General features: G+C 74.5%; 40 protein-coding genes. 16 read left to right on the forward strand and 24 right to left on the reverse strand.

The features are described 5' to 3' along the window. Positions 1-263: 263 nt before the first annotated feature. Positions 264-1,301, forward strand: a complete 1,038-nt coding sequence (locus AC3EQ1_RS05590) for an NUDIX hydrolase (protein WP_432093133.1) — start codon at positions 264-266, stop codon at positions 1,299-1,301. A 66-nt stretch (positions 1,302-1,367) separates the two neighbouring features. Here the strand turns inward: AC3EQ1_RS05590 and AC3EQ1_RS05595 are convergent, their stop codons facing one another. Further along, positions 1,368-2,741 carry a dipeptidase gene (locus AC3EQ1_RS05595; protein ID WP_432093134.1) on the reverse strand — a complete coding sequence of 458 codons (1,374 nt, stop codon included), beginning with the start codon at positions 2,739-2,741 and terminating at the stop codon, positions 1,368-1,370. A 187-nt stretch (positions 2,742-2,928) separates the two neighbouring features. On the opposite strand from AC3EQ1_RS05595, the gene AC3EQ1_RS05600 reads away from it, so the two are divergent. From AC3EQ1_RS05600 to AC3EQ1_RS05610, 3 genes are all read left to right on the forward strand, one after another. Further along, a complete protein-coding gene (locus AC3EQ1_RS05600; protein ID WP_432093135.1) occupies positions 2,929-4,158 on the forward strand; it encodes a geranylgeranyl reductase family protein in 1,230 nt (409 codons plus the stop codon). A gap of 281 nt (positions 4,159-4,439) precedes the next feature. After that, a complete protein-coding gene (locus AC3EQ1_RS05605; RefSeq protein WP_432093136.1) occupies positions 4,440-5,711 on the forward strand; it encodes a sensor histidine kinase in 1,272 nt (423 codons plus the stop codon). After that, positions 5,712-6,377: a response regulator gene (locus AC3EQ1_RS05610; RefSeq protein ID WP_432093137.1), complete on the forward strand. Its 666-nt coding sequence runs from the start codon at positions 5,712-5,714 to the stop codon at positions 6,375-6,377. Here AC3EQ1_RS05610 and AC3EQ1_RS05615 read toward each other — a convergent pair. From AC3EQ1_RS05615 to AC3EQ1_RS05625, 3 genes are all read right to left on the reverse strand, one after another. Beyond that, positions 6,338-6,616, reverse strand: coding sequence for a DUF6332 family protein (locus AC3EQ1_RS05615; protein WP_432093138.1), 279 nt, complete (start codon positions 6,614-6,616; stop codon positions 6,338-6,340). The two genes, AC3EQ1_RS05610 and AC3EQ1_RS05615, sit on opposite strands and share 40 nt — an antisense overlap. Before the next feature lie 221 nt (positions 6,617-6,837). Continuing rightward, on the reverse strand, positions 6,838-7,956 hold the full coding sequence (locus AC3EQ1_RS05620) for a DUF5937 family protein (protein ID WP_432093139.1): 1,119 nt from the start codon (positions 7,954-7,956) through the stop codon (positions 6,838-6,840). 311 nt (positions 7,957-8,267) lie between these two features. Beyond that, entirely contained in the window at positions 8,268-9,503 is a 1,236-nt protein-coding gene (locus AC3EQ1_RS05625; protein ID WP_432093140.1) for an MFS transporter, read from the reverse strand. A 23-nt stretch (positions 9,504-9,526) separates the two neighbouring features. Here AC3EQ1_RS05625 and AC3EQ1_RS05630 point away from each other — a divergent pair, with 23 nt between their 5' ends. Then, positions 9,527-10,747 carry an ROK family protein gene (locus AC3EQ1_RS05630; RefSeq protein ID WP_432093205.1) on the forward strand — a complete coding sequence of 407 codons (1,221 nt, stop codon included), beginning with the start codon at positions 9,527-9,529 and terminating at the stop codon, positions 10,745-10,747. Between the two features lie 129 nt (positions 10,748-10,876). Here the strand turns inward: AC3EQ1_RS05630 and AC3EQ1_RS05635 are convergent, their stop codons facing one another. Further along, the gene (locus AC3EQ1_RS05635; protein ID WP_432093141.1) at positions 10,877-11,857 is read right to left on the reverse strand and encodes a phosphotriesterase family protein; all 981 of its coding nucleotides are present in this window, start codon (positions 11,855-11,857) and stop codon (positions 10,877-10,879) included. 283 nt (positions 11,858-12,140) lie between these two features. Here AC3EQ1_RS05635 and AC3EQ1_RS05640 point away from each other — a divergent pair, with 283 nt between their 5' ends. Continuing rightward, the gene (locus tag AC3EQ1_RS05640) at positions 12,141-12,446 is read left to right on the forward strand and encodes an SHOCT domain-containing protein (RefSeq protein ID WP_432093142.1); all 306 of its coding nucleotides are present in this window, start codon (positions 12,141-12,143) and stop codon (positions 12,444-12,446) included. Positions 12,447-12,698: 252 nt separating this feature from the next. On the opposite strand, the gene AC3EQ1_RS05645 is transcribed toward AC3EQ1_RS05640, so the two are convergent. Together AC3EQ1_RS05645 and AC3EQ1_RS05650 are read right to left on the reverse strand one after the other, a co-directional pair. Then, entirely contained in the window at positions 12,699-13,241 is a 543-nt protein-coding gene (locus AC3EQ1_RS05645) for an ATP-binding protein (protein ID WP_432093143.1), read from the reverse strand. A 153-nt stretch (positions 13,242-13,394) separates the two neighbouring features. Beyond that, positions 13,395-13,724 carry a hypothetical protein gene (locus tag AC3EQ1_RS05650; RefSeq protein WP_388860459.1) on the reverse strand — a complete coding sequence of 110 codons (330 nt, stop codon included), beginning with the start codon at positions 13,722-13,724 and terminating at the stop codon, positions 13,395-13,397. A 149-nt stretch (positions 13,725-13,873) separates the two neighbouring features. On the opposite strand from AC3EQ1_RS05650, the gene cds1 reads away from it, so the two are divergent. Continuing rightward, positions 13,874-15,019 carry an L-cysteine desulfhydrase Cds1 gene (gene cds1 / locus AC3EQ1_RS05655; RefSeq protein ID WP_432093144.1) on the forward strand — a complete coding sequence of 382 codons (1,146 nt, stop codon included), beginning with the start codon at positions 13,874-13,876 and terminating at the stop codon, positions 15,017-15,019. A gap of 111 nt (positions 15,020-15,130) precedes the next feature. On the opposite strand, the gene AC3EQ1_RS05660 is transcribed toward cds1, so the two are convergent. From AC3EQ1_RS05660 to AC3EQ1_RS05690, 7 genes are all read right to left on the reverse strand, one after another. Then, positions 15,131-16,330 (reverse strand): MFS transporter, encoded by a 1,200-nt coding sequence (locus AC3EQ1_RS05660; RefSeq protein ID WP_432093145.1) that lies wholly within the window; start codon positions 16,328-16,330, stop codon positions 15,131-15,133. 169 nt (positions 16,331-16,499) lie between these two features. Then, a complete protein-coding gene (locus AC3EQ1_RS05665) occupies positions 16,500-17,375 on the reverse strand; it encodes an alpha/beta fold hydrolase (RefSeq protein WP_432093146.1) in 876 nt (291 codons plus the stop codon). 70 nt (positions 17,376-17,445) lie between these two features. Continuing rightward, positions 17,446-17,847 carry a RidA family protein gene (locus tag AC3EQ1_RS05670; RefSeq protein ID WP_432093147.1) on the reverse strand — a complete coding sequence of 134 codons (402 nt, stop codon included), beginning with the start codon at positions 17,845-17,847 and terminating at the stop codon, positions 17,446-17,448. Further along, positions 17,844-24,161 carry an amino acid adenylation domain-containing protein gene (locus AC3EQ1_RS05675; RefSeq protein WP_432093148.1) on the reverse strand — a complete coding sequence of 2,106 codons (6,318 nt, stop codon included), beginning with the start codon at positions 24,159-24,161 and terminating at the stop codon, positions 17,844-17,846. Before AC3EQ1_RS05675 ends, AC3EQ1_RS05670 begins: the two co-directional genes overlap by 4 nt. Positions 24,162-24,253: 92 nt before the next feature. Then, the gene (locus tag AC3EQ1_RS05680; RefSeq protein ID WP_432093149.1) at positions 24,254-26,128 is read right to left on the reverse strand and encodes a non-ribosomal peptide synthetase; all 1,875 of its coding nucleotides are present in this window, start codon (positions 26,126-26,128) and stop codon (positions 24,254-24,256) included. Positions 26,129-26,799: 671 nt separating this feature from the next. Continuing rightward, entirely contained in the window at positions 26,800-27,282 is a 483-nt protein-coding gene (locus AC3EQ1_RS05685; RefSeq protein WP_432093150.1) for an SRPBCC family protein, read from the reverse strand. Positions 27,283-27,345: 63 nt separating this feature from the next. Then, complete coding sequence (locus AC3EQ1_RS05690) at positions 27,346-28,188, reverse strand: DeoR/GlpR family DNA-binding transcription regulator (protein ID WP_388860450.1); 843 nt, start codon at positions 28,186-28,188, stop codon at positions 27,346-27,348. 217 nt (positions 28,189-28,405) lie between these two features. Here AC3EQ1_RS05690 and AC3EQ1_RS05695 point away from each other — a divergent pair, with 217 nt between their 5' ends. Next, complete coding sequence (locus AC3EQ1_RS05695) at positions 28,406-30,781, forward strand: hypothetical protein (RefSeq protein WP_432093151.1); 2,376 nt, start codon at positions 28,406-28,408, stop codon at positions 30,779-30,781. 47 nt (positions 30,782-30,828) lie between these two features. On the opposite strand, the gene AC3EQ1_RS05700 is transcribed toward AC3EQ1_RS05695, so the two are convergent. From AC3EQ1_RS05700 to AC3EQ1_RS05715, 4 genes are all read right to left on the reverse strand, one after another. Continuing rightward, positions 30,829-33,282, reverse strand: coding sequence for a right-handed parallel beta-helix repeat-containing protein (locus AC3EQ1_RS05700; protein WP_432093152.1), 2,454 nt, complete (start codon positions 33,280-33,282; stop codon positions 30,829-30,831). Positions 33,283-33,377: 95 nt separating this feature from the next. After that, positions 33,378-33,980 carry an Rv1733c family protein gene (locus tag AC3EQ1_RS05705; RefSeq protein ID WP_432093206.1) on the reverse strand — a complete coding sequence of 201 codons (603 nt, stop codon included), beginning with the start codon at positions 33,978-33,980 and terminating at the stop codon, positions 33,378-33,380. A 90-nt stretch (positions 33,981-34,070) separates the two neighbouring features. After that, positions 34,071-34,895 (reverse strand): MOSC domain-containing protein, encoded by an 825-nt coding sequence (locus tag AC3EQ1_RS05710; protein WP_432093153.1) that lies wholly within the window; start codon positions 34,893-34,895, stop codon positions 34,071-34,073. A gap of 60 nt (positions 34,896-34,955) precedes the next feature. Continuing rightward, positions 34,956-35,408 (reverse strand): DUF6643 family protein, encoded by a 453-nt coding sequence (locus AC3EQ1_RS05715; RefSeq protein ID WP_432093154.1) that lies wholly within the window; start codon positions 35,406-35,408, stop codon positions 34,956-34,958. Between the two features lie 296 nt (positions 35,409-35,704). On the opposite strand from AC3EQ1_RS05715, the gene AC3EQ1_RS05720 reads away from it, so the two are divergent. Then, positions 35,705-37,006: a TerD family protein gene (locus AC3EQ1_RS05720; RefSeq protein WP_432093207.1), complete on the forward strand. Its 1,302-nt coding sequence runs from the start codon at positions 35,705-35,707 to the stop codon at positions 37,004-37,006. 4 nt (positions 37,007-37,010) lie between these two features. On the opposite strand, the gene AC3EQ1_RS05725 is transcribed toward AC3EQ1_RS05720, so the two are convergent. Beyond that, positions 37,011-38,315: a glycosyltransferase gene (locus tag AC3EQ1_RS05725; RefSeq protein ID WP_432093155.1), complete on the reverse strand. Its 1,305-nt coding sequence runs from the start codon at positions 38,313-38,315 to the stop codon at positions 37,011-37,013. A 259-nt stretch (positions 38,316-38,574) separates the two neighbouring features. Between AC3EQ1_RS05725 and AC3EQ1_RS05730 the strand changes: the two genes are divergently transcribed. Then, positions 38,575-39,363, forward strand: coding sequence for a glutamate racemase (locus AC3EQ1_RS05730; RefSeq protein WP_432093156.1), 789 nt, complete (start codon positions 38,575-38,577; stop codon positions 39,361-39,363). Between the two features lie 282 nt (positions 39,364-39,645). Continuing rightward, a complete protein-coding gene (locus tag AC3EQ1_RS05735) occupies positions 39,646-40,209 on the forward strand; it encodes a hypothetical protein (RefSeq protein ID WP_432093157.1) in 564 nt (187 codons plus the stop codon). A gap of 238 nt (positions 40,210-40,447) precedes the next feature. On the opposite strand, the gene AC3EQ1_RS05740 is transcribed toward AC3EQ1_RS05735, so the two are convergent. Next, complete coding sequence (locus AC3EQ1_RS05740; RefSeq protein ID WP_432093158.1) at positions 40,448-41,524, reverse strand: O-antigen ligase family protein; 1,077 nt, start codon at positions 41,522-41,524, stop codon at positions 40,448-40,450. Positions 41,525-41,732: 208 nt separating this feature from the next. Here AC3EQ1_RS05740 and AC3EQ1_RS05745 point away from each other — a divergent pair, with 208 nt between their 5' ends. The 5 genes from AC3EQ1_RS05745 to AC3EQ1_RS05765 all read left to right on the forward strand — a co-directional run bounded on the left by AC3EQ1_RS05745 (position 41,733) and on the right by AC3EQ1_RS05765 (position 45,882). Continuing rightward, a complete protein-coding gene (locus tag AC3EQ1_RS05745; protein WP_432093159.1) occupies positions 41,733-42,212 on the forward strand; it encodes an NUDIX hydrolase in 480 nt (159 codons plus the stop codon). 348 nt (positions 42,213-42,560) lie between these two features. After that, complete coding sequence (locus tag AC3EQ1_RS05750; RefSeq protein ID WP_432093160.1) at positions 42,561-42,782, forward strand: CsbD family protein; 222 nt, start codon at positions 42,561-42,563, stop codon at positions 42,780-42,782. A 140-nt stretch (positions 42,783-42,922) separates the two neighbouring features. Beyond that, positions 42,923-43,540 carry a TOPRIM nucleotidyl transferase/hydrolase domain-containing protein gene (locus AC3EQ1_RS05755; RefSeq protein WP_432093161.1) on the forward strand — a complete coding sequence of 206 codons (618 nt, stop codon included), beginning with the start codon at positions 42,923-42,925 and terminating at the stop codon, positions 43,538-43,540. 479 nt (positions 43,541-44,019) lie between these two features. Beyond that, a complete protein-coding gene (locus AC3EQ1_RS05760) occupies positions 44,020-45,216 on the forward strand; it encodes an aminotransferase-like domain-containing protein (protein ID WP_432093162.1) in 1,197 nt (398 codons plus the stop codon). 219 nt (positions 45,217-45,435) lie between these two features. Next, positions 45,436-45,882, forward strand: a complete 447-nt coding sequence (locus tag AC3EQ1_RS05765; RefSeq protein ID WP_432093163.1) for an SRPBCC family protein — start codon at positions 45,436-45,438, stop codon at positions 45,880-45,882. 150 nt (positions 45,883-46,032) lie between these two features. On the opposite strand, the gene AC3EQ1_RS05770 is transcribed toward AC3EQ1_RS05765, so the two are convergent. The 4 genes from AC3EQ1_RS05770 to AC3EQ1_RS05785 form a co-directional block, all read right to left on the reverse strand. After that, positions 46,033-49,026 carry a condensation domain-containing protein gene (locus AC3EQ1_RS05770; RefSeq protein ID WP_432093164.1) on the reverse strand — a complete coding sequence of 998 codons (2,994 nt, stop codon included), beginning with the start codon at positions 49,024-49,026 and terminating at the stop codon, positions 46,033-46,035. Beyond that, entirely contained in the window at positions 49,016-52,933 is a 3,918-nt protein-coding gene (locus AC3EQ1_RS05775; protein WP_432093165.1) for an amino acid adenylation domain-containing protein, read from the reverse strand. The genes AC3EQ1_RS05770 and AC3EQ1_RS05775 overlap by 11 nt, the downstream gene beginning before the upstream one ends. After that, complete coding sequence (locus AC3EQ1_RS05780; RefSeq protein WP_432093166.1) at positions 52,930-56,076, reverse strand: non-ribosomal peptide synthetase; 3,147 nt, start codon at positions 56,074-56,076, stop codon at positions 52,930-52,932. Before AC3EQ1_RS05780 ends, AC3EQ1_RS05775 begins: the two co-directional genes overlap by 4 nt. Before the next feature lie 127 nt (positions 56,077-56,203). After that, complete coding sequence (locus tag AC3EQ1_RS05785) at positions 56,204-57,568, reverse strand: non-ribosomal peptide synthetase (RefSeq protein WP_432093167.1); 1,365 nt, start codon at positions 57,566-57,568, stop codon at positions 56,204-56,206. Between the last annotated feature and the right edge of the window lie 103 nt (positions 57,569-57,671).

Here is a 57,671-nt window from a genome sequence, read left to right on the forward strand (position 1 = left end):
CGCCGACGCCGCGTACCGATGGCGTGGAAGCCGAGGAATGCGACGATATGGGGAGGCCGGCGGGTCGAGGAGCAAGCCGTCCGGTGGTGTATGTCGTCCCCGGCTCTCCCTCCGCCGGAGCGCATCGGTGCTGCTCCCGCCACCGGGGCGCCCGAGCGCCCGCCGACGGGCCCCGGGGCGCCCCGGGGGCCACCTTGCCGCGCGGCATTTCCGTGGCAAGGTGTAGCGGGCAATCCACTGAGGGCTATGGCATAGGGGGAAATGTGATCGTCTGGATCAATGGTGCGTTCAGTGCGGGGAAGACCAGTACAGCTCGTGAACTGACCGACTTGATCCCGGGCAGCACCTTCTACGACCCCGAGGTGATCGGCGGCGCACTGGCGTATCTGCTGCCGCAGAAGCGGCTCAACGAGGTGACCGACTACCAGGACCTCGCGATCTGGCGGCGCCTGGTCGTCGATGCGGCCGCCGCCGTGCTGGCGGAGGTGGGCGGCGTGCTGGTGGTCCCCATGACGGTGCTCCGCCAGGACTACCGCGACGAGATCTTCGGTGCGCTCGCCGCGCGCCGCATTCCGGTACGGCATGTGGTGCTCACGCCTGACGAAACGATCCTGCGCGAACGGATATCGGGCCGCGAGGAGTTCGCCGACGACCCCGCGCGCAGCGCCGCCGTACGGCAGTGGTCGCTCGACGGCCTGGCCCGGTACCGGGAGGCGCTGCCCTGGCTCACCGCAGACGCCCACCCCGTGGACAACGGCGCGCTCACCCCGCGCGAGACCGCGGAACGGATCGCCGAGGCGATACGCACCGGCGCCGCGGGGGCGTGCGAGATCGTGCAGACCCCTGAGCCCACCGCCCCGACGCTGGCCGCCGGGGTCCTGCTCTTCGACGAGCAGGACCGGGTGCTGCTGGTGGATCCCACGTACAAGCCCGGGTGGGAGTTCCCCGGTGGAGTCGTCGAGCCCGGTGAGGCCCCTGCCCGGGCCGCGATGCGCGAGGTCGCCGAGGAGACCGGCATCGAACTCGACCGCGTCCCCGGGCTGCTCCTGGTCGACTGGGAACCGCCCAGGCCCCCGGCCTTCGGCGGGCTGCGGCTCCTCTTCGACGGCGGGCGCCTGGGCCCCGGTTCCGCCGACCGGGTCCTGCTGCCGGGCGCGGAGCTGCGCGGCTGGCGCTTCGTCAGCGAGGAGGAGGCCGCCGAACTGCTGCCGGAGGAGCGCTTCCAACGGCTGCGCTGGGCACTGCGCGCCCGCGAACGGGCCACCGTGCTCAATCTGGAGGCGGGTGTTCCCGTCGGCTGAGTCCTCCCACCTGCGCCGGGCGGGTCCGGGCCCGCATCCGCACCGCGGCCCCGGACCCGGACGCCGTCACCTCCGGGCGGACGCCGCGTAGTCGGTGAGGAACAGCGCCTCCGCGAGGGACAGCCGCTCGAGTTCCTCCGGGGACACGCTCTCGTTCACCGCGTGGATCCGGGCCTCCGGCTCGCTCAGGCCGATCAGCAGGATCTCCGCCTCCGGGTAGAGCGTGGCCAGGGTGTTGCAGAGCGGGATGGAACCTCCCTGACCGGCGGTCTGCATCTCCTCGCCGGGGTAGGCGGCCCGCATGGCCGCCGCCATCGCCTCGTACGCCGGGCTGGCGGTGTCGGCGCGGAACGGCTGCCCCTGGCCGGCCTGTTCCACCGTGATCCGGGCGCCCCACGGCGCCTTGGCCTCCAGGTGGGCGGTGAGCAGCTTCGTCGCCTCGGTCGCGTCGGTGCCCGGCGGCACCCGCAGGCTCACCAGGGCGCGGGCGCCCGCCTGGACCGACGGGGTGGCGCCGACGACCGGCGGGCAGTCGATGCCGAGGACGGTCACCGCGGGGCGTGCCCAGATGCGGTCGGCGACGGTGCCGGAGCCGATGAGCTCCACCCCGTCGAGCACCTTCGCGTCCTTGCGGAACGCCTCCTCCGGGTACTGCAGGCCTTCCCAGCGCGCGTCGTGCGCCAGTCCGTCGACCACCGTGGAGCCGTCCTCGGCGCGCAGCGAGTCCAGCACCCGGATGAGCGCGGCCAGCGCGTCGGGCGCGGCGCCGCCGAACTGCCCCGAGTGCAGGTTGCCTTCGAGTGTGTCGACCTGCACCCGGACCAGGGTCATCCCGCGCAGCGTGGCGGTGACGGTCGGCAGCCCGACCCGGAAGTTGCCGGTGTCGCCGATGACGACCGCGTCCGCGGCGAGGAGCTCCGGGTGCGCCTCCGCGTACCGCTCCAGACCGCCTGTGCCCTGCTCCTCCGAGCCCTCGGCGATGACCTTCACGTTCACCGGCACGCCGCCGTGCGCCTTCAGTGCCCGCAGCGCGGTGAGGTGCATGATCAGGCCGCCCTTGCAGTCGGCGGCGCCGCGTCCGTACCAGCGGCCGTCGCGCTCGGTCAGCTCGAACGGCGGGGAGGCCCAGGCGGATTCGTCGAGCGGCGGCTGCACGTCGTAGTGCGCGTAGAGCAGAACCGTCGGGGAGCCCTCGGGGCCGGGCAGGAAGCCGTACACCGACTGGGTCCCGTCCGGGGTGTCCAGCAGGGCGACGTCCCCGAAGCCCTCGGCGCGCAGTGCCCCGGCGACCCAGGCGGCCGCCGCTTCGCACTCGCTCCGGGGGAACTGGCCGGGGTCGGCGACCGACTGGAAGGCGACCAGTTCGGCCAGTTCCGTCCGGGCGCGGGGCAGCAGCGAGGCGACGGTCTCGGCGAGTGGGGTGACCGCGGTCTGCTCCATGGGGCGGCGCTCCTCGTGGGTGCGAAGGCGGAGGTACGTTCAGGGGTGAGCCGTACGTACCGTGCATACGCTGCCGATCCTCCCACAGTGAGCCGTGGTGACCATGAGCCGTAGGATGCGGACGGTAGCCGGAGCCACCTCTGGGCTTCGGTCGGGGGACCCAGGCCGAGCGGGAGCAGAAGCACAGGTGAGCAGCGAGAACGCGGAACAGGGCACCGAGCCGGAGTGGGACGTCGTGGTCGTGGGGGCCGGCCCCGCGGGTGCGTCGGCGGCGTATGCCGCGGCCGCCGCCGGGCGGCGGGTCCTGCTGCTGGAGAAGGCGGAACTGCCCCGGTACAAGACGTGCGGCGGAGGCATCATCGGCCCGTCGCGGGACGCCCTGCCGCCGGGCTTCGAACTCCCGCTGCGCGACCGGGTGCACGCGGTGACGTTCTCCCTGAACGGGCGGCTGGCCCGCACCCGCCGCTCCCGCCGGATGCTCTTCGGGCTGATCAACCGCCCGGAGTTCGACCAGCAGTTGGTGGCCGCGGCGCAGAAGGCCGGCGCCACGCTGCGGACCGGCGTCACCGTGACCCGGGTGGAGCAGCACGGTCCGGCGGTGCCGGACCGGCGCACCGTCGCGGTGGTGCTCGCCGGCGGGGAGACCGTCCTGACCCATGCGGTCGTCGGCGCGGACGGCAGCGCCAGCCGGATAGGAGCGCATGTCGGGGTGAAGCTGGACCAGGTGGACCTGGGTCTGGAGGCGGAGATCCCCGTTCCGGAGTCCGTGCAGGAGGACTGGGCGGGGCGGGTGCTCATCGACTGGGGCCCGATGCCCGGCAGTTACGGCTGGGTGTTCCCCAAGGGCGACACCCTCACCGTCGGGGTGATCTCGGCCCGCGGCGAGGGCGCCGGGACCAAGCGCTACCTGGAGGACTTCATCGGCCGGCTCGGGCTGGCCGGTTTCGAGCCGAGCATCTCCTCGGGGCACCTCACCCGCTGCCGGGCGGACGACTCGCCGCTCTCCCGCGGCCGCGTGCTGGTGTGCGGGGACGCGGCGGGGCTGCTGGAGCCCTGGACCCGCGAGGGCATCTCCTTCGCGCTGCGCTCGGGACGGCTCGCGGGGGAGTGGGCGGTGCGGATCGCGGAGGCGCACGACGCGGTGGACGCCCGCCGCCAGGCCCTCAACTACGCCTTCGCCATCAAGGCCGGTCTGGGCGTCGAGATGGGGGTGGGGCGCCGGATGCTCGCCGTCTTCGAGCGCCGCCCGGGCCTGCTGCACGCGGCGATCACCGGTCTCCGCCCGGCCTGGAACGCCTTCGCGAAGATCACCCGCGGCACGACCACCCTCGCCGAGATCGTCCGGACCCGTCCGATGGCCCGGCGGGCGCTGACGGCCGTGGACCGGGACCGTACGGAGCTCAGCCCGCCCGAGTGATTCCGTGTCCGGGCCCGGCCGGGACGGCACGCCGCCCTCGCCGGGCCGGCACTTGCCGGGCCCCAATCCGCCGGGCCGGAACTCGCTGGGCCTGCACCCGCGGGCCGTGCTGCCGTGGGGTCCGCGCCTCTGCCGCATGGAGCCGGGCGCGTGGCCATCCCACCTGTCCCGGCCGGCCCCGATGGCCCTCCGCGGCCGACGGGGCTACTCCGCCGGGAGTAGGCGCGACCACGCCGCCGGCGCGACGTTCCGTGGAGTCCGGCCGGTCTAGCGTGGCCGGTATGAGCCAGGGACGGGTGCGGGGCACGGAGGACCGGGACACGGGCCGAGGGGCGCGTGCCCGGTGGCGGTGGCCCGCACCGCCCGGCGCCCGCCCGGCCCTGATCCCGCTCCTGGCCGTCTCCGTCGCCGTCGCGGCGGCCCAGCTGGCCGGTTCCCGCTTCGCGATGGAGAAGCAGCCGGACCGGGAAGGCCTTGCCGCGTTCGGCTATGTGCTGCTGCTCCTCGGGCCCGCCCTGCTGCTGCTGCGCCACCGGTACCCGCGGTGCGTGGTCTTCGGCACCGCCGCCGTCACACTGCTCTACCTCGGCGCCGGCTACCCCTACAGCCCGGTCTTCATCAGCGTCGTCGTCGCCTGCTTCACGGCGGTCGTGGCCGGTCACCGGTGGGCCGCCTGGTCCGCTCTGGGGCTGCTCTGGGCCGGGCACCTGGTCATCGGTCACTGGCTCCACCCCTGGCTGCCGCCCGCCGGGGACGACGCCGCGCCCTGGAGCCAGGAACTGGTCGTCGCCGCCTGGGTGGCGGCGGTCGTCGCCGGCTCGGAGCTGGCGCGGCTGCGCAGGGAGCGGCTCGCCCGGGAGCGCGCGGAACGGGAGCAGGCCGAGCGGCGACGGGCCAACGAGGAGCGCCTGCGGATCGCGCGCGAGCTGCACGACGTCCTGGCCCACAGCATTTCGCTCATCAACGTGCAGGCCGGGGTGGGACTGGCGCTGCTCGACCAGCGGCCGGAGCAGGCCCGGACCGCGCTGATCACCATCAAGGAGGCCAGCAAGGAGGCGCTCGGCGAGGTCCGGCAGGTCCTCGACACCCTGCGCACCCCCGGCGACGCGCCGCGCTCGCCCGCCCCCGGACTGGACCGGCTGGCCGAGCTGACGCAGCAGGCGTCCGGCGCGGGCCTGACGGTCGACGTCCGCACCGAGGGGACGCCGGTCGCCCTCCCGCCCGGTGCCGACCTGGCGGCCTTCCGCATCGTCCAGGAGGCGCTGACCAACGTCGTCCGGCACTCCGGTTCGCGCACCGCCGCCGTTCTGCTGCGCTATGCGCCGCGGCGGCTGGAGATCCGGGTCGACGACCAGGGTCCCGCTACCGCGGGGCGAGCGGGGAGCGGAGGCGGGAACGGTCTCGTCGGCATGCGCGAGCGGGCCGTCGCCCTGGGGGGCAGCGTCGAGGCGGGGCCCCGGCCCGACGGCGGCTTCCGTGTCCTCGCCCGCATTCCGCTCGGAGCGGCGGCTACGGTGAGCCGGGAGGCCCCCGCCGCCGAGGAGGAGACCTGAATGATCCGCGTACTGCTCGCCGATGACCAGCTGCTCGTCCGGGCCGGGTTCCGTGCCCTGCTCGACGCGCAGCCCGACATCGAGGTCACCGGCGAGGCCGCGGACGGCGCGCAGGCCCTGGCGCTGGTCCGGCAACTCCGCCCGGACATCGTGCTGATGGACATCCGCATGCCGGAGCTGGACGGTCTGGCCGCCACCCGCAGGATCGGCGAGGACCCGGAGCTGGCGGCGGTGAAGGTGGTCATGCTCACCACGTTCGAGCTGGACGAGTACGTCTTCGAGGCCATCCGCTCCGGCGCCTCCGGCTTCCTCGTCAAGGACACCGAACCGGATGAACTGCTGCGCGCGGTACGGGCGGTGGTGGACGGCGACGCCCTGCTCTCCCCGGGAGTGACGCGACGGCTGATCGCGGAGTTCGCCGCCCGTTCGAAGGAACCCGCGGCGGCCGAGGGACTGGCCGCGCTCACCGAGCGGGAGCGGGAGGTGATGGCCCTGGTCGGCATCGGCCTGTCCAACGAGGAGATCGCCCGCCGCCTGGTCGTCAGCCCGCTGACCGCCAAGACCCATGTGAGCCGGACCATGGTGAAACTGGGCGCCCGCGACCGCGCCCAACTGGTCGTCCTCGCCTACGAGTCGGGGCTGGTCCGGCCCGGCTGGCTGGGCTGACGGGCGGCCCGCCGGACGCCGCGCAGAACGCGCACCACCCGCCACAGGAAGCCCGCGGCGCCGGCGACCGCGCCGGCCGTCAGCACCTGCCGCTCCTCGGCCCGGGACAGCTCGCCCAGCAGCGCGGGGCTCGCGACCGCGAGGAACACCACGGCGGCGACCCCCGCCCCCGTGACGAAGGCGAAGACCAACTCGACGGTCAGGGCGTCGCGGTCGAGCGGCGTGCGCGCGGGCGGCATGCGGGCAGTGTGCCACTCGGCGGGGCTCGGGGCATCGTTCTGTCCGGATACCGACGGTGCGTAGTCGGCCCGACGGGCACCCGCTCGGCAGCGTCCGGGCCTCCCGGTGCCGCAGAGCGGTCCGGGCAGCGGGGCCGGGTCCGGCGCGGCCGCCTGCCGGCCGACTCCTGTTGCCGTTCCCCTGCCTGTCCCGGGCCTTCGGGCGTGCGGCTGCCCCGGCGTCAGCGCAGCACCCCTTCCAGGAAGTCGCTGCCCAGCCGCGCGACCGCCGTCAGATCGAGCTGGTGGAGCACATAGCGGCCCCGGCGCCGTGTGGTGATCAGCCCGGCCTTCCGCAGCACCGTGATGTGCCGCGACACCTCGGGCGGGGTGATGCCGTGCGCGGCGGCCAGCTCGCCGGTGGTGACGGCGGACCGGGCCAGGTAGCGGCACATCAGGATCCGCAGCGGGTGGGAGAGGGCCTCCATCCGCAGCTGCAGCAGGTCCAGGGAGCCGGGGCCCGGCACGTCGGGCGCGGCGGCCGGGTAGTGGACCACGGGGCGCCAGCCCGGGGCGTGGAGGACCCAGAGATGCGGCCGGCCCACGGAGGACGGCACGAAGGTGACGCCCGGGCCGACCGCCGGGTCGAGGGCGTCCGCATGGCCGCTGCTGAGCTTGTCGACGACGATCCGGGTACCGCTCTCGTCCAGCGCGAGGGCGGGTGACACCTCGGCCAGCGCCTGGGCCAGGCCCTTGCGGCGCAGTACCTCCGTCTTGTGCCGGGCGTCGGCGGCGAGCCGGGCGCGCACCCGCTGCCAGAGGTCGTCGAAGAAGGCCTCCGCGCAGTCCTCGAACAGCCGGCGGAGCCAGGCGCGAACAGCCGGCGGGTCCGCCAGGAGCCGCTGGGCGAACTCGGCCTGCCGGGTGCCGCGCGCGGTGGCGCGCTCCAGGGCCTGCGCGCGGACCTCGGCGTTGACCAGCGGGGACGGGCCGTTCGGCTCGTAGTCCCGGTGGCAGGAGATGTCCAGGGCCGCGTCGACGAAGAGGTCGTCGTCCAGCCGGTCCAGCAGGTCCAGGTCCTCGGAGAGGGTGGCGCCCGGGCGGCCGCGGGTGTCCGGCAGTGCGGCGAACGGCAGATCGGTGTCGCTGTGCGCGGAGCGCCACAGGAAGTCCGCCTCGCACAGCCGGTCCGCGAGGTCCGGCCGGAGGGCGGCGTTCGTCGCGGTGGTCCAGCCCTGCAGCCCGGGATGGTGCGTCGGCTCGGCCAGGGCGTGCAGTGCGGCGCACAGTTCGGCAAGGGGCGACGGGCTGAACACCAGGTGCTCGGGCGGGAGTCCCGCGATGTCGATGGTCACGCTCATGAGCCCCATGCTGCCTGCCCGGGCGCGGGCCGTCGCCATCGATGCGCCCCTGCCCGTCCGCCGGCGCTCATCCGTCGGTGCCGCCGGTGCTCTCGCACGGCAGGGTGCACGGAGAGCCGTTTCCCCGGGCCGCCCGGGGTGCCGTTACGGCAGTGGCCTGGGCCGACGACGTCCGCGTGCGGATCCGGTGACGTCCGCGCGGGTGGAGGTCTGCGCCCGGGACCCGGCCGGACGCCTCCGCAGGATGCGGCGGAGCCACGACCGCCGTCCGGCCACGGGCACCCGGAGCCGGACCCACGGGCCGCCCGTGGTCACCCCGAGCGCGCCCCCGCCGTGTCCCGGACGCTCCAGGCGACCAGCGCGGCCACGGCGGAGAGCACCGCGACCGTGGTCAGGGCGAGGGGCAGGGACGAACGGTCCGCGAGCAGCCCGATGGCGGGCGGGCCCAGCAGTATCCCGCCGTACCCGAGGGTGGAGGCCGTGGCGACACCGCCCGGGCCGGCCAGCTCCCCGGCGCGCCCGATGGCGACGGGGAAGATGTTGGCCAGTCCCAGACCGGTGACCGTGAAGCCGATGAGAGCGACCGGCAGGCTCGGTGCGAGGGCGCCGAGGAGCATGCCGACCGTGGCGGTCGCCCCGCCCGCGACCAGCGCCCGGGTCTGCCCGAGGCGTTCGAGCAGCGCCGTCCCGGTGAGCCGGCCCACGGTCATGGCGAGAGCGAAGACGGAGTAGCCCGCGGCGGCGAGCCCGGCGTGCGCGCCGAGATCCTCTTCGAGGTGGAGTGCGCTCCAGTCGGCGAGGGCCCCTTCGCCGTACGCCGTGCACAGGGCGATAAGCCCGAGGAACACCACCGGCCGGCGGTGCCGTCCTGCGGGCCGGGCCGCGGCACTGTCCCCCTCGGTCCGGCGCGGCCCGCGTTCCCCGGAATCCGGCGCCGGTGTCGTGAGCAGGACGCGGCCCGCGACAGCGGTGATGAGGAGTCCGCAGGCGGCGAGCAGCAGCAGATGCCGGGTGACGGTCAACTGCCCCGCCAGCAGCCCGCCCAGCCCCGCGCCGAGCATGCCGCCGAGGCTGAAGGCGGCGTGGAAGCTCGGCATGACGGGCCGGCGCAGCGCGGCGACCAGATCGACGGCGGCGCTGTTCATGGCCACGTTGATCGCGCCGTACGCGGTCCCGAAGACGAGCAGCACCAGCCCGAGGACCAGGGGCGAACCGGCCAGTGGAGGCAGCGCGATGCCCACCGAGAACAGCAGCCCGGACACCACGGTGACGGGGTGGCTGCCGAACCGGGTGCACAGCCGTCCGGTGACCGTCATGGTGGCGACGGCACCGGCCGACACGCCCAGCAGGGCGAGTCCGAGGTCGCCCGTGGAGGCGCCGGTCTGCTGCTTGACGGCGGGGATCCGGACCACCCAGCCGGCGAAGAGCAGGCCGTCCAGGGCGAAGAAGGCGGTGAGGGCGATACGGAGGCGTCGGAGGGCTGGATCGGCGGTATTTCCGGGCCGTGCGCCCGAAAGGACCGTCCGTGTTTTGTTTAAGTTCGGCACAAAGTCAGAATAGAGGGGTGACCCTGACTCGGACAACACGCCTGGAGAGAGGCCGCAGTGCCCTCGGACCGGCCCTGGAGCTCGTACACACCGGCCGTGCGCCCACCCGCGCCGTCCTGACCTCGGAACTCGGCGTCACCCGCGCGACCGCGGGCGCCGTCGCGGCCGAACTGGAAGCGCTCGGACTGATCCAGGTCGACTCCCGCCCGACCGCCGCGGCCGGCTCGCAGGGCCGTCCGTCCCACCGGCTCGCGGTCGACCCCGCCGGGCCCGTGGTGCTCGCCGCCCAGGTGCACGCCGACGGCTTCCGTGCCGCGCTCGTCGGCCTCGGCGGCCGGATCGTCGCCACCGCGCCCGGCTGCATGACCGTCCCCGCCGACCCGGCACACGTGCTGGCCGCCGTGGTCGAGGCCGGGGCGGAGCTGCTGCGGGAGACCGGCCGCCGCTGCCTGGGGGCGGGGCTGGCGGTGCCGTCCGCCGTCGCGGAGCCCGAGGGCACCGCCCTCAACCCGCTCCACGTCGCCTGGCCTGCCGGGGCGCCGGTCCGGGTCATCTTCGCCGAACGGGTGCGGGACGCCGGCATCCTCGCGACGGCAGGCTCCGGCGCCACCGTCTTCGCGGGCAACGACGTCAACCTCGCTGCCCTCGCCGAACACCGGCACGGCGCGGGCCGCGGCGCCCGGGACCTGCTGTGCGTGGCCACCGGTCACCGGGGCGTCGGCGGGGCACTGGTCCTCGACGGACGCCTGCACAGCGGCAGTTCGGGCCTCGCCCTGGAGGTCGGCCATCTGACCGTCAACCCGAAGGGCAGGACCTGCCACTGCGGAAGCCGCGGCTGCCTGGACATCGAGGCCGATCCGCTCGCCTTCCTCACCGCGGCGGGACGTGACCCGGGGCCCGAGGTGTCGCTGCTCCAGCAGGCCCGGGACCTGCTCCGCGACGAGCGCGAGTCGCCGTCCGTGCGCGCGGCCGTCCATGTGCTCATCGACCGCCTCGGCCTGGGCCTCGCGGGGCTGGTGAACATCCTCAACCCGGACCGGGTCATCCTCGGCGGCCTCCACCGCGAGCTGCTGGCGGCCGACCCCGAGCGGCTGCGCGCCGTGGTCGCGGAGCGCAGCCTGTGGGGGCAGAGCGGCAGCGTTCCGCTCCTCGCCTGCTCGCTCGACCACAACAGCCTGGTGGGTGCGGCCGAACTGGCCTGGCAGCCGGTGCTGGACGATCCGCTGTCGGTGCTGCCCCAGTAGCGTCGGGCGGCCGGTCCGAACCGCCCGCCGGGGTGCTGTCCGGAAGGGCACGCCCCTCCTGGCGGCGTTGCCACCTCCCTGTCCGGGGGCGCCGCGGTTGTCGGCCCGTTCCCGCGGCGCCGGACCGGGCTACGGCCGCTGCCCGTCCCCGCGCCAGTGGGCGGCGAAGGCGCGGGCCGGGTTGCCGACGAACAGCAGCTCGGCCACCTCCCGGCCCAGCCGCCGCTCCACCGCGGGGCGGAGCCCGCTCAGCAGGTACGGCATCCCAGGCCCCTCCCCGGTGGCGGCGCGGGCGGTCGCGGTCACCGTGTCACCGCCCAGCAGCAGCCGGTCGGCGTGTCCCGCCTCCACCAGCGCGGTCAGCACCTCGAACAGCCGCCAGTCGGTGGCGTGATGGGCCCGTGACGGGCCGTCGAACACCAGATGGGCCCCCGCCCGGGCGGCCTCCCGGTGGACCCACGGGTCGGGCGACCGGTTCAGGTGGCCGAGCAGCACCCGGGCGGGCGGCATACCGAGCCGCCCGCAGAGCAGCTCCAGGACGTCCAGCGCTCCGGTACCGGCTTCCAGATGGACCGCGACCGGAGCCCCCGTCGCGTGGTGCGCCTCCGCGGCGGCATGCAGTACCCGCCGGGCGTGCCCGTCGAGCCCGTGGAAGCCTCCGGCGACCTTGATCAGACCCGCCCGCACCGGCAGTGGATTCCCCTCCGGGGCGTCGTCGGGCGCCATCCCCACGGTCAGTTCGCGGACGAACAGCTCGGCAGGCGAGTCCAGGCGGCGCAGCAACTCCGGGGCGTAGTGCGCCGCTTGGTGCAGCCCGGTGGCGGCGACCACCCGCACCCCGGTGGCCCGGGACAGCCCGGCGAGCAGCCCGGCCCGCCGGCCCAGCGCGAACGGGGTCCACTGCACCACGGACCGCCCGCCCAGCGCGGCGAAGGAGCGCAGCTCGGCCGCCGCCGCGTCCGCGTCGTCCAGCTCCTGGCCGGGCAGCAGCGGCGAGTGGAGGAAGAGATGGTCGTGCGCGTCGCAGACGCCCAGCTCGGCGGGCGGCAGGTCCCCGAGGACGGTGCGGACGGCGAGCGGGCCCGGGTCGGCGGCGATCGTATGCGGCATGCACGGCAGTGTACATACCAGTAGGTACAGAACGGGTGCTGTGAGCCGCCCGCACCGTCCTGCCGGTGGCAGCCGCGCTGCTCGCCGGTGCCGGCCCGGTCCGGAGCGTCACCGCAGGCTGCGGGGCGCGCCGTACTCCGGAGGGCGCCCCTGGCCGCCCCCATGTGCTCGGCCCTACTCCCACGGCAGCAGGCCACGAGCCGACCGGTGCACGACGACGCGGGCCCCCTCCCGCGGCGAGTCTCGACGTATCGAGAACACCGCAGCGAGGAGCTGAGCCACCATGAACACACTTGCCGACATCGCCTACGACGGCGGCGGCCCCGGCCCGTGGATCCTGTTCTTCCCGCTCGTCTGGGCGGCCGTCGTGGCCGGAGTCGTTGTCCTGCTGCGCCGCACCGTCCTGCGCGGCCGCCGCTTCGGCCGCGGACGCGGGCCGTGGCAGCCGCGGCCTCTCCATGACGAGAACTCGCCGCTGCACCTGCTGGGACGGCGGTTCGCGGCGGGGGAGATCGACGAGGACGAGTACTGGCGCCGACTCTCCGTCCTGGACGAGGAGTTCGGCCACCGCAGGGGCGGAACGGGATGACCGCCCCGGCCGCTGTGCCGTCGGCGCCCTGTCCTGCTGTGGACGGGGGCGCGGACACCGTGTCCCGTGCACGGCACGCGGACGCCGGTGGCCACACGTCCGCCCGGTACGCACGACAGGCGCCGGGGCGGACGGCCGGATTTCCCACGGGCCGACGCCCCCGCGCGCCGGGCGGCGCGGCCCGTCCTGCGGCGGGCCGTCGTCACCGCGGCGCGGCGGGTGCCGCCCGCCCCCCTTGGGACCCCCGCCCGGTCAGCCCACGACGGTCGGCCGGGCCCGGGTCCCCTCCAGGCGCACGGCCGCCACCGTCACGGGGTCCACGGCACCCCGGGCGACCGGGGCGGGGGCGTTCAGGGTGTACGGGGCCACGGGGCGGGCCGGGGCCGCGGGCACCGCGGGCACGGGCGCCGGCAGCGAGAACCAGACCACCTTGCCGCCGTCGTCGTGCGGCCGCACCCCCCAGCTCTCGCTGACCGAGGCGACCAGTGCCAGGCCCCGCCCGCAGGTGGCGGCGAGGTCGGCGCCCCGCAGGCTCGGCACCCGCGGGTCGTTGTCCCGCACCGAGACGGTGAGCCGGTCCAGGAAGAACGTGATCTCGATGCTGCACTGCTTGTCCGGCTCGGCGTGCCGGTGGACATTGGTGAGCAGCTCGGTGACCCCGAGGGCCGCCGCGTCGATCAAGGGATCGAGATGCCAGTAGCGCAACTGCGCCGACAGAATTCTGCGGACCTGGCCGATCCGCGACGGCAGGGCCTGGAGCTCCACCGTGCAGTGCCTGCTGGGCTTACTGATCACGGACGACTCCCTGATGAGGTTCGGAAGACGAAGAACGCATTCAGTGCTGGCTGATGCTGTGCCCGGTCGGCCGGTGCGTCACCGCCGGTGAACCCTCAGTCACGTCCCACCAGAGTGAACCTGCAAGGGCCCACGCGCAACTCGCGCAACGGCTCAACTCCGCGCCGCGTGCCCGCCCGCCGTCCGCACCGCGTCGAGGAAGCGGTGGGCCGACGGCGGCCCCGCCTCGCCCGGTGCGGGGTCCTGCTCGCTGAGCGTCAGCAGATAGCGGGTGCCGTTGACGGTGGCCAGCGCACGGTCGCGGGTGGCGAACCACGGCTTGCCCGCCCGCACCAGATGCACCGGCGCACTGTCGATCTCACTGCCGTAGCTGGTCAGCAGGGTCAGCCTGCCGTCGCGGATGAGCACCTGACCCGCGCTGGTGAGCGGACGCAGCCAGCGCCCGATCCGGACCCCCGTCGCGGTGAACTCCTGCTCTGCCATGCCGCACCGTCCCCTTGGCGAAGAATGCGCCGTCCGCGCCCCCATTGTCCCCTCTCCTGCGCAGTCTGCCCGCGCCGGGGCCGGTGCGCCAGTGTCCCCCCTCTATGATGCGCAGGACCTGGCCGCACCGCTGCCGACCAGGGAAGATCATGAGGAGCGCGCCGGTGGGCACCACGAACCAGGGGCGGGCCGGCAAGCCGGTCGCGACTGTCGACATCGACCGCAGCGACCCGGAGTACCGGGCCTGGCTGAAGGAGGCCGTCCGCCGTGTGCAGGCGGATGCCAACCGGTCCGCCGACACCCATCTGCTGCGGTTCCCGCTGCCGGAGCAGTGGGGCATCGACCTGTACCTGAAGGACGAATCCACCCACCCCACCGGCAGTCTGAAGCACCGTCTGGCGCGCTCGCTCTTCCTCTACGGCCTCTGCAACGGCTGGATCCGCCCCGGCCGGCCGGTGATCGAGGCGTCCAGCGGCTCCACGGCGGTCTCCGAGGCGTACTTCGCGAAGCTGATCGGGGTGCCGTTCATCGCGGTGATGCCGCGCACCACCAGCCGGGAGAAGACCCGGCTCATCGAGTTCCACGGCGGCCGGTGTCATCTGGTGGACGAGCCCGGGACGGTCTACGAGGTCTCGGCCCGTCTGGCGGCGGAGACCGGCGGTCACTACATGGACCAGTTCACCTACGCCGAGCGGGCCACCGACTGGCGCGGCAACAACAACATCGCCGAGTCGATCTACCAGCAGATGCGCCGCGAGCGGTACCCCGAACCGGCCTGGATCGTCGCGACCGCCGGCACCGGCGGCACCTCGGCGACCATCGCCCGCTATGTGCGCTACATGCAGTACGACACCCTCGTCTGCGTGCCCGACCCGGAGAACTCCTGCTTCTTCGAGGGGTGGACGACCGGGGACTCCGGGGTGTCCAGCGACTCCGGCTCACGGATCGAGGGCATCGGCCGCCCGCGGATGGAACCGAGCTTCGTGCCCGGCGCGATCGACCGGATGATGAAGGTGCCGGACGCGGCCTCCGTCGCCGCGGTACGGGCCCTGGAACGGGCCATCGGCCGGCGCGCGGGCGGTTCCACCGGCACCGGACTGTGGAGCGCGTTGAAGATCGTCTCGGAGATGGTGGCCGAGGGGCGCACCGGCAGCGTGGTCACCCTGATCTGCGACCCGGGCGACCGCTACCTCGACAAGTACTACTCCGACGCCTGGCTGGAGTCCGAGGGCCTGGACATCACCCCGTACAGCGCGGCGATCGACTCGCTCCTGGCCACCGGCGTCTGGCCCTGAGCGACCGGGGCGGCTCCGACGCCGCCGGACCCGGCGGGCGTGCCGTCGGCCGGGTCCGGCGGCCTGCGGGGCGTCGGCGGCCGCCTCCGAGTGCGGTGCGGGGCCGACGGCTCAGGGCGCCGGGGCCGCTCCGGGCACCTCGGTGGACGGCTCTTCCACCGCGGTGGTTCGCGCCGTGGTGGGGGACTGCCGGGCCGTGGCGAGCGTCAGGAGCAGGGCCAGGAGACACAGCACCGCGGCGGGCAACCCGAGATAGCGGGCCTCCAGCCAGGCCAGGAGGGAGCCGCCGAGGCCACCGCCCAGGGAGATCCCCAGGTAGATGGCCGAGGAGTTGAGCCCCAGCAGGACGGGGGACGCGGCGGGGGCGTGCGCGACGAGGCGGTACTGGAGGGGGACCGTGGAGACGGACGCGCACGCGCCCCAGAGGGCGCTCCAGACCAGAGTGGTGCCCGTTCCGGCAGTCGCCCAGGGCCCGACGGCCAGTACGACGGCAGTGGCGAGCAACGTGACCGTCAGGATGCGGGTGGGGGCGAACCGGTCGCTGAGCCTGCCCGACACCAGGGTGCCGACAACGCTCCCGGCTCCGAAGAGCGAAAGGATCAGGGTGAGCCTGCCGACCGATCCGTGGGTGACGCCGGTCAGGGCGGCGGCGATGTAGGTGTACAGCAGATAGGTGCCCGCGAACAGCAGGACCGTGGTGAGGAGCGAGCCCACGATCCAGGGGCGGCGCAGCGGTGCGAACCGCTCGCGCAGCGTGCTCGCCGGCAGGACGACCCGCGGGAGTTTCACGGCGATGCCGGCCATGGCCAGCAGCCCCAGACCCGCGATCACCAGCAGGGTCAACCGCCAGTTCACCCCGCCGATCAAGGTGCCCAGCGGCAGACCCACCGCGGTCGAGGCACTCAGACCGCCCAGGACGACCGACATCGCCCAGCCCCTGCGGTCCGGCGGCGCCAGCGCCGCGGCCGTGCTGGACGCCACAGAGGTGATCATGCCGGCGCCCGCGGCGGTGAGGACCCGGGCAGCCAGGACGGCGGCGTAGACGGTGCCCAGAGCCGTGACGACGTTGCCCACGACGAAGATGCCCAGGGCCAGCAGGAGTGCGGTACGGCGGTCGAGCCCGCTGGTGAGCGTGCCCAGGACGGACGCCGACACGGCGAAGGTCAACGCGAAGACCGTCACCAACTGGCCCGCCACGGCGACCGTGACGTCCAGGTCGGCGGCGATGGCGGGCTGCAGTCCGGCGAGGACGAAGTTGTCGGTACCGACGGCGAAGGTAGCGGTGACCAGGGGAAGCAGGCGGAGGAGCACGTCACGTTCTCTTTCGGCGTCGGTCGGGGGAGAGGGAAGCGGCGGCCGACGGGGCGGAGGCCGCCCGAAGGGGCGCCGACGGGCCGTCACCCGCCGCACAGGCCGGCGGAGCACCGTCGGGGTGCGCGGGGCGGGCCACCGCCGGGTGCCCGCCGGCGGCCCGCGGCCGTCAGCGGTGCCGTGCGAGGAACTCGGTGATCAGCCCGGTCAGTTTCGTCACTTCCTCGAAGTGCAGTGCGTGCCCGGTGTCGAGCCACTCGACCTGCAGCGGCTTGAGGCCGGTGAGGAAGTCGTGCACCCGCTCGTTGTCCACCAGACGGTCCTTGCGGCCGAAGACGGCCAGCACCGGCACGTCGCCGATCCGCGCGAAGTCCGGCTCCGCCCGCTGGGCGAGCGCTCCCCAGGCCTCCACCATGCCCTTGGTGACCCGGGTGAGCCGCAGCTCGTCCTGCTCCACGAAGGCCTGCCACTCCGGCAGATCGGTGAAGTCGCTCGGCTGGAGCGGCACCTGCAGATAGGGACGGGTGGGCTCCGGCTCCAGCCCGAACTCCTCCACCACCGCGAAGGCCGCCTCCATCGACAGGCGGAGCACATCGCTGTAGCGCTCGTTGAAGTGGAATCCGGGAGCCAGGAGCAGCAGCGTGGAGATCACGCCCTTGCCCGCCACCTGGGCCGCGACGGACGAGGCGACCTGCCCGCCGAAGCACCAGCCCGCCAGGTGGACCCGTTCGTAGGATGCGGCGAGATGGCGGAGCAGTTCCTCGACGTCGTCGACGGCCCGGTCCGGGGACTCCAGGTGGCCGCGCTGGTCGTTCAGCCCGGAGCCCCGGCGGTCCATGGCGACGAAGGAGACCCCGGAGGCCGCGCCGATGGCCTCGGCGAGAGGGGCCTGCCACCCGGAGTGGCTCATGCCGCCGTGCAGCATGACGATGACGTCGTTGCCCTGGGGGGCGCCCCAGAGCCGGTAGTGGGTGAGATGGCCGTCGGACTGCTCGAAGGTGTGCACGTGCTCGGTGGTGTCGCGGATCGCGGCATGGGTCGCCATGGTGTCCTGTTCTCCTTGGGTGCGGTCTCCGCCGGCCGGCGCCGTGCGGGCGCCGGCCGACGGTGAGGTGTCACGGGTTGTCGGATGCGGCAGCGCAGGCCCAGGCCTCCACCTCGACCAGGTACTCCGGTGCGGCGAGAGCGGATACGAAGACCACGGTCATGCAGGGCCGGTGCCCGCCGGCCCACTCGGTGAGCACGGCGCGCCTGCTCGGGGCGTCCAGGTCGCCGACCAGATAGAGGGTCAGCTTGACCACATCGGCCACGCTCATCGAGGCCGCCTCCAGCTGGGCGCGGAGGTTGGCGAGCGCCAGCTCCAGCTGGGCGGCTCCGTCCACGGGCACCTCACCGGACGCGCTCCGGCCGATCTGTCCCGAGACCGCGAGCCACCGGGGGGTGCCCGTGACCTCGATCTGGTGGGTGTAGCCCGCGATGGGCGGGTGGACGGAGGGCGGGTTGCGGAAGGTCTTCAACGGTTCTCCTCCTCGTCGCGCGCGGTGCGCCGGGCCACCGCGTCGCGCAGCCGGGCGGTCTCGGGGCTGTCGGCGGTCGACGGTGCGTCCTGGTGGAAGGCGAGGGACGTGAGCACCGCCTGGTACAGCCGTGCTATCAGCTCCAGGACGTCCTGGGGCACGATCCGGCCATCGGCGTTGAGCGTGACGACCACCTGCTCCTGCCGCAGGTCGCGGCCGACGTTGACCAGCAGGGGGACATCGGTGTGCTCGAACCACCGCAGGCCGGTGACGGGCCCGCCGCCGCCCCCCGCCGCGTCACCCGCCACCTCGGCATAGGCCTGGAACTCGGTGTAGTTGAACAGTGCGGAGAACACCTGGTCCCGGCCCAGCTCCTCCCGGATGGCGGCGAGCGGAAGACGCCGGTGGGCCAGTCTCCGCCCGTCCTGCTCGAACACCTCGCGCACGACATCGGTCCAGCTCTCCCCGCTGAACCGGGCGCGGTGCGGCAGGAAGTTCAGGAACATGCCCAGCACCCGGTCCCCGCCCTCGACACCGGCGCGGCCGTGGGCGAAGACACCACTGACCACGTCGTCGCTGCCGACGGCCAGGGCCAGCGTCCGCAGATGGCCCGCGAGCAGCAGGTGCTTGAACGGCACCCCGGTCCGGCCGGCCAGGTCCTGCAGCGCCGCCCGGTGCCCGGCGTCCAGGACGAACCGGGTCTCCGACCAGCGTGAACCGGTGCCGTCAGGGGCGAAGCCGGGCAGGTCCGTCCCGGGGTGGTCCGCCAGCAACTCCCTCCAGTAGGAGCGGGATTCCTCGGAAGCGCGGGCGGTGAGCTCCTCGCGCACATGGTCGCGGTATCCGACCTCCGGCGGGACGGGCAGTGGTTCCTCCCTGCCGTCGAGGGCCGCCGCGTACGCCTGGACGAGGTCCCGGACGAACAGCGACAGACTCCAGCCGTCGACGATCGCATGGTGGAAGCTCAGGGACAGGGTGAACCGGTCCGGGCCCCTGCGGTGGGCGAAGAACCGGATCAGCTCCGGCCGGCTCCAGTCGAAGCCGGTGCCCTTCTCGCTCTCGAACCATGCGTCGAAGACCTCCTGCCCGTCCGGCTGTTCGAGGTCGTGCACGCTCAGTCGCGGCTCGACGGCCTCGTACACCAGTTGCAGCGGTACCGCGTATCCGTCCCGGGCGAACGCCGTTCGGAACGTCTCGTGCGCGTTCACCCGCGGCCCGAGCACCCGGCGCAGTACGGCCTCGTCCAGCGGCAGGGCCAGCTCGTAGCTGAAGACGTCGTGGTAGGCGGCCTGGGCCGGCTCCCGCTCGGTCGCCCGGATCATGTCCCACTGGAGTGCGGTCACGGGATAGGCGTCGACCACCCCCGCAGGGAAGGCCGACCCCGGCTCGCCGACCAGTTCGAACGGGCGCAGCGGAGTGGCAGGGGCGGTCGGCGTCTCCTCGGCGGCCTCCTCGGCGCGCCGGGCCAGTTCACGCACGGTCCGCAGACCGATGACATCGCTCATCCGCAGCCCCGGGCTGACCTTGCGGGCTTTGGCCAGGATCCGGATCGAGGTGATGGAGTCCACCCCGCGCTCGAGATAGTTCTCGTCGATCCCCACGTGGGTCACGCCGATGGCCTGCGCGATGATCTCGGCGATCCGGCGCTCCATGCCGGTCGCGGCACCGTACGGATCCCCGCCCGGTGGAGCGTCCGCCGGACGGGAGCCGGTCGGCACCGCGCCACCGGGTACCGGGGCGGCGGGCCGCTCGGCCCGCTCCGGCCGGGTGCCCCCGGCCGGAGCGGTGTCCGCCGTCCGGAGCTCCGACGCCAGCGAGGTGAGGGCCGTCAGACAGGTGTCGAGATACCGCTCGGCGACCGCGGTGCCGACCCGCGCCGCATCGTAGTTGACCTGGAGCCCCATCCGGCCGGTGAACTGGTCCCGGTGGACGTGCACCACAGCGGGGAAGTCGGTCAGCTCGAAGTAGCGCGCTCCCGTGATGCGGACCCTGCCCCCGCCGTCGCTGCTCGCATAGACATGGAAGTCGGTGTAGTTGAAGACCACGTCGAACAGTGCGTCCGTGCCGGATGACCGCAGCGTCTCGGCCAGCGGCCGGCGCCGGTGCGGCAGCAGCTGCTGCTCGCGCTCGAAGACCTGGCGGACCAGGTCGATGGCGTGCCCCTCACCGGTGTCGACCGGGAACGGCAGGGTGTTGAGGAACAGCCCCGCCAGATCCTCCGCGCCCGGCACCTCCGGCCGGCCGTTGGTCACCAGACCGGAAACGACCTCCGTGCGCCCGACGAGCCGGCTCAGCGCGGTGCAGTGCGCCGCCAGATAGAGCGCCTTCGCCGGCACGCCGAGCCGGTCCGCGCAGGCCCGCAGGGACGCTTCGAGGGGGCCGTCGACCGTGCGCCCGGCCGTCGCCGGCCGCATCGGGCCGGACTTGCCCGCAGGCCCGCCGGGCAGCGCGGTGGGCGTCCGCCCCGCCAGCAGCTCCGACCAGAACCGGGCGGTCTCCGGGCTGTTCACCGCCGCGCGCTCCAGGGCGACGTAGTGGCCGTAGCCGACCGACTCCGGTCGCGGCTCCGGGCGGTGGCCGTCGAGCAGATCCGCGTAGACCTGCCGCAGCTCCTCCAGCACCAGCGCCACGCTCCAGCCGTCGAGCACCGCGTGATGGAAGGAGATCGCCACATTCATCGCGTCCGCCGAGCGGAGGTGCGCCCGGAAGCGCACCAGCGGCCGGCCGAAGTCGAACGGGCGGCGCTTCTCCTCCTCGACCCAGGCTTCCACCGCCCGGTCCTGCGCGTCCCGGTCGAGCCCCGAGACATCGGTGACGCCGACCGGCACGGCGGCCCGGTCGTGCACGATCTGCAGTGGCTCGCGGTAGTTCTCCAGATCGAAGGTGGACCGCAGCTGCGGCCGGTGCTCCACGACCCGGTGCACCGCCTCCTCGAACAGCTCGGGGCGGACCGTACCGACGAACTCGTAATCGAAGATGTCGTGGTAGACGGACGAGTCCTCGTGCAGCAGCGTGTGGAAGACCATCCCCGACTGCAGGGTGGCGAGGGGCCAGGCGTCCACCGCGCTCCTGGGCAGCCGTTCCCGGTCCTCGGCGTCGAGCAGGGCCGACGGGGAGACGGCAGGCAGCGCCGCCGCGCCGGACTGCCTGGTCAGCGTCTCGGCCAGGCGGCGGATCGTCGGACGGGCGAAGACGTCGCGCAACTCGGCCGCGTAGCCGAGCTCCCGCAGCCGGGCGACCACCCGGATGCTCAGAATGGAGTCACCTCCGCTGCGGAAGAAGTTGGCGTCCACGTCCAGCTCGTCCGGGTCGAGCACCTCGCGCCAGACCCGGGCGACGTCGTGCTCCTCCGGCGTGGACGGCGGCGTCCCCGGCAGGATCTCTCCGGGGGCCTGCGCGAACGGCGCGGGCAGCGCCCGGCGGTCCAGCTTGCCGTTGGGCGTGGTCGGGATCCGCGGTATCTCCACGATGACCTGCGGCAGCATGAACTCGGGGAGCCGTTGGGCGAGGTGGTCGCGGATCACCTGCTGGTCGAACTCGGCCGAGACCACGTACCCCACCAGGGCCCGGCTCTTCCCGACCTCTCTCAGCACCACCGCCGCGTCCTTGACCGACGGGGTCTCCAGCAGGGCGGCCGTGACCTCCTCGGGCTCGATGCGGACACCGCGCAGCTTGATCTGGTTGTCGATGCGCCCCATGTACTGGATCTGACCGTCCGGCAGGAATCGGGCGAGATCCCCGGTGCGGTAGAGCCGGTCCTCGGGTCCGGTCGCGTACGGATCCTTCAGGAAGACGGTGCGGGTGAGCTCGTCCCGCCCGTGGTAGCCCGCGGCCACGCCCACACCGCCGATGCACAACTCGCCCGGGACACCGATCGGCTGGAGCTGCTGCTGCCGGTCCATCACGTACAGCCGGATGTTGGCGATCGGCTTGCCGATGGGCACGACGGAGCCCGGGTAGTCCGGGGTGCAGGGCCAGTGCGACACGTCGATCGCGGCTTCCGTGGGGCCGTACAGGTTGTGCAGACCGCAGTCGAGCGTGGCGGTGAACTTCTCCACCGCCTTGAAGGGCAGTGCCTCACCGCTGCAGATCACCCGGCGCAGGGAGCCGCAGTACGCGCCGAGCTCTTCCTCTTCGAGGAAGACGTTGAGGATCGACGGGATGAAGTGCACGGTGGTGATCCGGCGGTCGTGGACGACCCGCTTCATGTAATCGGCGTCGCGGTGTCCGCCGGGCCGGGCCACCACGATCCGGGCGCCGAACATCAGCGGCCAGAAGAACTCCCACACCGAGACGTCGAAGCTGAACGGGGTCTTCTGCAGAACCCGGTCCTCGGCGGTCAGTCCGAACGCTTCCTGCATCCACCAGAGACGGTTGAAGAGCGAGACGTGCCGGTTGACGACCCCCTTGGGACGGCCCGTCGACCCGGAGGTGTAGATCATGTAGACCGGGGAGTCGGGCGAGAGGTCCCGCACGGGGGCGCTGTCGTCCTCGGACCGCTCGGCGTCCCCGGGCAGCACCAGCAGCTCGGCACCGCTGTCCGCGACGGCCGCCCGGTGCTGCTCCTGGGTCAGGATCAGGGAGAGCTGAGCGTCCTCGATCATGAAGGCGACGCGGTCGGCCGGATACTCCGGGTCGACCGGAACGTAGGCGCACCCGGCCTTCACCACGGCGATCAGAGCGATGACCATCTCGAGCGAGCGCTCCATGTAGACGCCCACGAACGGACCGGACGCGGGGGCCCGGCGCGCCTGGAGGAGCCGGGCCACCTGGTTGGCCCGCCGGTTGAGGCCGTCGTAGGTCAGCGAGCGGCCCTCGAACTCGACGGCGACGGCGTCCGGGGTGCGGCGGACCTGCTCCTCGATGGTGTCGATGACCGTGGACCACGGGTATTCGGCCGTGGTGGCGTTCCAGGCGTCGAGGATCCGGCGCCGCTCGTCGTCGGGCACGAACGGGACGGTGGCGATCGGCGTGTCGATGTCGGACGCCAGCGCCTCGACGAGGCAGGCGTAGTGCCGCAGCATCCGCTCGACGGTGCCCGGGTCGAAGAGATCGGTGTTGAACTCGGCCTCGAGCTCGTAGTGGTCGTCGCCCTCGGCGACGTACAGCAGCAGGTCGAACTTGGCAGCTGCCCGGGTCACCCGGTACGGCTCGGCGGTCACCGCGGGGCCCAGGTCCAGGCCCGGCCGGCGGCCCAGCAGGGTGAGCATGGTCTGGAAGACCGGGTTGTGGCTGGGGTCGCGCTCGATGTCCAGGCTGTCGAGGACCTTGGGGTAGGGCACGTCCCCGTCGTCGATCATCCGGTCGGCGGCCTCGTCCGCCCGGGCCAGCAGCTGGCGGAAGGTCGTGTCCGGGTCGGTGTCCAGCGTGAGCACCGCGGTGTTGACGAAGCAGCCGACCGCACCGAGGGAGACCTCGTCGGGCCGGTTCAGGACGGTGGTGGCGATGTTCACCGCCTCCTCGCCGGTGTACCGGTGGAGCAGCGCCGCGTACGCCGCCAGCAGCACGGAGAACTCCGTGCTGCGGCACTCCCGGCGGCACACGTCCAGGAGGGACCCGATCCGCGGCTTCGGGACGCTCACCGTGACGCCGGATCCGGTGAAGGTCTGCATCGGCGGGCGGGGCCGGTCCAGCGGGAGGTGCAGCAGTTCGGGCCCGGACTCCAGGGCGTCCCTCCAGCGGCCGGTCTTCTCGGCGAGGGCGCCGCTCTCCCACGCCTCGCGCGAGGCCCGGGCGACATCGGTGAAGCGGACGGCGGGCTCCGCCGGCACCGCCCGGCCGGCGACTCCGAGCTGCGACGCGTAGCGGGCGCCCAGCTCGTCGAGCACGATGCCGTTGCTCCAGGCGTCGGTCGCGATGTGGTGGAACGTCAGGCCGAGCAGGCTCTCCTCGCCCGGAAGCCGCACGAGCAGGGCGCGCAGCGGGAGGTCCGCAGCGAGGTCGAACCGGCGGCGGTAGTGCCGGGACAGGAGCTCGGCGCCCCGGGAGCGCGCCTCCTCGGTCCCCGACTGCCGCAGATCGACGACCTCCAGCAGATCGGGCGCGTCGTCCCGGACGACCGCGCGCAGCCCCTCGGCCGTCTCCACGGCATGGGTGCGCAGCGCCTCGTGCCGGGCGACCGTGTCGCGCAGCGCGGTCCCCAGGGCACCGGCGTCCACGGCGCCGGTCAGGAGGAAGGCCAGCGGTTCGTTGTAGGCGGGGCCGTCGGTCTGCGACATCCGGTCCAGGAGCCACAGGCTCTCCTGGGTGTACGACAGGGGGAGTCCGGGCCGGTCGACCGCCTGGAGGTTCTCGCGCTCAGGCAGGTTGTGCACGTGCGAAGTCCTTCCGGTATGCCCAGCCCACACCGCTCGGCGGCAACTGAGATCGTCAGCAGGGGCTGGGTGATGCAGGGCGGGAGGTGCGGTCAGACGGCGGCGGAGGCCCGGCCGCGGAGGAGATCCGCCAGAGCGGCAGGCGATTCGGCCCGCAGCACGTCCGACGGGCGGACCGGCCGGTCCAGCCGCTCCTTGAGCAGATGGGCCACCCGCATCGCCAGCAGCGAGTTGCCGCCCAGTTCGACGAAGCCGGCGTCCGGGGCCGGATCGGACCCGTCGAGCACCGTGCGCAGGGCCTCGCACACCGCGGCGTACACCGGGTCCGCGGTGCGGGTCTCCTGCCGGTCCGCCGCGGCGGCCGCGTCCCGCTGCGCCAGCGCGCCGAGCATGGCGGCCCGGTCGGCCTTGCCGGTGTGCCCCACGGGCAGTTCGGTGAGCACGACCCACCGGCTGGGGAGCATGTAGTCGGGCAGGTCGGCGCCGAGCCGCTCGGCCAGCGAGCACCGCAGGCCGGCGTCGTCGGCCTCGTGCGGCGCCGCGTCGGAGCGGCCCGGGAGCACGAAGGCGACGAGCCTCGCCGACGCGCCCTCGCCCACCTTCTCCACGAACGCCGCGTCGACCAGTCCGGTCCCGACGACGGTCTGCTCGATCTCCTCCAGCTCGATCCGGAATCCGCGCAGTTTGACCTGGCGGTCCCGCCTGCCGGTCATCTCCAGGGCTCCCGAGGGCAGCTCGCGGACGAGGTCCCCGGTCCGGTAGACCCGGTGGCCGTCGGGCCCGGTGACGAACCGCTCGGCCGTCAGTTCGGGGCGGTGCAGATACTCCGATGCCACTCCGGGGCCTCCGAGGCACAGCTCGCCGACCTCGCCCGGGGCGGTCGGCCGCAGCGTCTCGTCCAGTACGTACAGGCTGGTCTGCTGGAGCGCGTGGCCGATGGGCACCCGCCGCAGGCCGGCCAGGCTCTCCTCGGTGCACTCGAAGTACGTCGCGAACGAGGTGCCCTCGGTCGGCCCGTAGCCGTTCACCAGCCGGGCGGGCGGACGCTCGGCCAGCACCCGGCGCACCGCGGCGAGGTCCAGCTGCTCGCCGCCCACCACGAGGTCGCGCAGGGAGCCGAAGGCCCCCGGCCGCTCCCAGGCGACGGTGTGGAACAGCGAGGTGGTGAGGAACATCGTCGTGATGTCCTCCTTCTCCAGCAGTGCCAGCCAGTCGTTCATGTCGAGGCCGGAGAGCGCGGGGAAGGGGACGACGACCGCGCCGGAGCAGAGGGCGCCCCAGACCTCCGATGTCGTCACGTCGAAGGCCGGGTTGCAGGTCTGCGCGACCCGGTCGCCCGGTTCGATCACGCAGTAGTTCGGAGCGGTGACCAGCCGCACCACAGCGCGGTGCGGGATGACCACGCCCTTGGGCCGGCCGGTGGACCCCGAGGTGTAGGTGACGTACACCCGGTCCTCTCCGTTCGCGGAGACCGTGGGGACGGCGTGCGCGGGCCGGCGGTCCGGCACCCTCAGCACGGGCACGTCCAGTCCCGAGGCGCGTGTTCCGGACGGACCGGCGAGCACCGCGGCGGCCCCCGACTCCCCGACGATGCCGGTCACCCGCTCGACCGGTGCCTGGATGTCCAGCGGGAGGTAGGCGGCACCGGCCCGCACGATGCCGAGTAACGCCACGATCAGGTCCGCCGAGCGCGGGAGGTCGACCGCGACCAGATCGCCGTGCCCGACGCCGCTGCCGTGCAGTTCGGCGGCGACCCAACCCGCCCGCTCCCACAGCTCACGGTAGGTGTGGGCCACTTCGGTCAGCGGTTCGCGCACCGCGAGGGCATCCGGACGGCTCCGTACCCACTGCTCCACCAGATCTGCGACGCCGAGGGGAGCCGGCCCGGGAGCCTGGGCATCCCGGCCGGACGGCGTCGAATTTCCCGTGGATGAGGTGGAGGATATTCCGTCGAGGTAATTCCCCATGTATTCTTGGTATTCCAATCGTGTGCCTGCAGCGTCGCTGCAATGAACTCGTGTCGAACTGCTGCAACAGCGCACCCGCGCACGCTCATTTCCGGTTTGCGGCAGGGTGGGCCGCACGTCGGAACAGGGTGAAGTGGGTGACGTCGGTGCAGCTCAGCGACCGAATGGCGTGATGGTCCGCAGATGGGAACAGCGGCCCGGGAAGAAATGCCGCGATACGGCGAAACCTAGGACCCGGCGAGCGTGGAATGAAGAGCGGCTCGCAGTGAATTCATGTGACCTACCCCCGTGTAAGTAACTCGGCACTGATGTTACAAACGGCGATTTCGCAGGGGCAAGTGGAATCCGGCCATTCCCTGGCGCCTGATTTGTTCGGAAAACGCGGCGCGCCGGAGTTGCTCTTCGTGATCACCTGTGGTCGAGGGAGCGCCGGTAACCGGGGGAAACGCCGGCTCGTGGCTGAAAGGTGACCATGCCGCGCGACGCCCGGCGGCCCCGCCCGGCTGGACGGGATGCGGACGCCTGAACGGGGGTGGCGTCGCAGGGCCGGCCCGGCGGTCCCTGTGGTGCGAATCCGGAACGCCCCGTCGACGGCGTTTCGCCGGGGAAACGGGCCTCGCCGGCCCGGGCCGGGGACGGGCGCCGGGTCGGCGACCGGTCCCCGGCCCGGCCTACGCCGCGCCGCCCGCCATGAGCCGCCGGTCGAGAGTGCGCACAGCGGTGCGGAAGGCGTGACCCAGCCCGGGCCGGAGCAGCCGCAGGGCGAACCGGAGCGGCGCGGAGCCGTCGGCGGCGAACGTCCACTGCACCTCGGTGCCCGCCCCGTCCGCGGTCAGCCGCCACTCCTCCAGCAGGGCGCCCAGGGCGGGGGCATTGGTCGTGTCGGCCCGGTACGCATAGCGGTCCGGGGCCTCCGCGGCCATGATCGTCTCGGCGAAGCGGACACCGCCCCGCAGCCGGACCTCCCGGCCCCGGCCGCCGTCCGTCGGCCGGACCGCGGCCACGGCGCGGAACCACCGCGGCCAGCCGGTGACGTCCTCCGCGAGCGCCCGGTGCAACGCCTCGGGCGGCGCGGCCGTGCCGGTCCGGAAGACCAGCCGCACCGGGGCGGTGCGCACGAAGTCGAGGTCCACGGGACGGAGTCGGCGGGCCATGGGGCCTGCACCTCCAGGGGTGTCTGCCATACGGACGGGGCGGACACCATAGCGGCCGGACCGTCAGATGTCTTCGGGTCCGGACTCGCCCGCGACCACCAGCTGCGGCAGATGCTCGGAGATCTCCGCCCGGGCCGCGGCCGGCAGCCCCGCGTCCGTCACCATCGCGTCGACGTCGTCCAGCGAGGCGAACGAACTCAGCCCCACCGTCCCCCACTTGGTGTGATCCGCCACCACCACGACCCGGCGCGCGGAACGCACGAACCGGCGGTTCGTCTCCGCCTCGGCGAGGTTCGGCGTCGACAGCCCGGCCTCCACCGATATCCCGTGCACCCCGAGGAACAGCACATCGAAGTGGAGCGAGCGGATGGCCTGGTCGGCGACCGGCCCCACCAGCGAGTCCGACGGGGTGCGGACCCCGCCCGTCAGCACCACCGTCGCCGGGCCGGGCCGCTGCGCCGCCCCGCCGTGCGAGGCCGCGCGCTGCGCCGTGTGGAACACGTCCGCCACCCGCACGGAGTTGGTCACCACCGTCAGGTCCGGCACGTCCAGCAGATGGTGGGCCAGCGCGAACGTGGTCGTCCCCCCGGACAGGGCGATGGCGCTGCCCGGGGCCACCAGCGGCGCCGCGGCCCGCGCGATGTCCTCCTTGGCGCTCTGCTCCAGGCCCGACTTCGCCTCGAAGCCCGGCTCGTGGGTGCTCGCCTCGGCGACCGGCACCGCACCGCCGTGCACCTTCTCCAGCACACCCTGCCGGGCGAGGGTGTCCAGGTCCCGACGGACCGTCATGTCCGAGACGTTGAGCTTCCGGGTCAGCTCGTTGACCCGCGCCCCGCCCCGCCGCCGCACCTCGTCGAGGATCAGGGCCCGTCGCTGTTCCGCGAGGAGATTCTGGTTGTCGCTCACCCCGGCCCGTCCCTTCCGACCGTTGATCATTCCGGCCCGTCCGCCTTCATCCTCCCATGGGCCTGCGACAACCGTGCAGGCGAGCGCCCTTGTGCCCACCCGTGCTCCCGTGCGCCGGTCCCTCGCATCACGATCCGGCCTCTCCTGACGTTCGCAGGGGTGCGCCCGCCCCGCCTTCGCAGGATCCTGAACGCACTCGACGACTCGGGGAGTGGCGATGACGTCGGCCCTGCAACCGGAATCCGGCGTGCCCACCAGCGGCCCGACGACGCCACCGGACCCCGGGGGAGAACTGGCCCTCGAACTCCTGGTGCACGGCGTCGGAGGCACCACACCGCAGGCGATGCTCGACGACCCCCGGACCGTCCGCGTCACCGGGGACGAGACCGCCGGCATCCACCGGCGGTGTGACGACGCGGACGCCGAGCGCCGCCCCCAGGACTACCGCGACCGGCCCGTCCCCGAGGCGTACTGCTGGTGCAACCTGACCTCCGGCAACGGCGCCCGCGCCCTGTGGCTCGTCCTGCTGCCCTTCATGGTGGCCAACCTGGCGCACTGGATGCGGCCCGCCGCCGCCGGCCGCCCCCGCGCCTTACGCGCCTACGGTGTGCTCGTCCGACTGCTCTCCCTCAGCCTGACCGTGCTGCTGGTCGCCGCCGCCTGCGAGGTGGCCCTCGACCTCACCGCCTGGCAGTGCGCCGGCTCCCCGGCCTGCGCCCGCGACAAGTCCTGGCTGGGATTCCTCTCCCCGGAGCACGGCGGCTGGTGGGCCCAGCCGGGGCGGCGCCTGGCCCTCGCCGCACTGGTCCCCGCCCTGCTGACGGGACTGCTCTGGTGGCTCTCCCACCGCACCTGGAGCGCCTACGAGTCGCAGCCCCCGCTGCGCCGCCCCACCGACGAGGACGGTCCCGAGGCCGCGGCGCGCCCCGCCCTGCGGCTGCCCGGCTTCTGGTACGGCCGCCGGCTGGTCGCCCGGCTGCGCGCCGCCCACACCGCGGCCGGATTCCTGACCGTGGCCGCCGCCCTCACCGCCGCCGCCACCCGCCACGACCGCAGACCCGGCGGCAGCGGCTGGCTGGACGCCCTCGGCTGGATGCTCTACGGCACCCTCGTCGCGGGCGGCCTCTTCGTGGTCTGGGTCGTGGCCGGCCGGGGCCGCAGCGAGCGCCGGCCCGACGACCGGCTGGACCGGGCCGTCGTCCGCGCCCTGCCCGGCACCGCCCTCGCCGTCCTCGCCGCCGCGGCGCTGCACGCCGCCTGGTCGCGGCCCGACTGGACCTCCCGGGGACTGCTGCCCGGCGACGAGACCTTCGGGGTGATCGCCCTCGGCCAGGGCGCCCTCGTCCTCGCCATCGGGGCCACCGCCTGGTGGCTGGCCCGCAGCCGTCCCGAGCACCGCACGGTCCTCGGCGGCCTCGGCGGGGCCGCGGTCGCCACGCTGGCCTGCGCCCTCGGCGGCGTCATGTCCGGCGGCGTCGCCCAGCGGGTCGCCGACTGGCTGGACGGCCCGGGCACCCCCGGCATGGACGGCGGCCCGATCGACGGCCCGCCCGTGCTGCTCTCCTGGCAGGCCGCGATCATTCCGCTGCTGCTCGTCGTCCTGCTGGTGATCGCGGTCCACTTCGGCAACCGGACGTGGCGCACCCGGCGCCGGGAGATCCGGCTCATGCCCGAGGCGTACCCCGGCGAACCGCCGGACACCGCCCGCACCCGCCGGATCGCCGGTACCGTCGCCCGTGCCGGACTCACCGACTGCGCCCCGTGGTTCATCGGCACCATCGCCGTGGTGACCCTGCTGTTCGGCGGCGCCGCGGTCCTGGGCGCCTGGGTGACCGGCGAGGTGCCCGGGGAGGCCGCCGAGAACGCCCCCGGGCCGCTGGCCGCCGGCGCGCAGGCGGCCCAGGCGCTCGGATCCTGGCTGATCGGCGGGCTGTTCATCCTGTTCATCGCCGCCGGCCGGCAGGCGTACCGGGACGCCTCCGCCCGGCGCACCATCGGGATCCTCTGGGACGTCGGCACCTTCTGGCCGCGTGCCGCCCACCCCTTCGCGCCCCCGTGCTACGCCGAGCGGGCCGTGCCGGACCTCACCTGGCGCATGTCCACCTGGACCGAGCGGACGGGCGGCCGCCTGGTGATCTCCGGGCACTCGCAGGGCAGCGTGCTGGCCGCCGCGGCCGTCTGGCAGCTCGCCCCGCACACCCGGCGCCGGGTGGCCCTGCTGACGTACGGCTCCCCGCTGGAACGGCTCTACGGACGCTGGTTCCCCGCCTACTTCGGCCCCGGGCCGCTGCGCGCCCTCCACCGGGAGGTGCACTGCTGGCGCAATCTGTGGCGCCGCACCGACCCCATCGGCGGCCCGGTCCTGCCGCTCGACGGCACGGCCCCGGAGGTCGACCGCGGGCCGCTGCGCGACCCCCTCGTCTACGGCCGCACCGCCGAACACCCGCTGCCCGCACCGATCCTGGGCCACTCCGACTACCAGGCCGACCCGGCCTTCGCCGTCGAACGCGGCGGGCTGCTGGCCCGTCTCCCGGGCGTCCCGGAGCAACGCCCCGGGCCCGGCGCGGAGTCGGCCTGCCCGCCCGTGGCATAGGGGTCCTTGCACGATGAGGCCCCGGGCGGGCACGGGGCGAGGGCCCCTCAGGGGGACAGCTCGGGCAGGTCCTCCCGGTAGAGCAGGGTGAGTTCGTCCGTGCTGGGGTCAGCGAGCTGGGCGACCCGGCTGGCGTGCCGCTCCACCATCGCCTCGAACGTCTGGCGCGCCGTGCGGCCGTTGCCGAACGCCGGCCCCTTCGGGATCAGGGTGAAGTACTTGAGCAGCGCCTCCGCGGCGCCCTCCCCGATGCGGTACTCGTGCTCCTCGGCCTGCTGCTCCACGATGTGCAGCAGCTCCTCCGGGGCGTAGTCGCCGAAGGTGATGGTGCGGGAGAAGCGGGAGGCCACACCGGGGTTGACGGACAGGAAGCGCTCCATCTCGGCGGTGTAGCCGGCGACGATCACCACCACCGCCTCCCGGTGGTCCTCCATCAGCTTCACCAGCGTGTCGATCGCCTCGCGACCGAAGTCCCGCCCCGAGTCCTCGGGGGAGAGCGCGTAGGCCTCGTCGATGAACAGCACCCCGCCGCGGGCCCGGTCGAACGCCTCCTGGGTGCGGATGGCGGTGGAGCCGATGTGCTCGCCCACCAGGTCGACCCGCGACACCTCGACCAGGTGGCCGCGCTCCAGCACCCCGAGCGAGGCGAGGATCTCCCCGTACAGCCGGGCGACCGTGGTCTTGCCGGTGCCGGGGGAGCCGGTGAAGACCAGATGCCGGCGCACGGACGCGGCCTTCAGACCGGCCTGCCGCCGCCGACGGCCGACCTCGATCATGTCGGTGAGCGCCCGCACCTCGCGCTTGACGCTGTCCAGGCCCACCAGCGCGTCGAGTTCGCCGAGGACCGCGGTGGACGGCCGGGCCGGCTCGGGGGCCGGCTCGGCGGGAGCGGCGGCCGGGGCCGGCTGCGCGGGCACCGTGCCGAGCAGGCCGGTGGTGGCGGTCGCGGTCTGCACCGCCGGAGCGGTGAGAGCGCCGGCCGCCGCGGGAGTGCGGCGCTCGGCGCTCTCGTCGCTGGTGCAGTCCTCGCAGACGGGCCCTCCGGTGCGGCCGTCGCCCGAGGCCGCGCTCTGGTCGGAGAACTCGTAGCCACCGCGCGCACAGCGCTCGGTGCGGCAGCGCGTCAGGGTGGTGCGGCAGCCGTCGATGATGTGGAACCCGTAGCCGCTGCTGCCCGTCACCCGGCAGCCGGTGAACGTGCCCCGGCCCTCGGCGGACACGTAGAACCCGGCCTCCGTCGGGGACGTGACGGTGCACCGCTCCACCGTGGGGTCCGCGCCCTTGGTGACGATGACACCGGTGGCCACGGCGTCGACGGTGCAGTTGGCCAGGGTGCCGCCGCTGCCGTGGTCACGGAACCAGGCGCCGGTCGCGGCCTCCCGGATCCGGCAGTCGTCGAGCTGGGCGGTGGCCCCGTCGCTCACCGACACCGCGGTGTTGCGGACCTGCGCGATGTCGCTGTCGACCACATCGGCCCGGGAGCCCCGGTCGAGCACGAAGAGCGCGTCCGGCACATCGTGCACCCGGCAGGAGTCCAGCACCGCGACCGCGCCGTCGCTCACCCACACCGCCGGGTAGTCGCCGGTGCTGTCGTGGATCTCGCACTGGTTGGCGTCGACCCGGGTCCCCGGGTCCCAGACCGACAGCCCGTTGCGCCCGAACCGCCGCACCGTGCTGCGGGTGAGCGTGAGCACCGAACGGGAGCGCAGGTCGACCGCGTTCTCCGGGATGTCGTGGAGGGTGCAGTCGGACAGCGTGAGCACGGCATCGGTGTCGAGCGTGATCCCGTCCGTCGAGGTGCGGTGCACGGTGCAGTCGGTGAGGTGGCCGGTGGCGCGCGAGGTGATGTGCACCCCGGTGCCCTTGATTTCGTACACCTCGCAGCCGATGGCCTCCAGCGAGCTGTTCTCCCCGGTCAGCGAGAGGCCCGCACCGGAGCAGTGGTGGATCCGGCAGCGCTCCAGCCGGGGGTGCGCGCCGCCCCGCACGGCCACACCGGCCTGGCCGGCGCAGACCACCTCGCAGTCCTCGAAGACCCCGCCCGAGCCCTCGACGGCGCCGATGCCGATGCCGCCGGGGTTGTCGATCGTGCAGCCGCGCACCACCGGGCGGGAGCCGCCGCGGACCTCGATGCCCACGGCCGAGCGGGTGACCACCCGCAGCGCGGTCAGCTCGGGGGTGCCGTCCTCGATCAGCAGCGCGGGCGCGGCGGAGTCCTGGCCCTCGACGTGCAGGTCCTGGAGGATCGCGGAAGCGCGTACGGTGAGGGCGACACCGTCCGGCGGCGCGATCCGGACAGCGCCGCGGGAGCCCTCCGGACCGCGCAGGGTGACGGCCCGCGTCACGACCAGGTTCTCCCGGTACGTGCCCGCGGCGACGGTCAGCACATCGCCGTCACCGGCGGCGTCCAGGGCCGCGCCGAGGGAGGCGTACTCGCCTGTGCGGCGCCGCCACCGCGAAGTGCCGGTGTGCGTCACCTGGACCGTGCCCTGTGGTGCCATGCTGCTGACGTGCCCCCACCTCGTGCGTGTGCTTCATCGCGTACGGCTGTACTGGCGGTCCACCGTAGCGTGCGCGGGGCGGGGCAGTTGACCGCTCAGCGGCCTGTGCCGGTCCTGCCCCAGTCCTGACCGGCTCGTTCCCACGCCTGGTCCCACCGGGTGTACCGCCGATGCATGAGACGCCATACGACGAGCCGTCGCGCGGCCTCCACCAGAGCCGCCGTGGCGGCCGCGGCGCCGGCTCCGGCGAGCACCGCGTGCGAGGTGGCCGTGGACAGGTCCATCGGCCTGGGGACGATGCGTCCGCGGGCGTCCGTCCACAGCCGGAACCGGTCGCCGGGCGTGACCGACCGGGGGGAGATCGAGGGGCCGGTCAGGACCCTGCCGTCGGGGGCCCGCCAGGTGGCCACCACCCGGTGATGCGCGTCCCGGGCCGAGGAGGTCTCCGGGTCGGGGTCGATCGGCGGGTGCGGAACCCGGCGCACCACGGTCGCCGTCACCAGATGACGCGCCTGGCGCTGGTCGTGCACCCACTGCGCCAGCCTGTCGTGCACACCGGTCCCCACGGCCACCCCGGCCGCGGGTGCCCCGATGACGATCAGCGCGGCCGCCAGCAGCGCCGCCCAGGTCTCGGCAGTGTCGGTCCTCCGGCGCAGCGGGTTCCGCCGCCAGCGCCAGAGGCCGGGTATCACGCGCACGGTCATGCACCCCCTTCCGTGTCTGTCATGCCCGCACACCCCACGGCAGATGTACGGGAAGTCCGACGGAGAACGAGATCACTCGCCCTGTTACCCGGTCACCTCCACCGGATCACCGATCCGGATCGTCCCCGTGTGCTCCGGGACCAGGTTCTGGCCGAAGATCAGCTGGTCGCCGACGCGCCGGTGGCGGGCGAGCGTGCGCAGGGGCTCCTTGCCGCGGTCGCCGGTCCGCTGGTCGGTCGTGGTCATCACGCACCGGCCGCAGGGCTTGGCCACGCGGAACCTCACCTCGCCGATCCGCACCCCGGACCAGCCGTCCTCCGCCCAGGGAGCGGTGCCGTCCACCACGACGCTGGGCCGGAAGCGGTTCATCGGCAGCGGCCCCTCATCGGGGTGGTCGCCCTGCGCGATGAGGGAGTTGAGCGCGTCCAGCGATGCCGTGGTGGTCAGCAGCAGCGGGAACCCGTCGGCGAAGCTCACGGTCTCACCGGGCCGCCCGTACTCGGGGTCCACCGGGCGCCGGCGGGCCGGGTCGTCCAGATGCACCAGGCGAGCGTCGGTGCCGAGGTGGCTGCTGAACCACTCACCCGCGGCCGCGGCGGCGGGCACCGCCTTCACCGTGTCGCGCCAGACCTCCACAGCGGTCGGCGCGACGGGCTCCGGCACCTCCACCGTCAGCGGCTCCATGCCCGGAGCGGTGAGCCGGACGCCCCCGCCCGGCAGCGGCTCGGCGGCCACCAAGGCCAGGCGCGGGTAGGCCCGTTGCGTGATGAACCGGTCGGCGGTGTCGACCAGCATCCACCTGCGGTCCCCGGCGAGCCCCCACGGCTCCACGGCCGCCTCGTCGGGGTTGCAGCCCGCCACCGACTTGACCGGGTAGACGTGGACCGCTCGGAGCACTGGATTCGGCATGAGTCCAGTCTGCCAGCAGGATCGGACAAATGACCGATCGGTGGGGCCGTTCGGGGCAGGTCAGTAACCGCGCCCCTGATACGGGCGGCCGTACGGGTCCTCGTACGGCGAGGGCGCGGGCCGCGGAGCCGCCGGGCGCGGCGCGGCCGGACGCATCTGGTCGTAGCCGTTCCCGCCCGCCGGGGTCTGGTACTGCTGCGGTCCCGGATACCCGCGCGGCGCCCCCGCCTGCTGCGGAATGTACGGCGCCGGGGCGCTCTGCAGCGGCTGGGGCTGCGGAGCGGCGGCCGGATAGCCGTAGGACGGCACCTGCTGCGAGGGGCCGGAGGGCAGCGCGGGCAGCGCCGACGGGAGGGCGGGCAACGAGCTTCCGCTGTCGTAGGCGGAAGGCACCCGGATCGGGGCGATCTGCGGGGTTCCCCGCTCTGCGACGAGGCTGTCGTAGATCGGAGTGTCCGGGAAGGAAGGCGCGGAGTAGTAACCGCCGCCATAGGTGGAGCGGGGGGAGGTCATGCTCCATAAGTTAAGCCCACGATGTGCTGATTGGGGAGACCGATCAGGGGGTTGTTTCACGAGTTCGGAGCGCGGATGGATCGCCAATGGGGATGAACTCGGGGAAAACGGGCTTCTTGTCGCGTTGAGATCCTGTAAAGGCCTTGCGCCCGGCGGGTTACCGCGGGTTGGAGGAGGTATGGAAAGGGCTTGCTGCCGACCGGCGCCGTACCGCACACGAACCGGCGGGCATAGGTTGTTCCCGGACATCACGGAGGCCGGACGTCCGGCACGGCGGCGAGGGGGAGAGCATGACGATGCGCAAGGGTGCGAACGTTCCGGTTCCGGCCGCGGCGGTGCGGGTCGAACTGGGCTGGCGCGCCGGGCCGGGCGTGCCCGACGCGGACGCCTCGGCGCTGCTGCTCCAGGGCTCGGGCAAGGTCCGCTCCGACGCCGACTTCGTCTTCTACAACCAGCCCGCGCACGCCTCCGGCGCGGTGCGGCACGAGGGCAAGCGCACCTCGGGGGAGGCGGTGACCGACACGCTCTCCGTCGACCTCGGCGCGGTCGAACCCGCCGTCGAGACCGTCGTCCTGGCCGCCTCCGCGGACGGCGGCGGCTTCGGCCGGGTGCCGGGGCTGCACATCCGGGTGCTGGACGCGGCGAACGGCGCCGAGCTGGCGCGGTTCGACAGCGCGGACGCCACGGTGGAGACGGCCTTCGTCCTCGGTGAGCTGTACCGCCGGCAGGGGGCCTGGAAGTTCCGGGCCGTGGGGCAGGGCTACGGCTCCGGACTGGCCGGGCTGGCCACGGACTTCGGGATCTCGGTGGACGACCCCGCGCCCCGGCGCGCGGCGCCGGGGCCCGCCGCTCCGTCCGCCGCCCCGGCGTCCGCGCCCGCTGCCGTGCCCCTCCCGCCGGAACGGCCGGCGCCCGCCGCCGCGGTGCCCGCCCCTGCCGCCCCGCCCGCCGCGCCGGTGCGCCTCAGCAAGGTCACGCTGACCAAGGACGCCCCGGCCGTGTCGCTGACCAAGCAGGGCGGCACCTCGGGCGCGCTGCGGGTGAACCTCAACTGGGAGGTGCGGAAGCAGTTCAAGGGCTGGGGGAACAAGCTCGGCCGGGCCATGGCCCTGCACGCCGACCTCGACCTCGACCTGTGCGCGCTGTACGAGCTCACCGACGGCAGCAAGGGCGTCGTCCAGGCCCTGGGGAACTCCTTCGGATCGCTGCACCACCCGCCGTTCCTCCACCTCGACGGCGACGACCGGACCGGAGCCACGGCGTCCGGCGAGAATCTGACGGTCAGTCTCGACCACAAGGACCGGTTCCGGCGCATCCTGATCTTCGTCACGGTCTACGAGGGCGCGCGCAGCTTCGCCGACCTCCACGCCACCGTCACCCTGCAACCGCAGCACGGCGCGCCGGTCGACTTCTCCCTCGACGAGTGCACCGTCCCCTCCACGGTCTGCGCCCTGGCGCTCATCACCAACACCGGCGGCGGCGAACTGGTCGTCCAGCGCGAGGCCCGCTACCTCGTCCCCGAGCGCGGGGTCAGCCCGCAGCGCACCGTCGACCGGGCCTACGGCTGGGGCATGAACTGGACCCCCGGCCGCAAGTGACGCCTCACGGCCCCGCGCCCTCCTCGGCGGCGCCGGTCCCGGTGGGTGCGTCCGGAGTTCCGGACCGGGCTGCGGTGTCCATCGCCCCGCGCCGGGCGGGGGCCGCCACGGAGCCGGCGCGGGCGGGTGTCCGCGTGGTGCCGGGCCGGGCGGGCGCCGGATACGTCCGCCCCTTCCAGGCCGCGCCGCGCCCCCGGTGGTGCCGCACCGCCGAGTCGACCGTCATCAGCAGATAGAGCGCGGCGGTGAACGGAAGCAGCGGTGCGTACCAGGGCGGTTGGCCGTAGCAGCGGAGCATCGGCAGATAGCTGCCCGCCATGACCGCCCACGCCCCCGCTCCGGCCACCGCCGCCGCGGGGTTCCCGGACAGCGCTCCGGCGACGGCCGCGGCCGGCGGGGCCAGGTACACCACGGCCAGTCCGCCGACCGTGCCCGCCAGCAGCAGGGGACTGTGCCGCAGTTGGGCGTAGGCGCTGCGCGACACCATCCGCCACAGCTCGCCCAGCCGCGGATACGGCCGCACGCTGGCCACCGGGCCGGCGAGGCCCAGCCAGATCCGGCCGCCGCGGCTCTTCACCGCCCGGGCCAGTGCCACGTCGTCGATGACGGACTCCCGGATGCTCTCCGGGATCCCCGCCCGCGCGGCGGCGGCGTCCCGCAGCAGCACACAGCCGCCCGCGGCCGCCGCCGTCCGCGCCCCCGGCCGGGCCACCCGGCGGAACGGGTAGAGCTGGGCGAAGAAGTAGACGAACGCCGGGACGATCAGCCGCTCCCAGAACGTCGCCACCCGCAGCCGCGCCATCTGGGACACCAGGTCCAGCCCGGCGCCGTGCGCGGCGGAGACCAGCTCCCGCAGGCTGTCCCGGGTGTGCCGGATGTCGGCGTCCGTCAGCAGCAGATACTCCGGGGCGGGGGTGCGGGTGCGGGCCAGGGCGATGCCGTGGCGCAGCGCCCACAGCTTCCCGGTCCACCCCGGTCCCGGCTCCCCGGGGGAGGACACCGTCAGCCGCGGGCCCCCGGTCCCCGCGGCGAGTTGCCGCGCCAGATCTCCGGTGCCGTCCGTGCTCCCGTCGTCGACGAGGAAGATCTCCACCGGGCCCGGATAGTCCTGGGCGAGCAGCGAGCCGAGACTCGTCGGCAGGACCGCGGCCTCGTCCCGGGCGGGCACGATCACCGCCACGGCCGGCCACCGCGCGGGTGCCTCCCGCGCCGGCAGCCGCACGTCGGTGCGCCAGAACCACGCACGGCCCAGGAGCAGCCACATCCACACCGCGAGCGACCCCACGGCGACCCAGCTCAGCGCACTCACCCGGGCAGTCTGCCGGACCGCGCGCGGCGGCGGGGCGCGGCGCCACTGCGGGTCGCCCCATTGCCCCGCCCGCTGTCCCGCCGGTCGTTCCCCGCTCCGCGGGGGCCGGTTCGGCGGCCACCGGGTCCGGTTGTCCGGCGCCGGGGGAGCGGGCGGCCGTGCCGTCAGGCGGTCCGCCCCCCGTGCGGGCCGGTACGGCGGAGGGCCCGACGGGTGTGCGCGGCATTGCCCCGATCGGCCCATCGCATAAGGTTGCCGGGTGAAAATCGCGCTCATGGACTCCGGTATCGGGCTTCTGGCGGCCGCCGCCGCGGTGCGCCGGCTGCGCCCCGACGCCGCACTCGTGCTGTCCTCCGACCCTGATGGCATGCCATGGGGCCCCAGAACTCCGGAATATGCCACCGAGCACGCCCTGGCCTGTGCGGAGGCCGCCGCCGCCCACCGGCCCGACGCGCTGATCGTCGCCTGCAACACCGCCAGCGTCCAAGCCCTGCCCGCGCTCCGCGCGGCACTGGAGCCCGGGCTGCCCGTGATCGGCACCGTGCCGGCCGTCAAGCCCGCGGCGGCCGGCGGCGGACCCGTGGCCATCTGGGCCACCCCGGCCACCACCGGAAGCCCCTACCAGCGCGACCTGATCGCGGAGTTCGCCGACGGTGTGGCGACCACCGGTGTGCCCTGCCCGGGCCTCGCCGACGCCGTGCAGCGCGGCGACGAGACGGCGATCGACGCCGCCATCGCCGCGGCGGCCGCCCTCACCCCCCGCGACGTACGGGCCGTCGTCCTCGGCTGCACCCACTACGAGCTGGTCGCCGAGCGCATCCGGGAGGCCGTGCAGCAGTCGTCCGGGCCCGCGATCGCGCTGCACGGCTCCGCCGGGGCCGTCGCCGCGCAGGCACTGCGCCGGATCGGTGCGCAGCCGGCGCCGGCCGCGGCCCCGTCCGACGACCTGACGGTGATCCTCAGCGGACGGGAGACCACCCTGCCCGAGGTCGCCCTGACCTACGCCGAGGGCCGGCTCCTCGCGGCCATGAGCCCCGCCGTGGGCTGACGCCCCACGGACCGCCGGGCGCCGGCAGCGCCGATGGAGCCGACGACCGACCGGTACCTGCCGCGCCGATGGAGCCAACGTCGGGCGGTGCGCCGAAGGCGCCCGCAGCGGCGCGGCTGCGGGCGCCAGGACCCAGTGGCGCGGGCCCGGATCCGCTGTCCCGTGGAGTCACCGGTGGTCGGCGCGTGACGGCTTCCCGGAGCGGAAGTACTGCGGCATGTGCGCAGCGGAGCGGACCGGACACGCTCTGCTGTCGCGGGGGAACGCGAGTACGCTCGCTTCATGAGGGACGACCTCCACCACGACGATCCGGGCGGCCGGGCCGAGCCCGTCCCCGCGGTGTGGACCGGGCGCGCGACCAACCGCGCGCAGTGGCCGCTCGCCGCCCTCGGCGTCGGCTGCATGGCCCTCGGCGTGGAACTCGCCGTCGAGGCCCCCTGGACGTCCGGCATCGTGCCGCTGCTCATGTCGGTGATCGGATGCCTGGCCGTGGGCCTGCTGGTGCTCTACGGCACGCTCGCCTTCGTCCACGTCCATGTGCGGATCGAGGACGAGGTGCTGGAGGTCCGGTGCGGCCACGTCGGTCTGCCGCGCCGCCGCATCGCGCTGGAAAACGTTGTCGGCGCCGAGTACGTGCCCCGGGTGACCCCGCATGAGTGGGGTGGCTGGGGCTGCCGGTGGCGCCCCGAGAAGGGCACCGCCGTGGTCGTCCGCCGGGGCGAGGGCCTGCTGCTCCGGATGGGGGACGGCCGCCGGTTCACGGTCACGGTCGACGAGGCCGAGGTCGCGGTCCGGGTGATCCACGACCGGCTGCGCAGGATGTCGACGACCCACGATCCCGCCTGACTGCCTCCCGGGGCGGGCGCCTGCGCGTGCCGCCGCCGGGCCGCACCGCACACCCGATCCGTACCGGGGAGTTCGCCGGTGAGCCGGTAACGCGTACGGAGCGCCCGCGGGAGAGCAGCCGCACCAGCCGTTCGCGCTCCTCGTCCCGCTCCAGCAGCGGCAGCGCGGGCGCGGCCGGGCCGGGCGGAACGGGCGGCATGGCGGTTCCGGTCGGGTCCGTCAGGGCGCTCCGTCAGCGTCAGGGCGGGAAGGCGCCCTGTACCCGGGGCCAGGAGCCGGTGGCGGGGGCCGCCGCGCCGCCGGCCTCGCCGAGCGGGCGGGCCGCGGCGAGGCCCGCGAGCAGCCCCGCCGCGGCCGTCACCTGGACAAAGCTCAACGCATTGCTGGCCACCGACAGCAGGGCCAGCACCGTCAGCGCGGCCCCCGCGGTGAGGGCGACCCCGGTGGACCGCTCCGACCGCCACAGCGAATGGAGCACCCAGCCGTAGGCCGCACCCAGCAGCAGCACCCCGGGAACCCCCTGCTCCGCCGCCTGCTTCAGCACTGCCGAATGGGGTTTGCCGTCCGAGTTCGCCGTCTGCTGCACCGTGGTGCTGAGGTCACCGAACCGGTCGGGTCCGGCGCCCAGCACCGGATGGTCCTCGGCGAGCCCGACCGCGTCCCGCCACAGCAGCATCCGGTGCTCGGTCAGCCGCGCCTCGGCCCGGGTCACCAGCCCGTCGGGGAGCCGGCCCTCCGCGAGCGCCCACGAACCGCCGGCCGCACAGGCCACCAGCACGGCCGCCCCGGCGAGGGCCGGCAGCCGGTGCCGGGCCGCCCCCGCGGCCAGCGAACAGATCAGGACCACCAGCGCCGCCACGCAGCCCGCCACCGAGCCGAGAACCAGCGCCGACCCGGCGACGGCCAGCGCCATCAGCCGCAGCGACAGCCGCAGCCCGGGCCTGCGGGTGGCCCAGGCGGCGCAGCACGCGGCACCCGCGGCCAGCGCCAGCTGAGCGGCGGTGGCACCGGTGTGTCCGGGAGCGGGCCCCACGGCCGGGCCGGGCAGGTCGTACGGCGTACCGGCCGCCAGGGCCACCCCGGCGAGCGCCGCGCCGACCGGGGCGGCGACCGGGAGCAGCGCTCCGCCGATCCGCCCGCAGGCGTATCCCGCCGCCACCGCGAGCAGCGCGAGCAGCATGCCCTCCGGGCGGGACTCACGGCCGGCCGCGGTGATCAGGGCCCAGGCGGCGCAGCACCCCAGGACGACGACGCCGGTCACATCGGCGGTGCTGCCGCGCTCCCGCGCGGCGGGTTCAGCGACAGACGGTGCCATCCCGTCGACCCCCCAGTTCTGACGGGCACCGCTCGCGCACTACGGGTGCCGAGCGGGCACATGGTCGGCCTACCGTATCGGCTGGGATGCCGGGCTGTGGAGCCCTGTGCAGGAGCAATGCCGCGACGGCGGGGCGGGACGCGGGTGACGTCGCCGGGCGACGCCGGGGTGCCGGGCTCAAGATCGGGGCGACCGTTAGGCTCATCGCATGGCAACGCCCGACTTCATCCTCGCCCTGCGCGAAACCGCCGGCCACCAGCTCCTCTGGCTCCCCGGTGTCAGTGCCATCGTCTTCGACGACGACGGGCGAGTGCTGCTCGGAAAGCGCGCCGACACCGGCCGCTGGTCCATCATCGGCGGCATCTGCGAACCGGGGGAGCAGCCCGCCCGCACCGCCGTGCGCGAGGTCTTCGAGGAGACGGCGGTGGAGTGCGTACCGGAGCGGGTCGTGCTCGTCCAGGCCATGGACCCGATGGAGTACGCCAACGGCGACCGGTGCCAGTTCATGGACGTCACGCTGCGCTGCCGCGCGGTCGGCGGCGAGGCCCGGGTCAACGACGACGAGTCGCTGGACGTGGGCTGGTTCTCCCTGGACAGCCTGCCCGAGCTGGAGGACTTCGCGCTGATGCGGATCAAGCAGGCTCTGGGGGATGGCCCGGCCTGGTTCGATCCTGCCGTCGCAGACTGACCGTTCCTGTGACCGGCGGGCCCTGACGCTGACCGATTCCGCCCTGGACGGATTCGGCCACGGAGCGATTCGGCCCCTGTCCGGTCGGGTGCCTTCCGGCCGTCCTGCCCGGCGTCCGTCCGGCGTGCCGGCCCCGTCGTGTGTTCCGCGGTTCTGCCGGGAAGGTCGGCGGTGCCTGCGTGTTCCCGAGCCCCCGGCATCCGTCGATGTCGCAGGTCGTCGGGGCTGCGCGGGCCCGGTGACACGGGGCCGGGCCGGCCGGTGACCGGTGTCCGAGGTGCGAACTCGTGGTGCCTGCGGCAGCGTGGACGACGGACATCAGCATCCGCCGACAGGAGGGCGGCTCCCATGAGAGAGCGGACCGGCGGAGGCCGTCACGGCCCCGCGGACAAATGGAAGGGCAAGGCCAAGGAGATGGTCGGCAAGGTCACCGGCGACGAACGTCTCCGTGGCGAGGGCCGGGCCGACCAGATGAAGGGCAGGGCCCGGGAGGCGATGCACGACGTCAAGGAGAACCTGGCCGGCGCCAGGGAATCCTTCAAGGACAGGAACCGGCGCAGGAAGGGCTGAGCCACCGGCGCCGGCACCGCCGCGAGGCCCGTGACCGCGCACTGTGCGGGTCCGCGGTGGCCGGGGGCACGGGAACCGTCGCAGTTCCCGAGAGCGAATAATCCCGTGCCGTACCACCGGTGGACGGGCAGACTCGCCCCATGGCGGACATGAGGGCGTTCCGGGAGGCGGTCACCGACTGGGCGACGGGCGGTCCCGGCGGTCCCGCGCGCGATCTGGCGGAGAGTCTGGGGGCGCGGACCGCGGTGCTCCTGGAAGGGCTGAGCGATCTCGCGGCCGTCGAGGCGCTGGCCGCGCGGCGTCGCCGGGACCTGGCCGCCGAGGGAGTGTGTGTCGTGCCGATGGGCGGGGCGATGAGCGTCGGCCGCTATGCCGGCCTCCTCGGGCCGCCCGGCCTCGGTCTGCGCTTGACCGGACTGTGCGACGAGGGCGAACGGGGCTTCTACGAGCGTGGCCTGACGCGGGCGGAGGCACCGCTTCAGGACATCTACGTGTGCGCCGCGGACCTGGAGGACGAACTCATCCGCGCGCTCGGCACGGCAGGAGTCGAGGAGATCCTCCGCGCCGAGGGCGACTTCCGCGCCTGGCGGACCTTCCAGCGCCAGCCCGCACAGCACGGCCGGCCCCGGCATCAGCAGGTGCGGCGCTTCCTCGGCACGAAGAAGGGCCGCAAGATCCGGTACGGCCGTCTCCTGGTCGAGGCCCTCGCACCGGACCGGACACCGCCCCCGCTCGACGGCCTCCTCGCGAGACTGTGAGGTCGTGGGCGGGCTGCCGTTCCGATCGTGCTCGACGGCAACGAGCGTGGGGTGGTGCCGACCGTCGCCCCTCCGCCCCTGGACCGCGCATTCCCGGTAATCGTCGGGCTTCCGGACGGAATGCATCGAGGCCACGGGCGGTGATGGCTGGATTTCCCGGGAATGCCGAGTGCCGCGTCGATCGGCCCGCGCAGGGGAATGCCGGTTTCGGCATTCCATGGGTGGGAGACGGGACGGAGTTCGCGACGTGGCAGTCGGTCGGTGCTCTTCCCGGCTGTTGTGGCACCGAAGGGGCGCCCGGAGCGGACGAGTCGACGGGAGGAACAGCGGGGAAAGGAGCCGGAGACGGCAGAGGCTCCGGCGGCCGAAACGGAAGGGGAATCGTCGGTTGCGGTAACCGGAGTTCGTTGTTCCAAAGTGTCGACGGCCGGCGAATCAACGATCTGGAGGGCCTTTTTGGCTGCCGATATGCTGTGGCCATGCTTCCCTCCGCCCCCCATGCGCCGGTGCCCGCGGGTGCCTCCCGGCTCGCCAACGTCGGTTCCTCGCCCGTCCGGGAGATCCTGGCGCTCACCGCCCGCCCCGAAGTGATCTCCTTCGCGGGCGGTCTGCCCGCTCCGGAACTCTTCGACATCGCGGGTATCAGGGCCGCCTACGACGGCGTGCTGGCGGAGGAGCCGCAGCGGGCCCTGCAGTACTCCACGACCGAGGGGGACACGGAGCTCCGGACCGCGGTCGCGGACCGGCTGACGGGGCGTGGCCTCTCAACCGGGCCCGACGACTTGCTGATCACCACCGGGTCGCAGCAGGCGCTCACCCTCATCGCCACCGCGATGCTGGAACCGGGCGATGTGGTGCTGGTCGAGGACCCCTGCTACCTGGCCGCCCTCCAGTGCTTCGGCTTCTCCGGAGCGCGCGTGGTCCCGGTGCCGACCGACGACGACGGCATCGTCCCCGCCGCCCTCGAGGAGATCGTGGCGCGCGAGCAGGCCAAGCTGCTCTACCTCGTGCCGACCTTCCAGAACCCCACCGGGCGGACCCTGCCGGCGGAACGCCGTACGGCGGTGGCCGAGGTGGCCGCCCGGCACGGCTTCTGGATCGTCGAGGACGACCCGTACGGGGACCTGCGGTACGACGGGGACCGGGTGCCGTGGATCTCCGGCTCCGAGGCGGCGGCCGACCGCACCGTGCTGCTCGGCTCCTTCTCCAAGATCATGGCGCCGGGGCTGCGGCTCGGCTACCTGCGTGCGCCCGCCGGTCTCCGCCGTTCCTGCGTGATAGCCAAGCAGGCGGCCGACCTGCACACCTCGACCGTCGATCAGGCCGCAGCGGCCCGCTATCTGCGGGACAGCGATCTCGACGCCCATGTCCGGACGATGTGTTCCGCCTACCGGGACCGCCGGGACGCCATGCTCGACGGACTTCCGGCGGCGCTGCCCGCGGGCAGCCGGTGGAACCGCCCGGAGGGCGGCATGTTCATCTGGGTGACGCTCCCCGAGGGGCACGACGCGACGGATCTGCTGAAGACTGCGGTCGGGCACGAGGTGGCGTACGTCCCGGGCGCGCCGTTCTTCGCGGGCACTCCCGATCCGGCAGCGATGCGGCTGTCGTTCACGACGCACTCGCCCGACGAGATCTCGGAGGGCCTGCGCCGTCTGGCGAAGACCTTCGCCTGAGCCCCTGGTCCGCTTCCGGGCGGCCCCGAGAGGCGGAAGGGTGCCCGGTGAGCGGCGGCGGCATGCGCCGAACGGGGCAGGGCCGCCGCGAGCCGGGTGGCCGGGATTCGGCCGTCGTGACGATGCCTGGGGGTGTCCGACGCGTCCGCCGGGTCTCCGGGCGCCTGTCTGGGACGATGCGCTCGCCACCGCCCGCCGAGGAGCGCCCAGGGAGAGACCATGGCAGGAAAATTCGAAGCGACCGTTGAGATCGACCGGCCCGTGGACGAGGTCTTCGCGTTCCTGGCCAACGGCGAGAACGACCCGAAGTTCAGCCCCCGGGTGCAGCGGATGGAGAAGAAGAGCGAGGGGGCGACGACGGTGGGCACCGTCTACCGCAGCACGGTCAAGGACGCCGGGATGACCACCCACCGGGAGTTCCGCATCAGCGAGTTCGAGCCGCCCCGGAGAATCCGCTGGACCGAGATCTCGACGAACCTGGTGACGGCCCCCGAAGGCGGCTACGACCTGGAACCCGCCGCGGACGGGCGGACCAGGCTGCGCGTCTTCAACGTCCTGGAGGGGCACGGCCTCGGCAAGCTGGTCGCGGGGCTCGCGCTCGGCGCCGCGCGCAAGGACGCCGACGCGTTCGCCCACCGGATCAAAGCGGCCGTCGAGGCATCCTGACCCGCCGCGCCGGGCGACGCATGCACCTCGCGGTGCGGTCGCAGTTGTCACGGGCCGCCGGAAGTGGGCCAGGGGCCCGGCGCCGTCGCCGGCACCCGGGCCCCTCACGAGCCGTTCACCGGCCCGTTCACCCCCCTCGGGTGACCCGTGTCAGCCCGTGGCCGGGCCGATCATCGCGGCGAGCACCGACCGCCAGTCCTCGCCGGGCCGTTCGGTGAGCACCGGCGCCAGCCGGTCCGCCCGGTACCGCCAGTGGTGGTCCAGGTCGCGGTGCGTCCCGGCCCCGAACGTCACCTCGCTCCCGCTGCCCAGCAGGGCGGCCAGCTCGGTGGCGAGGTCCGGCCAGGCCACATGGCCGCCGATCGCGTTGACCACCCCGTTCACCGGCTCGTCCAGACAGGTGACCAGCGCGCGGGCGAGCGCGGCGGCGTGCACCCAGGGCGCGCCGTACCAGCCGTGCTCCCCGGTTCCGGGGTCCGGCAGCACGAGCGGGTCCCCGGCCAGCGCCGCCTGGTACAGCGCCCCGGTCGCCCCCCAGCGCAACTGGTCGCGGAGCCGGTCGTGCGCACCCCAGACGATGGGGGAGCGCACGGCGGACGCACCTCCGCGGCCCTCGGCCCCGGCCGCGCCCAGCAGCAGCCGTTCGCAGGTCACCTTGGCGCTGCCGTACGAGGTCAGAGGCTCGCGCGACGGCGCGCCTTCCGCCACCTCGGCCTCGGCCGGGTGCCCGTAGGCGTCCACGCTGCTGACGAACACGAACGGGCCCTGCCGCCAGGCGTCCACCAGCGCCTCCATCGCCGCGATGTCCACCTCCGGTCGGGTGAAGGTGCAGGCCGCGTGGATGACGGCGTCCGCTCCGGAGCAGGCGGCGCGCAGGCTGTCGAGATCGGTCAGGTCGCCCTCGACGACCTCCACGCCGTCCCCGCTCACCCGGTGCGCCGACTCGGGGCGGGCGAGCGCCCGTACCGGCCGGCCGCGCCGGACGAGCTCCCGCACCACGAACGCCCCCACACCACCGGTGGCCCCGGTCACCAGGACGGTGCCGGTCCGGGGCGCGCACGGACGGCGGGCCGGAGTGGCCGCGGACGCCGCGGCCCGTTCGGCCTCCCGGGCGTCCAGCAGTGCCGCCAGGGCCCGGGGGGTGCGGCGCTCCATGACGTCCAGGCCGGTGAGCGGCAGCCGGAGCCGCTCCCGCAGCCGTTCGGCCAGCTGGACCGCGGTCAGGGAGTGGCCGCCGAGGACGAAGAAGTCGTCGTCCGGGGCCGGTTCCTGGGCCAGCAGCTCGGTGTAGGCGGCGAGGACGGCCTGTTCCCGCTCGCCGGTGAACGGCTCCGGTTCCGGCACGGGCGCCGGTTCCGTGGGCATCGCCGGCAGACCGGGCAGCCGCGTCCGGTCCACCGCCCCGTCGGCCGTGAGCGGCAGCGTGTCGAGCAGCGTCACCGCTGCCGGGACCGCGGAGCGCTCCAGCCCCGCGCGCAAGTGCGACCGCAGCTGCGACGGGCTCGGCCCGCCGGCACGGGCGAGAACCGCCCACGCCAGCGGCGGCCGGCCGGCGAACTCCACGACCACCGCGCCGGCCACGTCGGGGTGCGCCCGCAGACGCTCCTCGGCCGGATGGGCCGCCCCGGTTCCCGTCGGCCCGGTTCCCGTCGGCCCTGGGGCGTCCGGCCGACCGGACACCAGCAGGCCGCCGGGCAGCTCGGCCGCACGCAGCGCCGGGTCGGCGGCCACGGACGCCAGCAGCTCCCCGAACGCGTCCGCCAGCCGGGCGCCCGTCCCGTCGCCGAGGACGGCCGCGCTGTGCTGCACCAGGGAGACGGCTTCCCCCGCCTCGGCGACACCGAAGGACAGGTCGAACTTGGCCGTGCCGAGGTCGAGTTCGACGGCCTCGGCCGTGGTGCCGGGCAGCAGGAGCGCCGTGGGCTCCTGGAGCAGATCCGCTGTGACCCGGACCAGCGCGGTCCCGTCGCCGCCGCGCGCGGCGGCGCCGAGCCGCTCCACCACCAGGTCGAACGGCACCTCGCGGTGCTCCTGGGCCTCCAGCAGCGCCGTGTGCACCCGGTCCACCAGCGTCCCGAAGGCGGGGTCGCCGGACAGATCGACCCGGACGGGCAGGGTGTTGACGCACAGTCCGACGAGTCCGCGCATCGCCGCGCCCGTGCGGTGACTGCTCGCACAGCCGATGACCAGGTCGTTCTCCCCGGTGGCCCGGTGCACTGCGGCGAACGCCGCGGCCAGTACCACGGTGAACAGCGTGGTCCGCCGCTCCTGGGCCAGAGCCCGCAGCGCGGGCAGTACCTCGGCGCCCAGCGGCGCTTCATGGATCCGGCCGGCCCGGGCCGCCGGGCCGGACGCGCCGGTCCCGTCCGCGGCCGCGGTGCCGGTCCCGTCCCCGGTCCGGTCCGGGCCGGGCAGGACGAGCGGGGCGGCACCGTCGAGCCGGCGCAGCCAGTGCTCCAGGCCGGGCGCGAGCCGTTCGGCGGACGCGTGCTCCCGGCGGGCGAAGTCCGCGTACTGCGGGGCCGGGGCCAGCCGGTCGGCACGGCCCTCGCAGGCCGCGGCGTAGAGCTCCGCGACCTCCGTGGCGACCGTGCCGATCGAGCCGCCGTCCACCGCGATGTGGTGGAGGGCCAGCAGCACCGTGTGGTCCTGCTCGGCGTGCCGGACGACCAGCGCGCGCAGCATCGGACCCGTGGCGAGGTCGAACGGGCGGGCCGCCTCCCGGAGCAGCTGCTCCGTGCCGTCACCGGCCGCGTCCACCACCGGGACGGGAACCGGCGCCGGGTCCATGACCTGCTGGAACGGTTCGTCCTCGCGGTGGCCGTACCGGGTCCGGAGGATCTCGTGCCGCCGGACCAGCCCATCCAGGGCGGCGCCGAGCGCCGCGGTGTCCAGCGGGCCCCGGACGCGGGTGGCGAACGGCACGGCGTACAGGGCGCCGCCCTGGCCGAGCCGGTCCATCAGCCACATCCGCCGCTGCGCGCGGGAGAGCGGCACCGGACCGGAACGGTCTGCGGCGTCCGGGCCGGCGACCGCGCCGGGGGCCGGTGCCGGGCCGCCGGTTCGGGTGCGGGCCCGGGAACGGGCCCGGCGCAGCAGCGCTTCCTGCCGGGCGACGGAGGAGAGTGCGGGATCAGTGGCCATGGAGGTCCTCCGTCGGCAGGTCGGTGCGGGCGCCGTCGTGTCCGGTCGGGCCGAAGCCGGCCGCCGGTGCTGCGGATGCCTCGGGCCCGTCGGCTTCGTCACCGAGCCCGGCTTCGTCCCCGAGCTCGGCCAGCAGGGCGCGCTCCAGCACCGCCGCATGGCCGGCCACGGTGGGCGTGGCGAAGAAGTCCGCCAGGGGCAGCTCGACCCCGAGCTCCTCGTACAGGTCGTCGACGACGGCCAGCGCGAGCAGCGAGTGGCCGCCCAGTTCGATGAAGTCGGCGTCCCGCTCGGTGACCTCCCGCCCGAGGGAGAGGCTCCAGGCGCGGGCCACGGCCTGTTCGATGGGGCCCAGCGCCGCATCGCCCAGGGCGGGGGCGGCCGTGTCGAGCGCACCGGTGCCGGAGCCGTCCAGCTCGGCCAGGGCGCGCCGGTCCACCTTGCCGGAACTCGTCAGCGGCAGCCGGTCGACGACCGTCCACTCGTCCGGAACCAGATGCGCGGGCAGCCGTCCGGCGAGCCGGGCCCGCAGCGTCTCGGCGCGCGGCAGCGGCCCCGGAGCGGCCACGACGAACGCCGCCAGCCGGGCGTCGTCCGCGCTCGGCCGGCGCACCGTCACCGCCGCGTCGTCCACCTCCGGCTCCTCGCGCAGCGCGTGCTCGATCTCGCCCGGCTCGATCCGGAAGCCCCGGACCTTCACCTGGTCGTCCGCGCGGCCGTGGAAGTCCAGCACCCCGTCCGGACGGGCGGAGACCAGGTCACCGGTGCGGTAGAGCCGCCCGTGCGCCGGGTGGTCGACGAACCGCTCGGCCGTCAGCTCGGGCAGGCCGACGTAGCCGAGGGCCAGCCGCGTCCCGCCGACCCACAACTCGCCCTGTGTGCCCGGCGCCACGGGGTTCCCCTCGCCGTCCAGCACGTGCGTGGTGGCACCGGCGACGGCGCGCCCGATGGGCACCTGGCCGTCGCAGTCGGCGTCCGTGACGCGGTGGACGGTGGCGAAGGTCGTCGCCTCGGTCGGGCCGTAGGCGTTGACCAGTTCCAGCCAGGGGAAGGCCCGCAGCACCGCGCGGGCGTGGGCGGCGGCCAGCGCCTCGCCGCCGACCATCACGGTGCGCACCACGCCGAACAGCCGCGAACGGCGCACGGCCAGCTGGTGGAAGAGCGCGGTGGTGAAGAAGGCGACCGTGACACCGTGCCGTTCCACCTGCTGCGCCAGGTCCTCCAGCGAGGGCCGTTCGGCGGTGCAGACGGCGACGGACGCGCCGTTCGCCAGCGCCCCCCAGAGCTCGAAGGTCGACGCGTCGAAGGTGACCGGCGAGTGGAACAGGACGCGGTCCCGCGGGGTGACCGTTGCGTAGCCGGGGGCCCGCACCAGGTCCGCGATCCCGCGGTGGGTGACCGCCACGCCCTTCGGGCGGCCGGTCGAGCCGGAGGTGAACAGCACCAGCGCGGCACTGTCCGGGCCGGCGGCGACGGGCTCCGCCACCGCTGCCGGCTCCACGTCCGGCAGGGCGCCGTCGGCGGGCAGCACCAGGACCTTCTCGGGACTCAGGTCCGAGGACTCCAGGAGCTTGCCGTCGGTCAGCGTCAGCACGGCCTCGGTGTCGGCGAGCATCCGGGCGGTACGGGCCGCCGGGTGCGCGGGGTCCAGCGGCACACAGGTCGCGCCCGCCCACCACACCCCGAGCTGGGCGACGACCGTCCGCGCGGAGCGCGGGACGAGCAGGGCGACCCGGTCACCCGGCCGCACCCCGCGCTCCCGCAGCCGGCCCGCCAGCTCCGCGGCCGAGGACACCAGCTGCCGGTACGTCAGGGTGATCCCGCCGTCCAGCACCGCCAGGTCGTCGGGGCGCCGGGCGGCATGCCGGGCGATGAGGACGGGCAGCACGCCGTCGCCGTCGGGTGTCCGCCCGTGCGGCGGGGCGGCCGCGGAGACCGTCCCGGCGCCGGTGGTTCCGGTGGCAGCAGTTGCGGTGACGCCGGATGCGGTCGCCGGGGTCCCGTCGCCGACGGGCCGGCGGCTGTCGAGAAGTGCCGCCACCGCCCGCAGATCGGGCTGCCGCAGCACCTCGGGCGCCCGCAGCCGGACCCCGCTCTCCTCCCGCACCGCGGTCAGCAGCCGGGCCAGCGCCAGGGAATTGCCCCCGGCCTCGGTGAAGTTGTCCGTCAGCCGGATCTCCGGGGCACCGAGCAGATCACGGCAGAGCCGCAGCACCAGCCGCTCGCCGGCGCCGGTCCCCTCGTCCGCTCCGGAGCCGTCCGCCGCGCCGGTACCGTCCGCCGCCGTGGCGGGCGCGGACTCGCCGGTCGCGAGCAGCGCCGCGCGGTCCACCTTGCCGTTGGCGTCCAGCGGAAAGCCGTCCACGATCGTCAGTGAGGCGGGGACCGCCTGCTCGGGCAGCCACGGCCGCACCCCGCTCAGCACCGCGCTCGGGGAGAGCCCGTGGCCTGGTGCGGCCTGGACGAACGCGGCGAGCCGGGCGTCACCCGCGGGGGTGCGGCGCACCGCGACCACGGCCGCGGCGACCCCGGGGTCGCGCTCCAGCGCCGACGCGACCTCGGCGGGCTCGATCCGCACGCCGCTGATCTTCACCTGGTCGTCCAGCCGGCCCAGGAACTCCAGCTCGCCGTCCTCGCGCATCCGCACCCGGTCGCCGGTCCGGTAGACGCGGTCGGCCTCCGGCACGCCGAGGCCGTCCGGCGCGGCGGTGAACCGCTGTGCGGTCAGGGCCTCGTCCAGATAGCCGAGTGCCAGCAGCCGTCCGCCGATGCGCAGTTCACCGGCCTCGCCGCGGGGCAGCAGGGCACCCTGCTCGTCGGTGACGCACACGGTCACCCCCGGAACGGGCCGCCCGATGGGCGGAGCGCCCTCCGCGCCGCCGGCCTCACCGGGACGCATCGCGTACGTCGTGGTGACGACCGTCGACTCGGCCGGGCCGTAGGCGTTGTGCACGGTCACCGGCAGGCCCGCGGCCGGCCGGCGGCGCATCCGGTCCCCGCCGACGACCAGGTGTCGCAGCGTCAGGCCTGTCGGCCACGGCCGGTCCAGCACCGGCTCGGCCATCGGCGTGGCGGCCACGGAGACGGTGATCCGGGCGTCGCGCCACCAGTCGGTGAGCACCGCCGGGTCCCAGCGGACCGCGTCGGGGGCGGGGCAGAGGGCCGCACCGCTCGTCAGACCGCCCCACAGCTCCATCAGATGCGGGTCGAACGCGACGCCGATCAGCAGACTCTGCCGCTCACCGGGGCCGGCCCCGGTCTCCGCGCGGTACCAGTCCAGCAGCGCGCCGAGCGCGGGCTCGGCGACGGCGACGGCCTTCGGCGTGCCGGTGGAACCCGAGGTCAGGACGGCGTAGAAGGTGCCCTCCGGGGCGGCCGACGCACCCTCGGGAGGGGTGGTGAAGGCGGCCACCGCCGCGGCGGGCGCGTTGGCGCCCCGGCCGGGCAGGGCCAGCGCCAGCTGCTCACCGGTGCGGTGCGCCTCCGGCAGCAGGGCGGGCTCCCCGATGAGGCAGCCGACCCGGACGTTCTCAGTGACGGCGGCGATCCGCCGCTCCCCGGGCCGGGGCCCGAGCGGCAGATAGACGGCGCCGAGCCGGGCCAGGGCGACCGCGGTCACCACGAGCGCGGCGGACCGGTCCAGGCACACGCCGACCAGGTCGCCGGGGCGCACCCGGTCCCGCAGTGCGGCGGCCACGTCCGCGGCGGCCGCGTCGATCTCGGCGTAGCTCCACCGGTCCTCGCCGTCCAGGACGGCGGGGGCGTCCGGCGTCCGGCGCACCCACTCCTCGTAGTGGGCGAGCACGGCGCTCGCCGCGGCGGAGGGAGCGTCGCCGTGGGCCACGCTGAGCGGAGTACCGGACGGTGTGGTGGCGTCGGATGGGGTGCTGGTGCGGTGCTCGCTCATATCGACTCCGAAGGCGCGGCCGTCGTGCCGACGGCGGTCAGGGCGCGGGCCTGGTCGGCCAGCACCGGATTCTGGAAGAGGAGGCGCAGCGGCGGCCGGTCGCCCAGCCGGGGCTCCAGCCAGGCCGCGAGGTGCGCGGCGAGCAGCGAGTGCCCGCCGATCCGGAAGAAGTGGGAGGACTCGGAGAAGCGCGCGTGGCCCAGGACTTCGCGCCAGCCCTCGGCGAGCAGCGCCACCTCCGGGTCGGCGAACGCCGCCGGGGCCTCGTCCACCGGCTGCCGTACGGGCGTGAGGCCGGCTGCGGCCCGGGCCAGCGCGGCGCGGTCGGGCTTGCCGCCGGGCAGCAGCGGCATCGCGTCCAGCCGCACCCAGCGGCCCGGCACCAGCGCCCCGGGCAGCCGCCCGCTCAGCGCCGTGTGCAGGGCCTCCTGGTCGGGCTCGGTGGTGCCCTCGAGGAAGCCGATCAGCCGGGGGCCGCCCGCCGCGTCGCGGTCGAGCACGACCGCGCAGGACCGGCCGCCGAGCTCCGCCGACGCGGCGGCCTCGATCTCCTCCAGCTCGATGCGGTAGCCGCGCAGCTTGACCTGGTTGTCGCGGCGGCCGAGGAAGTGCAGCCGCCCGGACCGGTCGCGGTAGCCCAGGTCGCCGGTCAGATAGACCCGTTCGCCGCCCAGCGCCTCCGGGCGCACGAAGCGGGCGGCCGTGGTCTCCGCGTTGCCGACGTAGCCCTCCGCCAGGCCCGCGCCGCTGATGGCGAGTTCGCCCACCGCGCCGGCCGGCAGCGGCCGCAGCCCCGCGTCGAGGACGTGCACCCGCTCCCCGGGCAGCTCCGTGCCGAGCGGGATCTCGGCACCGTCCACCAGGTCCGCGGCGGTGATCTCGTGAACCGTGGAGCTGACCGCGGCCTCGGTCACGCCGTACACGTTGAGCACGGTGGCGTCGGTGTCGCCGAGGAACTCGCGCAGCGCGTCGGCCGGGATCCGCTCACCGCCGAGCACCACCAGCCGCGGCGCCCAGCGCCGCTCCCGCAGAGCGGGCCGGAGCTCCGCGCGGGTGGCGAGGAAGTAACTCGTCGGCAGGTTGGCGACGGTGACCCCGGTGTCGGAGAGCATCCCCGCCAGCTCGGTGCCGGTGGGCACCTCGCGATCCGGCACGACCAGACAGGCTCCGGCGTGCAGCGAGGGCAGCACCTCCTCCAGCGCCACGTCGAACGACGGCTGGGCGAACAACAGCACCCGGTCGTCGGCCACCATCCCGAACCGGTCCGCCGCGCCGGTCATGTGGTTCTCCAGCGCCGCCCGGCCGACGGCGACCGGCTTGGGAATGCCCGTCGAGCCGGAGGTGTGGATGATGTACGCGGCGCCCTCCACGGTCCGTGCCGGGTGGGCGAGCGGGAACACGCGGTCGCCGACCGGCGCCACCGGCAGGGCCGTCGCCGGCAGTTCCACACTGCCGTCGGTCAGCACCAGCGCCGGAGCGAGCCGCTCCAGCAGCAGGCCGAGCCGGGCCGCCGGGTCCTGCGGGGAGAGCGGGGCGTACACCGCTCCCGTCCGCAGACAGGCCAGCAGCGTCACCACGGAGTCGGTGCCCCGCGGGAGCACCGCCGCCACCGGCTGTCCCGCGGTCACTCCGCAGGCCCGCAGCCGCTCGGCGAGCTCCGCCACCCGCCGGTCCAGCTCCCCGTAGGTCAGCCGCAGTTCACCGGCGTGCACCGCGGGCCGTGCCGGGTCGTGCCGGGCGGCCGGGTCCAGCAGGTCGCCCCGCGCGTCGGACACCGCGGGCGCGGCCTCCGGGCGGGGGTCCGTCCCGGCCCCTGCCAGCGCGGCCAGCGGCGCCTCGGGGTTCTCCAGGTAGGACCGGAGGAGGTCCAGCAGCCGTCCGGCGAGCAGTTCCGCCACGTCCTCGCCGAACAGGTCGTCGTCGTAGTCCCACACCAGCGTCATACCGGGGGCGCCCTGCCGCGGGCTCACCCCACGGCGGTCGTCCGGCAACAGCACCACATCGAGGTCGAAGCGCGTGGTGCCGGTGTTGAACCCCTCGAACAGGGTGACGTCCAGACCCGGCACCTCGATCTCCGGGAGCGCCGCGTCATGGGCGCTGAACATCACGCTGAACAGCGGGTTGTCGGCCCCCGAGGTGTGCATGCCGAGCGCCCGGGTCAGCTCCTGCACCGGGACGTCCTGGTGCGGGAGCGCCCGGATCAGGGTGTCGGTCACCTCGTCCATCACCGTGTCGGCCGGGGCGTCCGGGTCCGGCGTCAGCCGCAGCGGGATCGTGTTGACGAACATCCCGACGGTCTCCTCGAAGCCGCGAGGGCGGTTGCCCACCGCGGTGCCGATGACCATCTCCGACCGGCCGCTGTGCCGCCGCAGCAGCTCCGCGAACAGGCCGAGCAGCGCCGCGAACGGCGTGAGCCCCCGCTCCCGGGCGTGCTCCCGCAGCTTCCCGGCGAGGTCCGCGCCGATGGACTGGCGGAGCTGGCCGCCCCGGTGCCGGCGCCGCGCACCCGGCCGCGCCAGGCCGGGCAGCGGCATGTCGAAGGCGGCCGAGCGCAGTTCGTCCTGCCAGTGGGCGAGGCTGCGGTCGCGGGAGGCGACGGCGTCCGGCGCCGCCGCGGCGCGCACGTGCTCCTCGTAGGAGGGCGCGGGCCGCAGTGCGACCGGCTCGCCCAGGACATGGGCCCGGTAGACGCTGAAGACGTCGTCGAGCAGGATCGCGAACGAGTGGCCGTCGTGGATCAGATGGTGTTCGACATGGATCAGCCGGTGCAGGTCCGGCGCGAGCCGCACCAGCGTCCAGCGCAGCAGCGGCGCCTCGCAGGTGTCCAGCGGGGTCTCGGCCTCGGTGCGCAGCAGCCGGGCGAACGACTCCTCGGGGTCCGGGTGTCCGGAGAGGTCCACGGTGCGCAGCCGGGGCGCGCACGCCGGGGCGACCCGCTGGCCGGGGATCCCGTCGGTTCCGGGGACCAGCTCCAGGCGCAGTCCCGGATGCCGGTCGAGCGTCGCGGCCAGCCCGCGGCGCAGCGCCTCCTCGTCGAGCGCGCCCCACAGGTCGAGCGCTCCGGTGAAGTTGTAGGCGCGGCTGCCCGGCGTCACTTGCTCGTGCAGCCAGACGATCTCCTGCGACGAGGAGAGGGGGAACATCGGCCATCCCTGGGGTAGTCGGGGTTCGGTATCGGTGAAACGGTCGGCCGGGAGCCCGGTGTGCGGGCCCTGCCGAGAGGGCGGCCTCCGCGGGTCGCGCGGTGGGCCGCCGCAGGGGTACGGCGTGTTACGAAGTGGGTCTGTGCCCGGCCGGAGCGATGACCGGCCCGGCCGGTCCGGACGGCAGGGCGGAGCGCACCCGGGCGGCCAGCGCCCCGAAGGCGTCGTGGGCCGCGGCGTCGTCGGTCAGGGCGCGGTCCCAGACCATCCGGAGCTCCACATCCGCGCCCTGGCTGACGGAGACGGCGAACGGGGCGCGCACGGGCCGCCCGTCCACGCTCACCTCCCGCCCGTCCACCCCGGCGAGCCGCAGCGGCGCGCGGCGGCTCCGGTCCTCGACGGTGAGCAGGGCGTCCATCCGGCCGGACCAGGCCGTTGCGCCGGCGGCCCGCGCCGCGCGCACCACCTCGTCGAACGGCGTGTCGGCCCGGTCGAGGTCGTCCCACCAGGCGGTGGCCGCGTCCCCGGCGGGGTCCGCCGGGCCGGCCTGCCGGTGGGCCGGGGCGCCGGTCGCCGCGGGGAAGACCACGGTGTTGAGGAAGCAGCCGAGCACCGGCTCCGCCGCGGCCGGCCGGCCACCCCACGGGTACCCGACGGGAACGACATGACCGGGGCCGTGCACCGCGCCCACGGCTGCCCGGCACGCCTCCAGCAGAGCGGGGAACGGCAGCGCGACGCCGTCGCCGGCCGGGACCGGAATCCGGACCTCGGCCGCACCCGTGGGCAGCCCCGCGGGCACCGGACGCACGCCCGCGGCCGGCGTCATGTCCTGCACGCCGCACAGCCGTTCGGCCCAGTACGCGAGGGCGGCCGGTGCGCTCGCCCGCTCCTCGGCGGCGAGCTGCAGCAGCACGGCCTCGCGGTAGGCGCGCAGTTCGGCGGCCACCCGGCCCGGGTCCACGTCCGCCGGGCCGAGCCCGTCACGGTAGGCGGCCGTCAGCTCCTCGGTGATCCTGGCCAGCGACTGTCCGTCGCACGCGGCGTGGTCCAGGGCGACGGCCAGCACCTCCTCGGCCGCGTCCGGACCGTCGTCGGCGAGATACAGCCGCAGCGGCGTGCCGTCCGCCGGCCACCGGCCGAGCGCCCGGCGCAGCGCGGCCTTCGCATCCTCGCCGGGCGCGGACTCCACCCGCTCCGCCGGCACCTCGGCATCGCCGAGCCGCTGCACGGGCGTTCCGCGCAGCACGGCCGTCCGGGCGCGCAGTGCGGGGTGCAGGGCGGCCAGCGAACCGGCGGCCGCACGCAGCCGCGTCAGGTCCACGGTGCCGCGCGGGAACGCGAAGAAGAGCGGCACGACATCGGGCCGTCCGGCCCGGTCGAGCGAGCGGACGAGGACGAACCGGCGCTGCGCCCCGGTGACGGGCAGCAGACCGCCGCTCTCGTCCAGCCGCTGATATCGGGTGAGGTATTGGCCCGTGATGCTGGAGTGCACCGGTTCCTCTCTGGTCGGCGTCCGGACCGCGGGCAGCGGGCGGGACAGGGAGCGGAGGCGGAGGGCCCCCGCGCGGGCAGTGGTGCGGCGGTGCGGGGTGGTG

This window comes from Streptomyces sp. bgisy100 (assembly GCF_057709105.1).

What these genes read in the sequence shown, in the direction of transcription:
- AC3EQ1_RS05680 (WP_432093149.1), bottom strand. Translation starts at nt 26,128, where the DNA reads ATGGGGAATTACCTCGACGGAATATCCTCCACCTCATCCACGGGAAAT.
- AC3EQ1_RS05615 (WP_432093138.1), bottom strand. Translation starts at nt 6,616, where the DNA reads ATGCCGCCCGCGCGCACGCCGCTCGACCGCGACGCCCTGACCGTCGAG.
- AC3EQ1_RS05640 (WP_432093142.1), top strand. Translation starts at nt 12,141, where the DNA reads ATGAACACACTTGCCGACATCGCCTACGACGGCGGCGGCCCCGGCCCG.
- AC3EQ1_RS05715 (WP_432093154.1), bottom strand. Translation starts at nt 35,408, where the DNA reads ATGACCTCCCCCCGCTCCACCTATGGCGGCGGTTACTACTCCGCGCCT.
- AC3EQ1_RS05750 (WP_432093160.1), top strand. Translation starts at nt 42,561, where the DNA reads ATGAGAGAGCGGACCGGCGGAGGCCGTCACGGCCCCGCGGACAAATGG.
- AC3EQ1_RS05695 (WP_432093151.1), top strand. Translation starts at nt 28,406, where the DNA reads ATGACGTCGGCCCTGCAACCGGAATCCGGCGTGCCCACCAGCGGCCCG.
- AC3EQ1_RS05685 (WP_432093150.1), bottom strand. Translation starts at nt 27,282, where the DNA reads ATGGCCCGCCGACTCCGTCCCGTGGACCTCGACTTCGTGCGCACCGCC.
- AC3EQ1_RS05650 (WP_388860459.1), bottom strand. Translation starts at nt 13,724, where the DNA reads ATGGCAGAGCAGGAGTTCACCGCGACGGGGGTCCGGATCGGGCGCTGG.
- AC3EQ1_RS05595 (WP_432093134.1), bottom strand. Translation starts at nt 2,741, where the DNA reads ATGGAGCAGACCGCGGTCACCCCACTCGCCGAGACCGTCGCCTCGCTG.
- AC3EQ1_RS05765 (WP_432093163.1), top strand. Translation starts at nt 45,436, where the DNA reads ATGGCAGGAAAATTCGAAGCGACCGTTGAGATCGACCGGCCCGTGGAC.
- AC3EQ1_RS05710 (WP_432093153.1), bottom strand. Translation starts at nt 34,895, where the DNA reads ATGCCGAATCCAGTGCTCCGAGCGGTCCACGTCTACCCGGTCAAGTCG.
- AC3EQ1_RS05610 (WP_432093137.1), top strand. Translation starts at nt 5,712, where the DNA reads ATGATCCGCGTACTGCTCGCCGATGACCAGCTGCTCGTCCGGGCCGGG.
- AC3EQ1_RS05745 (WP_432093159.1), top strand. Translation starts at nt 41,733, where the DNA reads ATGGCAACGCCCGACTTCATCCTCGCCCTGCGCGAAACCGCCGGCCAC.
- AC3EQ1_RS05755 (WP_432093161.1), top strand. Translation starts at nt 42,923, where the DNA reads ATGGCGGACATGAGGGCGTTCCGGGAGGCGGTCACCGACTGGGCGACG.
- AC3EQ1_RS05770 (WP_432093164.1), bottom strand. Translation starts at nt 49,026, where the DNA reads ATGGCCACTGATCCCGCACTCTCCTCCGTCGCCCGGCAGGAAGCGCTG.
- AC3EQ1_RS05780 (WP_432093166.1), bottom strand. Translation starts at nt 56,076, where the DNA reads ATGTTCCCCCTCTCCTCGTCGCAGGAGATCGTCTGGCTGCACGAGCAA.
- cds1 (WP_432093144.1), top strand. Translation starts at nt 13,874, where the DNA reads ATGAGGAGCGCGCCGGTGGGCACCACGAACCAGGGGCGGGCCGGCAAG.
- AC3EQ1_RS05775 (WP_432093165.1), bottom strand. Translation starts at nt 52,933, where the DNA reads ATGAGCGAGCACCGCACCAGCACCCCATCCGACGCCACCACACCGTCC.
- AC3EQ1_RS05635 (WP_432093141.1), bottom strand. Translation starts at nt 11,857, where the DNA reads ATGCCGCATACGATCGCCGCCGACCCGGGCCCGCTCGCCGTCCGCACC.
- AC3EQ1_RS05700 (WP_432093152.1), bottom strand. Translation starts at nt 33,282, where the DNA reads ATGGCACCACAGGGCACGGTCCAGGTGACGCACACCGGCACTTCGCGG.
- AC3EQ1_RS05760 (WP_432093162.1), top strand. Translation starts at nt 44,020, where the DNA reads ATGCTTCCCTCCGCCCCCCATGCGCCGGTGCCCGCGGGTGCCTCCCGG.
- AC3EQ1_RS05735 (WP_432093157.1), top strand. Translation starts at nt 39,646, where the DNA reads ATGAGGGACGACCTCCACCACGACGATCCGGGCGGCCGGGCCGAGCCC.
- AC3EQ1_RS05740 (WP_432093158.1), bottom strand. Translation starts at nt 41,524, where the DNA reads ATGGCACCGTCTGTCGCTGAACCCGCCGCGCGGGAGCGCGGCAGCACC.
- AC3EQ1_RS05620 (WP_432093139.1), bottom strand. Translation starts at nt 7,956, where the DNA reads ATGAGCGTGACCATCGACATCGCGGGACTCCCGCCCGAGCACCTGGTG.
- AC3EQ1_RS05605 (WP_432093136.1), top strand. Translation starts at nt 4,440, where the DNA reads ATGAGCCAGGGACGGGTGCGGGGCACGGAGGACCGGGACACGGGCCGA.
- AC3EQ1_RS05665 (WP_432093146.1), bottom strand. Translation starts at nt 17,375, where the DNA reads ATGGCGACCCATGCCGCGATCCGCGACACCACCGAGCACGTGCACACC.
- AC3EQ1_RS05720 (WP_432093207.1), top strand. Translation starts at nt 35,705, where the DNA reads ATGCGCAAGGGTGCGAACGTTCCGGTTCCGGCCGCGGCGGTGCGGGTC.